Consider the following 57,671-nt stretch of genomic DNA (forward strand, 5'->3'; position numbering starts at 1 on the left):
GAAAACTGGCAAATAACAAGGCCAGTCGGCATGGTGACTCTGAATAGTCTATATAAACGTACTTATTATCTCTTTGGTAGTGCAGCGATGAATAAAAGCCTGATAAAAGATCGAAATCGGCAAAGCCTGACTATCAAAAAAAAATCTTCTGTACTATTACTGTCACTTGTCGCCTGTTTCCCATACGGAAGCAATTGGGCCAGCACTATTGAGCTGGACAATAATAATTTCAGGCAATATCTGAATGCTGACCACCCGATCAAAGGTCACTATCAGTTAATCAGTAATGTTGACCTGAGCCAATATGACTGGACACCCGTCGGCAATCTCTCCACTCCATTTTCTCTCACCCTGCATGGCAACGGCTACATTATTTCCGGTCTCAATGTTTCAACGTCAGCCCATGGCACGGCTACAGGCTTGTTCGGGTCATTGCAGAAAAGTACCATCAGGCAGGTCCTGCTTAACCGGCCAACGGTGGCCAGTGCCGGAAACACAAGCCCGACCGGTGCGCTTGCGGGAGAGTTGAAAGACAGCAGAATTGAAGAGGTGGTCAATTATGCCGGAACCGTCAAAACCAAGGGTTTTCACAGTCACGGTGGAGGTTTAGCGGGCAGTGTTGCCGACAGCGTTATACACAATAGTGTCAACACCGGCAGAGTTATCACAACCCTTGGCAGCAACACAGGCGGTATCGCCGGATTGGCCGATCAGGCATCTTCTGTTTCAAATGATCTGAATACCGGAAGAATAATCTCCAAGCTTTCATACTCTTTGTCTACAGGCGGTATTGTCGGAACACTGAAAAGCCGAAGTGTGGCTAATAATAATATGAATACCGGCAAAGTCATTACCAGCCACGGTGAACATGCCGGGGGGATTGCAGGAGAAGCGAATGCTGCCAAAATACTAAATAATCTGAATACCGGCAGAATCTCAGGTAAACGGGGAGGAGACAGAGGGGGAATAGTAGGGCGAGCCTCCAGTCAAACCCTGGTCAGTAAAAACCTCAATGCGGGCAATATTTTAACAGAGAATGAGCGTACCCATGCAGGAGGAATAGCAGGGCAAGCAGTCAACTCTCCTGTTGTTCAAAATGTCAATGCCGGAACAGTCCATATAGATGGCTCGGGGTCCTTTGCCGGCGGTATTGCCGGAAGTATCAAGGGTGGAAGTACCCATAATAACCTTAATGCCGGAGCGATCACTTCGAAAGTGGGTGATGATAACCGTGGTGGTATTTCCGGAAGTGCCGACCGTGCCCCGGTATACGACAATGTGAATACCGGGTCGGTTGAAACCATTGGATACCGTGGCTACACCAGTGGGGCAGTAGCAAAAATTTCGGAGGCAGGTCGTATTGAGAACAATCTGGATACTTTCACAAAGGATCTACAGGTCAGTGGCCCTGGTAACGGACGTAATATCGGTATCACAAGACTAACGAAAACTGTTCTCAAATCAAACCTGAGCGGTCTGGACAGCGCGCTCTGGAATGCTGGTGATGCTTCACAGCTGCCGATGCTCAGAGGCATCAACATCCCCTACCGCGAACTTGCCCGAATAAGCGGTACCAATCAGGCCAACAATCGCTTTCCCAGAGCCCTGAATGAGTTTGCTGACCCTGGTGGCGCCTCAAATGCGACCTCTTTCAATCGTGGTATCTGGAGCGGTCGGGATGGCTATTTACCCTTTCCAAAAGCCTTCTCCAAACCACAAACATTAGTGGCCGGGATTTATTGCACACAAGGGGGGTTTGACTGCAGCGACGAAAAGGACATCAGGACCAATCCATCGGCTAAACCATCGTCGTCGTCTGAAAGGTCGTCAACCAGCGAATTAGCCACCGGTTCCAAACCTACTACATCACCGGGTTCGAAGTTAACTTCAGAAGTTTCATCCACCGTCCCCTCGTCATCGGCACAGCCGTCAACCAGCGAATTGAATACGGCTTCCAAACCCACTACGTCAGCGGGTTCGAAGACAACTTCAGAAGCTTCATCGGCTGTCCCCTCGTCATCGGCACAGCCCTCAACCAGCAAATCGACTACGGCTTCCAAACCCACTACGTCAGCGGGTTCGAAGACAACTTCAGAAGCTTCATCGGCTGTCCCGTCGTCATCGGCACAGCACTCAACCAGCAAATCGACTACGGCTTCCAAACCCACTACGTCAGCGGGTTCGAAGCCAACTTCAGAAGCTTCATCGGCTGTCCCGTCGTCATCGGCACAGCCGTCAACCAGCGAATTGAATACGGCTTCCAAACCCACTACGTCAGCGGGTTCGAAGCCAACTTCAGAAGCTTCATCGGCTGTCCCGTCGTCATCGGCACAGCCGTCAACCAGCAAATCGACTACGACTTCCAAACCCACTGCATCACCGGGTTTGAAGACAACTTCAGAAGCTTCATCGGCTGTCCCGTCGTCATCGGCACAGCCGTCAACCAGCAAATCGACCACGGCTTCCATACCCACTGCATCAGCGGGTTCGAAGACAACTTCAGAGGCTTCATCGGCTGTCCCGTCGTCATCGATACAGCCGTCAACCAGCGAATCGACTATGGCTTACAAAACCCGTGCTTTACCCGTTTCGGAGTCGCTATCAGCAACTGTAACGCAGAATAGACTATTGTCGTCGTTTAATGATTCGACTGACAATATATCCTCCACAACCCATTCAACCAGTCCATCGGATAATTGCCCGCCACTGAAAGGCACACCTGTCTTCCAGGCGTATGACCCGGAAAACCAGCGAATATACGTTGTTATTCAGCCTGAGTCACATAACAAAGACGTTATTCTGGCACGTTATAATGGCTCTGAACTGGATGAACAATTTGGTTTGTGCGGCATTGTGAAATACAAAACCTCTGCAAGCCACTCCAGAATAATGGATTCCTACCAGTCCCTGGTTGGGCAGGTTATTCACGAAACCGCAGGCTCTCAACTCAATATTGTTGCAACAACCTATTCAGGAAAAACGACTCTACTCGAGTTCCCGTTAAGTGCTGCCCGGGAATACCGGGGACGATTCACCGTACTTAACAACCTATTCCCTGACAATGTTCAAATTAATGATACCGCTCATTATAAGGGTGTCATGTATTTAACAGGAACAGTCGATGATCAGGTATTTATTGGCCATTACCAGCAACAACAACTCTTTTTTCCTGAAAAGCTTCCTGAAAACATTGAGCAGCATTATAAGGAACAAGGAATTGATTTAAGACTCTCCGCAGATGGTAAACGCCTTTATGTAACGGGAAAAAGTGATGAAGATGCATCCTATCCTCTGTTTATCAGACAGTATGACAGTATACGACTAAACCCCGCTGCTTATTTTGGAAACAATGGCAAAGAGATAATGACCACCATGGACATTGACACGATTAACAGTCAGCCGGACATCCTGATGCAAAAAGACCATGCCTACGTTGCCGTATTCAGCCATGAGGACGAGAAACTTTCTATTCGCCGGTTCGCCACTGAAAATGGACAGATGGACAGTGCTTTTATGATTGACGATAGAGTTGGCTTTCCTTCCCGCTCATCGGATTCGCTTACAACCGTCAGTTTGATGACAACGGAAGATTATTTGCACGCCATTATCTACAACAGTGAAGGACAAGTGTCTGTAGTGACTTATGAAGGTCAAGTCAACATTAATCGGTTCGACACCACATTCAAACCTGCAGCAGTAAAATCTATGCGCCCGGTTTTTGTGGGCAATAAAGTCTATCTTTCCGTTGAAGATTATGAGAGTGAAAAGGGGAGTCGGTATGTTCGGATGCAGGAAATTTCTCTGCATCCTGGAAACTACAACCATCAAAAAAAACCTACCGTTTTATCGTTTGAGGAACCGCCATCGTCCTCGGAATTGTCCAGGAAATCATCCGAGGAACTTTCTGCAGAAGTGTTTGCCTGGGGAATCGGGCTTATTTCAGCGAGCAGTGTGACGGCTGTTACGGTTGCAATTGTGATAGCCATTAAGGTCTTCAAAAAACAACCGCCTGTGTCGGAAATATAAGCCTTCGAAATGCTGTCCGCCGCGAACCTGCAACTAAGTCCGGTAGGTGTGCAATGCTCTCAGCCAAAACCAAACCAGAGAATTTTTAGAATCGCTTGAATGCCGATGTTCGCCGATTTATCCCCGGATCATACTAATGCATAAATGCAGCTTCCATGCGCTTTTATGATGGATCATAGGTATAACAAAAGCTGCCTGATATGTTCCTGCATGATGACTCCACTTAGTCTATATAAACGAATACGAGTCGTTATTATCATCGTTTTTTATATTTGTGCTTCTATGAATAAGAACCTGATAAAAGATCAGAACCAGCAAAGCCTGACTATCAACAAAAAGTCGTCTGTACAAATACTGTCGCTTATCATCTGTTTTGCAAACTGGGACATTTGGGGCAGTACTATTCAACTGGACGCTGGTAATTTTTATCAATATTTAAATGCCGACCACCCGGTCAAAGGTCATTATGAATTAATCAGTGATATTGACCTGAGCCGATTCATTCCCTGGAAACCCGTCGGCAATACTTCCACTCCATTTTCTCTCACTCTGTATGGCAATGGCCACGTTATTTCCGGCCTCGACGTTTCAGCGTCTGCAGATGACACCGCTTCAGGTTTATTCGGGTCACTTCAGGACAGCACCATCAGGCAGATTCTGCTAAACCGGCCAAAAGTCACCAGCGCCGGAGGATCAAGCCCCACGGGGGCGCTTGTTGGAGAGTTGAAGAGCGGCAGGATTGAAGAGGTGGTCAATTCTGCCGGAAGCATAAGAACCACCGGTTTTCGCAGTCATGCCGGAGGCATAGCGGGCAGCGTTTCTGATAGTGCCATTCGCAACAGTGTCAATACCGGCACCGTTATTACAATCAGGGGTGCCAGCGCAGGCGGTATCGCTGGATTGGCTGCCCAGAAATCTTCTATTTCAAATGACCTGAATACCGGAAAAATAACCTCCAAACATCCACATTTCTCACCTGCCGGCGGCATTGTCGGAACACTGAAAAGCAATAGTATTGCTAACAATAATATAAATACCGGCGAAGTCCGGGTTAGCTATACCCAGGATTCCGGGGGCGTTGCAGGAGAAGCACAAGCAGCCAAAGTATTAAATAATCTGAACACCGGGTACATTTCCGTAGATTCGAGTAGCTCTTCCCGCAGGCGGGGAGGAAACAGGGGTGGATTGGTCGGGCGGGCTTTCGAACAAACCCGGGTCAGTAAAAACCTCAATACAGGTAGCATTTATTCAAAACAGTATCATGCAAATGCGGGCGGAATAGCAGGGCAAGGGCTCAATGCTCGGGTTGTTCAAAATGTAAATGCCGGAACTGTCCATCATGCTGTCGGTCAAGAGGCGTATACCGGAGGTATTATCGGAGAGGCTGAGGGCGGAAGCCTCCAGAATAACCTCAATATTGGATCAGTCGAAGCAAACAGTACCAGGGCTCACGTCGGTGGTATTTCCGGAGCAGCCACCCGATGGGCATCGGTTTTCAACAATGTCAATACAGGACCGGTTGAAGCCCGGGGAGACTATAGCCATCTAAGCGGTGCAGTGGCAAAAGTCATGATGGCAGGCCGCATTGAGAAAAACCTGGATACTTTCACAAAGCATCCATCAAGCAATGAAACTGCGGATGGGCGTGATAGCGGCATTATAAGACTATCAAAAGGCGCTCTCAAATCAGACCTGAACGGTCTCAGTGGCAAGCTCTGGAATACCGGTAATTCATCACAGCTGCCGATGCTGAAAGGCATTAACATCCCCTACCGGGAACTTGCCCGGATAAGTGGTAGCAAACAAAAAAACAACCCGCCTGTCTCGCTCCTGAAAGAGTTTTCAGACCCGGGAGGCGCCCTAAATGCTACCTCTTTCGATCGTACTATCTGGAACGGTCGGGATGGTTATTTACCGTTTCCAAAAATTTTCTCCAAACCACAAATATTACTGGCCGGAATTGATTGCACACGAGGGGGGTTTGACTGCAACGATGGAAAGGACATCAAGCCAACTCTGTTGACATCACCCTCGTCATCGGCACAGCCATCCACCCGCGAATTGACGACCACTTCCACCCCCTCTACTCTAAGCAGTTCGGAGTCACCGTCAGAAGCTTCAACCACTATCCCATCGTCATCGCAGCCTTCAACCAATGCGCGGACCACTGTTTCTATCCCCCCCACAACAAGGAGTTCGGAGTCACCCTCAGAAGCTTCAGCAACTATCCGATCGTCATCGGCACAGCCGTCAACCAGCGAATTGACCACAACTTCCATACCCGATACCTCAATGGGTTCGGAGTTACCATCAGAAGCTATACCAGAGGATAATTATTCATCGTCGTATACACACCAGCCCCAAAGTACAGCATCTACAGCCCGTTCAACCAACCTGCCGGATAACTGCCCGCCACCAGAAGGCAATCCTCTCTTTCAGGCGTATGACCCGACAAAGCAGCGGTTATACGTTGTCATCCAGCCTGAGTCGCTTTCTGAAGAAATTATTCTGGCACGCTATAAAGGCTCTGAACTGGACAGGCAATTTGGTTTGTGCGGCATTATGACTTACACAGCCTCTGGCAACATCCCCAACATACTGGATGCCTACCAGTCTCTGGCTGGGCAGGTTATTCATGAAAACACAGGCTCTCACCTCGACATTGTTGCAACGAACCCGTCAGAAAAAACGGTTTTGCTCAAGTTCCCGTTAAGTGCTACCCAGGGATACCAGGCTCGCTTCAGCGTACACAACGACATATTCCCTGAAAATATCCAGATTGATGATACTGCTTATCATAAGGGTGTCATGTATTTAACAGGAACCATCAATAACAGGGCATTCATCTGCCGTTATCACCAAAGAGGACTCCTGCTTTCCAAAAGCATTGACCGACAGGATAAAGAACGAGTAGTTCGTTTGAAGATATCCCCGGATGGCGAACGCCTGTATCTGACAGGAACAAGCCATGAAGATGCGCCCTATCCTTTATTTATCAAACAGTACGACAGTAAACGATTAACTCTGGCAGCCTCCTTTGGCAACATTGGCAAAGAGCAACTGTTCAACACAGACATTGATACGGTCAACAGCCAGCAAGACATCCTGATGCAAAAAGAGCACATCTACATTGCCGTATTCAGCCCTGAGGAAGAGAAGCTTTCTATTCGCCGGTTCGCCACTGACAATGGACAGATGGATAGTGCTTTTATTATTGACGACAGAATTGTTTTTTCTTCCCGCTCATCGGGTTCGTCTGCAACCGTCAGGTTAATGAAAACGGGTGATTATTTGCACGCCATTATTTACAACAGTAATGGGCAGCTGTTGGTAGTTACTTATGAAAACCAAGTCCACATCCACCGTTTTGAAACGGCATTCAAACCTCCGGCAGCAAAATCTACGCGCCCGGTTTTTACGGGTAATAACGCCTATCTGGCATCTGGACATACTGATATTGAAAAGGGTAGTCGGTATGTAAAGATGCAGGAAATTTCTCTGAATCTTGAAAAATACCAGCAAAAAAAATCACCAACCACTTTATCATTTGGAGACCCGTCTGCAGGATCGTCTATGAATAGGCTTAGTTTGGGAATTGGACTTATTGCAGCAAGCACTGTGGTGATTGCCGCGACTGCTGTTATGGTAGCCATTTTCAAGTTCAAAAAACAACCGACGGTATCAGGAAGGGATGCGCTCTGAGCTTTTTGAGGCAACCGGCTCAATAACCATTCGGATTTTTCTTCTGCCAGTTCCAGGCATCCCTGACCATATCATCAAGACGATGCTCTGCCACCCAGCCCAGCTCTTTCCTTGCTTTGCTAACATCGGCATAACAACTGTCCACATCACCGGCACGACGGCCATGGATTTCCCTTGGAATGGTCAGCTTATTGCCTCGCTCGAAGGCATCCAGCACCTCGAAAGTACTATAGCCTTGCCCTACACCGAGATTCCACGCATAAACGCCGGTGACACCCTGCAACTTTTCAATCGCTTTGACATGCCCTCTGGCAAGATCGACCACATGAATGTAATCCCTGACACCACTGCCATCCCGGGTGTCGTAGCCAGTATAAAGGTTTATGTGGGGCCGGATGCCAGCAGCCACCTGGGTGATGTAGGGTAGCAGATTGTTGGGAATGCCCCAGGGGTCTTCGCCAATCAGTCCACTACTGTGCGCACCAATAGGATTAAAATAACGCAACAGGGCAACCCCCCAGGGGCGTCCGGACTGCTCCTCTGCCTTGTGGATATAATCCAGCATCTCTTCAATCATCAACTTGGTATGACCATAAGGACTGGCATGGGACAGAGTGGCGGTTTCCGGAACAGGCAAAATAGTCTGCTGGCCATAAACCGTGGCTGATGAGCTGAACACGATTTTATTCACCCTGGCTTTTTGCATTGCCCGAAACAGTACCGAACTGCCAAAAACATTATTGTTGTAGTAATTCAGGGGATCAGCAACGGATTCAGCAACCCCTTTCAGGCCTGCAAAGTGGACCACTGTATCAATAGGGTATCTGGCAAACAGCTTGTCCAGAAGTATCGGGTCCCTGATATCTCCCTGCTCAAACCGGAGTTTTTTCCCGGTTATCTGCTCCACCCTTGCAAGCGATTTTTTTGATGAATTGCAGAGATTATCCAATACCACCAGATCACAACCTGACTCCAGTAATGCTACGCAGGTATGGCTGCCAATATAACCGGCACCGCCAGTGATCAGCATCATGGTGCTACTTTTTTTCGGTGAAGAACGGCTTGCGGACTTATTGAGTTGAGCCAGTGGTGATGTTGACAAAAGCCCGGTTCCCAGAAGCGCCGAACCCGCTTTTATCAGGGACCGTCTGGATAACAAAATTCGCTTGCCATGCTTGCTCATGACGACTCCTTATAGTCTATAAATACAAATGAGAATACGAGTAGTTATCATCATTGTTTCTTATGGTAGTATTCCAATGAATAAAAACCTGATAAAGCATCAGATTTGGCATATTCTGCCCATCAACAAAAAGCCATCTTTACTGTTACTGTCACTTGTCGTCTATTTTCCAAACTGGAACACTTGGGCCAGCACAATTGAGCTGGACAATAATAATTTCAATCAATATCTGAATGCCGACCACCCGGTCGAAGGTCGCTATCGGTTAATCAGTGATATTGACTTGGGCCGATTCGGGCCCTGGGAACCCGTCGGCAATAAATCCATCCCTTTTTCTCTCATTCTGGATGGCAAGGGCCACGTGATTTCCGGCCTCGAAGTTTCAACGTCGGCAGATAACAAAGCCTCAGGCTTGTTCGGGTCACTGCAGAATAGCACCATCAGGCAGATCCTCCTTAAACAGCCAAAAGTGACCAGTTCCGGAAACGGGAGCCCGACGGGTGCACTTGTGGGTGAGTTGAAAGGCAGCAGGATTGAAGAAGTTATTAATTCTGTCGGAACCGTCAGAACGACAGGTTTCCGCAGTCATGGCGGAGGACTGGCGGGCAGTGTTTTTGGTAGCACCATAGGCAATAGTGTGAACAATGGTACCGTTATCACAACCGGAGGTGCCAGCGCAGGCGGCATTGCTGGATTGGTCGATCAGTCATCTTCTGTTTCAAATGACCTGAATACCGGAACAATAATTTCCAGATATCCACTTATCTCGCCTACCGGTGGCATTGTCGGAACACTAAGAAGTAATAGCATCGCTAACAATAATATGAATACTGGTGAGGTGAGTGTCAGCCATACCCAACATTCCGGGGGAATTGCAGGAGAAGCAGAAACAGCCAGGGTATTGCATAACCTGAATACGGGTAAAATTGCCTCGGATTATTTGATAGGGTCCCGACATAGCGAAGGCGGCAGCAGTGGTGGAATTGTGGGTAAGAGCTCCAGACAGACCCTGATCAGCCAGAATCTCAATACAGGTAGCATTTTTTCAAAGTATTCGAGCGCACACGCGGGTGGAATAGCAGGGCAAGTATCCAGCGCTCCTATCGTTCAAAATGTAAATGTCGGAACTGTCATTACTGATGGTAATGCGGCATTTTCAGGGGGTATTGCCGGGGAGACTTCAGGTGGAAGCATTCATGACAACCTGAATGCTGGAGCAATCAAAGAGTATGGCAGGAGGGGTTCCGTCGGTGGTATTTCCGGGACTGCTTTTCGTTCTGCCTCGGTTTATAACAACGTCAATACGGGGTCAATTCAGGCCTATAGAGCAGGCAGCTATGAAAGCGCTGCAGTCGCAAGACCTTTTCGTGAAGGACGTATTGAGAACAACCTGGATACTTTCACGAAGTATAAATGGACTAGCTATGGATGGCGTGGATACAATAAAGGTGTCGTAAGACTATCGAAAACTACGCTCAAATCGGGCTTAAACGGTTTGAGCAGCGATCTCTGGAATGCCGGTGATGCAACACAGCTGCCAATGCTCAAAGGCATCAACACCCCCTACCGGGACCTTGCCCGGATAAATGGTACCCGACAGACAAACAACCAGTTTCCTACAGTCCTGAATGAGTTTGCAGACCCTGGCGGTGCAACAGATGCTACCTCTTTCAATCGTACTGTCTGGAACGGTCAGGACGGCAATTTACCGTTTCCAAAAGCTTTCTCCGAACCGCAAACATTACTGGCCGGAGTTGATTGCGCGCAAGGGGGATTTGACTGCAGCAGGGTAAAGGACATCATGACAACCTTGTCGGCTAAACCGTCATCGGCACAGCCAACAAGCGGTGAATTGACCACGACTTCTGTAGCTCATGCTTCATCCACTTCTGAGTCGCCGTCGGAAGCTTCATCTACTATCCCATCGTCATCAGCACAGCCAACAAGCGGCGAATTGACCACGACTTCTGCAGCTCGTGCTTCATCCACTTCTGAGTCACCGTCAGAAGCTTCATCCACTGTCACGTCATCATCGGCACAGCCAACAACCAGCGAACTGACCACTGCTTTTGTAGCTCGTACTTCACCCACTTCTGAGTCATCTTTGGAAGCTTCATCCGCTGTCCCATCGTCAACGGCACAGCCAACAACCAGCGAACTGAGCACGGCTTTTGTAGCTCGTACTTCACCCACTTCTGAGTCATCGTTGGAAGCTTCATCCGCTGTCCCATCGTCAACGGCACAGCCAGCAACCAGCGAACTGACCACAGATTTTGTAGCTCGTACTTCACCCACTTCTGAGTCATCGTTGGAAGCTTCATCCGCTGTCCCATCGTCAACGGCACAGCCAGCAACCAGCGAACTGACCACAGATTTTGTAGCTCGTACTTCACCCACTTCTGAGTCATCGTTGGAAGCTTCATCCACTGTCCCTGCGTCATCGTCACAGCCACCAACCAGCTTGGCCAGGACTATTCAGCTAGATAATAATAATTTCTATCACTATCTGAATGCCGACCACCCGGTCAAAGGTCACTATCAAGTAATCAGTAATATTGACCTGCGTCGATTCGCTCCCTGGGAACCCGTTGGCAATAAATCCGTTCCGTTTTCCCTCACTCTGGATGGCAACGGACACGTTATTTCCGGCCTCGAAGTGTCAACGTCAGCAGATAACACTGCAGCAGGCTTGTTCGGGTCACTGGAGAACAGCGCTATAAGACAGATCCTGCTTAACCAGCCAAAAGTCAGCAGCTCCGGAAATACAAGCCCGGCCGGTGCACTTGTGGGAGAGATGAAACGGTGCCGGATTGAAGAAGTGGCCAGTTCTGCCGGAGTCATCAAAACGAGCGGTTCCAGCAGTCATGCCGGAGGGATAGCGGGCAGTGTTTCTGATAACAGCACCCTACGCAATAGCCTGAACACCGGAACCGTAATCACAACCGGAATTGCCCCCGCGGGCGGCATTACTGGAGTCGCCGAACAGGCATCCGTCCTTTCAAACAACCTGAATACCGGAAAAATAACGCCCAGAAACTTACATAACTCACCCGCCGGCGGCATTGTCGGCAGACTTAAAATCAGTAGCCTTGCTTATAACAATCTCAATACCGGCGAGGTTAATGCCGGCCATACCGAAAATTCCGGAGGGATTGCAGGAGAAGCTGAAGCAGCCAGACTCATACATAACCTGAACACTGGAAAAATTGCTTCCGATTATTTGGACGGCACTTCCCACCGGGGGGGTGGTAATGTTGGCGGAATAGTAGGGGAAGCCTCGAGCCATAGCCTCGTCAGCAACAACCTCAATACAGGTAGTATTTCTGGAAAGTATGGCTCCCACGTGGGTGGCATAACAGGGCGAGTAGTCAATACTCCTGCTGTTCAAAACGTCAATGCCGGGCCTGTCACTACTGACGGCAATTATGCCTATGGCGGAGGTATTGCCGGAAAAGCCAGAGGTGGAAGCATTTATGACAACCTTAATGCTGGAGCGGTCGTAGGAAGAGGCGATAGCAGCCCAGTTGCCGGTATTTCAGGAACAGCACGCGGGGCGACGGTTTACAATAATGTAAACACCGGGTTGATTAAAACATATTATGACAACCGACAAAGTGCGGCAGTCGCAAACATTCACGAAGCCGGACGTATTGAGAATAACCTGGATACTTTCACAAAATATCGCAGTGTTTTTACTTTCGAATGGGATGGATATAATACAGGTGTCGTTAGAGTACCGAAAGATGTTCTAAAATCAAACCTGAGCGGTTTGAGCAGCGAACTCTGGAATTCCGGTGATCCATCACAGCTGCCGATGCTCAGAGGAATTAACCCCCCCTACAGCGAACTTGTCCGAATAAATGGTACCAAACAGGCAAACAACCAGTTTCCCGGAACCCTGAATGAGTTTGCAGACCCTGGTGGTAACGTAAATGCTACCTTCTTCCATCTTACTATCTGGAACGGTCAGGACGGCTACTTACCGTTTCTAAAAGCTTTTTTAGAACCACAAACATTACTGGCCGGAATTGACTGCACACCTGGGGGATTTGACTGCAGCGAGAAAAAGGAGACAACTCCGTCGGCTACATCATCGTCATCGGAAAAGCCATCAACCAACCTGCCGGATAACTGTCCGCCACCGGAAGGCAAACCTCTCTTTCAGGCGTATGACCCGGAGAACCGGCGCATATACGTCGTCATTCGGCCTGAACCGACTTCTAAGGATATTATTCTGGCACGTTATAAAGGCTCTGAACTGGATAAACAGTTTGGTTTGTGCGGCACTGTGAGATACACAACCTCTGTCAACCACGCCAAAATACTGGATTCCTTCCAGTCTCTGACAGGGCAGGTTATTCATGAAACCACAGGCTCTCACCTCGACATTGTCGTAACGACAACGTCAGGAAAAGCAACTCTGCTCGAGTTGCCGTTAACTGCGGTCCAGAGAGAACAGGCACGACTCAGAGTCCGCAAGAACCTCTTCCCCGACAATGTTCAAATTAATGATACCGCTTATCATCAGGGTGTCATGTACTTAACAGGAAGCATCGATAATAGCCTGTTTGTTGGCCACTATCTCCAGCGACGGCTCTATTTTCGTGAAAAGTATCCTGAAGGTAAGGAAGAAGGACTTTTTTTAAGACTATCCCCAGATGGCGAACGCCTTTATGTTGCAGGAAAAAGTGATCAGGATGCGTCCTATCCTCTGTTTATCAGAGAGTACGACAGTAAACAACTAAACCCCGCTGCCTCTTTTGGAAACAATGGCAAAGAGATAATGACCACTAATGACATTGACACGTTCAACAGTCAGTACATCCTGATACAAAAAGACCAGTCCTACATTGCCGTATTCAGCCCTGAGGGAGAAAAACTTTCTATTCGCCGGTTTGCCACCGATAACGGACAGATGGACAGTGCGTTTATTATTGACGACAGGATTGATCTTTCTTCCCGCACACCAAGTTCGCTTGCAACCATCAGGCTGATGACAACGAACGATTATTTACACGCCATTGTTTACAACAGTGATGGACAACTGTCGGTTGTTACTTATAAAGGTCAGGTCAACGTTGATCGTTTCGACATTACCTTTAAACCCGCAGCAGCAAAATCTATGCGCCCTGTCTTTGTGGGTAATAACGCCTATCTGGCAATTGAAAATTCTGATATTGAGGAGGGTCGTCGGCTGGTACGGATGCAAGAAATTTCTCTGGAGCTTAAAAACTATATCTATCATAAACCCCCTGCCGCTTTATCGTCAGCGGAACCATCTGAGGTAATCAGTGGTTTGGGAATTGGGTTTATCGCAGGGGGAGCTGCGATGGTCGCAACGATTGCAATTATCCTGGCCATTAAGAAGTTCAAAAAACGACCATTTGACTCAGGAATGGAAACCCACGAATTACTATCCTCAGACAAATTTACGATATCTGACAGATAGGACTGTCTCTTTATCAGAATCTTTCAATTGACTGCGTACCAGCTTGCAGGCGGAACGCTCTGCGTTCCCGTCTTCTATCCCCGCCCGATTGAGGGTGTCGCAAAACTCTCTACAGCGTTGGAACGAGTTGCCTCCCGTCATTCCCGGCTTCATTCTCGTAATTCCCGCGAAGGCGGGAATCCACACTGACTCACCACCAGAACCCTACTGCCCGATGCCCCCCTGGCCTTTTCATCCCCGAGAAGGCAGAGATCCACCGTTGGCGCTGGATTCCCGCCTTCGCGGGAATGACGACCTCAGAGCATGGGAACGAGCTATTGGAGTTTTGGGTGGAGTTTTGCGACACCCCCGATTGGGCGAGGGTTTGCGACGATTTTGCTAAACAACGGGGAAGCTTGGCCTGACCAGAAACAGCACCCTTGCGGACGCCCTCGCAGCAGGACGGCAGAAAATCGATAACGAAAATTCGGTTTTGTGAGCAGAATAGCGAGCTATTCGACGAACGAAAGCGTATTTTCACCAATTTGCTGCCACCACACGACTGCATGAGTGCTGAGCTATAGCAACGCTGGAACAGTTGTAAGACAGTCTATTCCCGGGCAAGCTCCAAATTGCACTCATTGTGGACATACTTTCCGGCCAGCTTGATGCCCGCTTTCGCCAGAAGCTGACGGTATACCAAAGGCTCCAACCAGACAATCCGCTTCAAATCCTCCTCGCCCAGAATCTCATAAAGTGCCTCTTTCATCCGCACAGTCTGACCCAACGGAAACTCTCCCACCATCAACAGAGGCAAATTGGCGCCTTCCTTATCCTTGCCAATCCCCAGTTCACCCAGCCCATCTACCACTCTTTTGATGGCTGGAATAAAGGTATCCTTGGCACATCGGCTTAATACGGTTTGACCGACATACCAGTCTTTTTCATTGACACCCTCTGGCACTTTATTCTGTTGCAGCACCCAGAAGCCAATATAGCCAGCTTCATTCTTCTTATCTTTCAAGCGAACAAACAGGTGATTAAACTTTCTGGTAGGCAGGGTGGTATTCAATCGCGCCTGCTCCCTTTTGCTGTAGCCCAGATCAGGATAGGCCAGGTAATCACCTTTAGGTGCCCGTTCATAAACATCAACGGTTGGCATAGCATTCATGGCTTTCAGAACCGGTACATGTTTCAAATCCAGTGTGTCAAAATCACTGGCTGTACAGGCTGCTGGCAGCTGATCGAGGAAGAATACCTGGATAGCTACGCCATACTCATAATCCCCACCCTCACTGTCGTAGCTCACCCGATCGTGGCGCATAACACCATCCCGAATTTTGTAACCAATGGCGTAGGTGGTCAGTTGAATAAAATCCAGATCCCTTAACTCTGTCTTTTCACCCACTTTCTGTCTGGCCAGTTTGGCCATCAGACGGGTATCTGAGTCCATTTGTAACTGCTTCTCGGGGGGCATCAGGAAATGACGAAGCTTCAGAACTTCTTCCATGTTCTCGCGAATGTACTGCTCTTTCAGGACCAACCTGCCACTGACCACAATGGCTCTCTTGTGATGGTCATTATATCCGGCAATACCAACGTAAACGGCATCAAGCCTGATTTCGTCATCATCTTTCAGATCAGGCCAGTGGAAGCGTGCCGATTTCCTGAGATTATCAAGAGCGTTAGCAAACAGAATTGTTTCCGAGTCACGGAACGCCAGATTGCCCGGGTGGCCCATACCGGTGAGTGAAGCCTCATAAAAGTCTTCTTTACCAGGTGACTGGCTGTAACTGACATGAACCGGAGAGGCCACAGAGCTGGCCAATACCTTCTCTGGATTATCTGCCGAAGCCAGCACCATGTTGACCTCGGCATTGCTTTCATAGACCACCAGCACCAGATTGTCTGAATAGGTCTTGGCAAAGGATAGTGAAGAGAACAAACTGAGAGAGATCAAGACAACACTGCCTATAAGCCTGAGCTTCATCGGATCAACCCCTTTTTTAGCAAATCTTACAGCAAGGACACTGCCGTATCAGCGAACCGCAGAACTTCCGCAACGGACTCTACAGACGTCATTAAAAAAAGCACCTGATCATCAAAATAGCCAATGAAATGAAACCCGGACGCACAATTGTTTAGACAGAAACGTTATAAAATACTGGTCAAATCCATTTGCACCAGACTGAGAGCTATGCTGAACATGATCAGACAAATCACCAGATCAATGATTTTCCATGCTTTTGGACGGGCTAACAGAGGTGCCAGCTTCACCGCACCAAAACCAAGACCATAGAACCAGATAAGCGATGCGGTGATAGCTCCTAGTACAAAATAACCACGCTGATCACCGTATTGAGCACCAATACTGCCCAATAAAATGACCGTATCAAGATAAACGTGCGGATTCAGCAGAGTGACCGCCAGAGTCAAAAACACAATACTCCGAGTAGACTTTTGCACCTGCCCTTCAGCTTTGAGTTGCCCAGTTTTAAAACTACGCTTCAGTGACATCAGGCCAAATCCGATCAAATAAGCAACACCCGCCCAGCGAGCTACTTCAAGCAGTGTGTTATTACTTTGGATAAGTGTACCAAGACCCATGACGCCGGCCAGTATCAATAAGGCATCACAGACCGCACAAATTGTGGCAACCAGGATAGGTGACTCCCGACGTAAGCCCTGAGCCAGCAAAAATGCATTCTGACTGCCAATAGCTATGATCAAACCACCGCTTAATAGCAAACCATTCAGATAAACTTCCAGCATTGCCTACTTTCTTTTAAAGCACTATGGACAGTGAAAAGGAAGATCAATTAAACAATAATTTTTTGCACAGGTGGAGAATTGAATTACAAACGAGGCAATTGTAAAAAATTTCAGCAAAGTCACCGTAATCCCTCGCCCAAACGAGGGCGTCACCTCTCACACCATACTGCTTCTGTTATAGTCGCGTTATCGCATACTGAATGAAATGATTGACTATTTTCTGGCGGGGTTTAAAGAGTGAGCGAAAATTAAGTCCACTAGATGGTCAGAATGAGTCTCCTCTGGTTTAAAGAAGAGCATTTTTCAACAGAGCAGCCCACTATGGCTGGTTCAAACCCCAATCATAATGATGATCTAAATCCCCTTTGTACTGCCGAAGTCTGGTGCGCAGTTCAGGTTTGGCGTATTTCGCCAAGTGGGCAATCAAAGATTGGTCATTTCCACCGAAGTCGGCTTTGTACCAATGATAGATACTTGAGACGAGCAGTTCGCCATCGTCAAAGGTCACGCCGCGTTCGTGGTTGACGTAATCGGTTGCGGCGGCTTCAAGCAGTGTTTCTGTGTTTTCTGAGGTGAAAGCTTCTGCGGCAACATTCGGGCAACTGTAGCTGGCGCAGTTGACAGCGTAATGGATGCGCGGGTCTTTCCAGATGGGCCTCAGGATATTGTGCTCAATGTTGTTGAGCGTGAGTTTTTTGCCTTGAATTTGGGTGATATCGTCGTTCCAGGGACCAAAGCCGAAGAAACTTTCGCCGAGGTCAGTGATAGTATCCACTGGGTAGTTTTCAAGAATCAATTCCACCGTGAGCGCATTGTAGAGGTTCACCCAGTATGCGAACTGCTCTTGCTTTGAATAGCTGCGAGGGTCAAGCGCGGTCATTTTTTTGAGGTAGTTTTGCAGCCGCGATCTGTCGGCTTTGGAGACTTTGCCGTAATTGAACAGGTTCACGCCGGAGGCATGTTGGTTGTCCAGGTATGTGTCGAGGGTATATTGCCAGTCTCTGTGATCGATGGCGGCTTTGTTGTTTTCGTCGCTTTTATTCCAGAAGGGAATCAACTCAGATTCAGGGGCCGCATGCACGACGCTGACACTCATGAGCAAGCCAGGAAAGCCAAACAAACTCAGCAAAACGAGCTTGGTGGATTGGGTGAAAAATTTCATTGAGACGCTCTTTTTGCCTGAGCATAACATGTGATTTATCGGGCAGGCAAAGGCATCATCCGCGCCATTGTAAAGTGGTGAATAAAAACTTAGTGTCGCGCAGTGCTCCGAAGGCCTACCCATGGCAAGCGTTGAGAAACAGGGTAAGTTTTGAGACATACGACTCAATACCAACAATGAGATGAAGCCCGTGTCTATCATTCGCTTGCAGTTACCCCCCCTTTATGCGAAATTCTCCAACGCTTAAAAAAGCAATAGATGCCCAGAGCGATTAAAATAAAAGCCGTTTTAGATGGCACATCAATGACGGACGGGCCGGCTTCCCCGTGTTCAAGACAGCCATGAATAATAATTAAAATAAAGTGGAGTTCTGAAAAAAATGGTTAACCCAAAACCCGATTCAATCAGCCTTTTATTAGCTGTGTTCCTAGTCGCCGTGTTAACAACAGCAGCGACTTCGACTCTGATCTGACAAGCTGATAGTGTAGGCCAGGGAGTGGCTTACTGAACTTGCTCACCATATAGCTGCTTTTCTGTTGCAATACTCTTCATTGGAACATCCCAGTCCGCCGCCGGAATTGAACTGACTTTCTGACACTCATGGGCTAACCCCATCAGTATCGGTTTACTGCGGTTTTCCAGGAATGCAAAAGTCCGGTCGTAATAACCCGCTCCCATGCCAAGACGGTTGCCCTGCTCATCAAACCCGGTGAGCGGCATAAGTACCAGATCCAGTGCTTCCGCCTTAACGGTTTTTTCAAGATCCAGTTCCGGTTCGGCAATCCCGTAACGGTTCTCTACCATCCGGGTATTGGGTCTGTAGAGCTGGAAATACATCTTTTCAGGCTGTTTCTGATCCAGAACCGGAAGATAGCAGAATTTATCCTGCTCCCAGATCACTTCGGCGATAAATCCGGGATCAATTTCACCATCATTAGCCAGATACAGAGCGATATGCTGACTGTGCCGAAAAGCCTCACTGCTACACACGACAGAGGATAGTTTCTTTGCAGCAGCAAGCTGCTGTTCAGCCGACAGGGATTGACGATTGCTTCGTAACTGCTTGCGCAGGCTGGCTCGATCCATCTGAGATGACACCCGACATTGTTCTACTGGAGCAATATTGTCTACTGCTCAAAGGAAATACTCAATGAGTGAAATGGATGATGGCTTTCAGAAATCGACGTCTGCCTCTCCAGAAAAGGCAAAAGGCCGCTGATTTCAGCGACCTTTTGCTATGTTCAGTGCCTGACTAGCAGCCTGTCGGACTTAAGCGTCCGTAGCGAGGATTGCAAGAAATTGAGGATAAAAATCTCTGTTTCTGAGGAGAATAGCGAGCTATTTGACGAAGAAACAGAGATTTTTAGACCAATTTATTGCAACCGCACGACTGCATGGATGCAGGAGCTAGAGCAACGCAGGAGCAGTTGCCGTGTAGGACAGTCTTAAGTCCGACAGGCTGCTAGAACGGAATATCATCATCAAAGTCGTCAAAGCCACCTGCTGGCGCAGCCTGAGGCTGTTGCTGAGGTTGCTGCTGCGGAGCAGGACGCTGCTGAGGCTGATGCTGCTGAGGCTGCTGAGGCTGCTGTGGAGCGGCTGCTGGCGCCTGCTGTTGCATCGGCTGCTGGGGTGCATTGTATTGTTGTTGAGGAGCAGGCTGTTGTGCAGCTCTTGGCTGGAACTCGCCACCACCTGCAGGCATACCCATTCCGTCTTGACGGCTATCCAGCATTTGCAACTGGCCACTGAAACCGTCAACAACAACTTCTGTCGTGTACTTATCCTGACCGGACTGATCCTGCCACTTACGGGTCTGCAGTTTGCCTTCAATGTAAACCTTGGAACCCTTGCGCAGGAATTGCTGAGCAATTTCAGCCAGCTTGCCGAAAATGACCACCCGGTGCCATTCGGTTTTTTCCTGTGGCTGACCGGTGTTACGATCTTTCCAGGACTCACTGGTCGCCACACTCAGGTTGGCTACAGCACTGCCATTCGGGGTAAAGCGGACATCCGGATCATTGCCCAGGTTGCCGATCAGAATGACCTTGTTAACACCTCGTGCCATCAGTTTCTCCAGTAATTTTTAACATGAGCCCTTTTCACTCCCCACAGGAATGAAAACAGGCTACTGGTTGTCGCTTTCTCATTCATTTATGTCAGCACTCACCGTATTGGCGCAGCGCAGTCATATCCACTATTTTTCTGTCCACCTTCAGATAGGCAGTTCTCTCACTGTCCAGGACAGTCACTTCCTCAACCCCGGGAATAATGGCCAGTTCCCTGCCAATGGCTCGGGCATCCAGGCTCATGGACGAGTCGAGGGCCATCACCATACTGCTGACATAAGGAGGTTGCTTCATGGTAACAGACAACCACCACCAGAGTGCAGTAGGGATTGCACAAACCATCATGACACCGGCCGCTCCCCAGTACTGAAAGGCCAGCCCACCAAGGCTTCCACCCAGGGCAGCCCCCAGAAACTGACTGGTTGAGTATACGCCCATGGAGGTTCCCCGGGTGCCTGCCGACGATAATTTACTGACCAGAGAAGGCAGTGTAGCTTCCAGAAAATTGAATGCAGCAAAAAACAGGAATATTCCCAGCAGGACACTTTCGGCACGCCACATGCCGGCAATGGCTGCCAGCAGGACAGTGACAGCGCCCACAAAACACTGCTTCAGACGACGTTTGGCCTCACTGAAAATAATCACCGGCACAATCATCACAAAGGAGACCGAGAGTGCCACCACGTAAATCCAGCCGTGGTTTTCCCGGGCCATCCCAAGGGTATCTTCCAGCATCTGAGGCAGGAATACGAACAGGGCCATCAGGATGAAATGCAGGGTAAAGATACCGGCCATCAACCTGAGCATTTCCCGGTTACCTATAACATTGCCCACATCTTTGATACTGACTTTGGTGTTCAGATCAGTCCGGGTCACCACCGGAGTTGGCACCATGAACAGTAGAATCAGAATGCTCAACCCGGCCATCACAGCATTACTGCCAAACAGCCCCTCCAGCCCCCACCAGCCGGCAAAAAGAGGGCCCAGTAACATGGCGATGCAGAATGAGAATCCGATACTGATACCAAATACTGCCATGGCCCGGGTACGGTATTGCTCACGGGTCAAATCAGCCAGAAGTGCCGTAACGGCTCCAGATACCGCACCGGCACCCTGAAGAATCCGACCGAAAATGACGCCATAAATAGAGTCTGCCTGAGCGGCAACCAGACTGCCCAGCATAAAGATCATCATACCGGCTATGATAACCGGCTTGCGCCCGAACCGGTCTGACATCCAGCCAAAAGGAATTTGCAGTGCTGCCTGGGTTAATCCATAAGCACCAATAGCAAAGCCGGCCAGGGCCGGAGTGGCTCCCTGCAGGTCTTCGGAATAAAGGACCAGAACAGGCAGTACCATAAACAGGCCAAACATCCTGAATACAAACACCAGTGACAGTGAGACCGTTGATTTCAGTTCCTGCGGAGACATTCCTGACTTCTTATATAACATTGCAAGCGGCCTATTTTATCAGGAAAAACTTTTGAAGAAAGGAGTCGCCGAAAGACAATAGGCCCACTGGATTTAAAAATAGAAAAAAAAACTTACATTTACCTGCAACTTCCCGAAAATCAGCTATTTTTAATCGTTCCGGTGGAAACATGAAGGTCATGAACAAGAAGTCCGCCTGACCTGAGGCCGCTTACAGGTAGCCCAAGCAATAAAAAAAAGAGGATTAATCAACATGATATACCCTGCCCGACGCTTCGGCCATTTACCACTTTTAATGGTGGCGGTACTTGCTTTCTCATTGGCAACTCCCAGGCCAGCAGAAGCCGCTAACGACAGAACGTTTCGCTATGTACTTCTTTCCTCAGGAGTGGTTTTTGCGGGCGGTTTGCTGCTGTTAATTGAAACTTGGTATTCAGGTGGTTCAAATTATTCCGGGGATGTTGAAAATAAGGAATATACATTGCAATTACCCGTCATCACCTACAAAAAGGAGGCGGCGTTAAAAAACCATCACTCCGTTGATGTCAGGCTTGCCCCTTCGGTAGACCCGAAAGGCGAAATAATCGAATTTAAGGGGACCCTGTTGCAACTGAAAGGCACAAAAAAGGCGGCTGTCTGTAACCCCATCCTGAAAGTCAAAGAGGTGAATAAAAACCTTTTAAAAGACATTCACGACCAATGCAACGCCTGGTTCAGCAGAAACAATATGATATTTCCCCATGAAGTCAGTGATATTGATCTGGCAGAAGCCTTTAATGTTGTGCTTCCGGAAATGGTTTACAGGGCCAACATTCTGACCCTCACTCCCTATCAGGTAGCGCTGAACCGCAATCACAAAGAAGTTACCAAGGAAGATATGAGTTATTTCAGCATAGCGATGAGCGACTTCAAGCCTAACCAGTTCTTTAAAACCTGTTATCACTATCCAAGAAACGCCGGCATGAACCCGCCGATGATGGACTCTTCAGGCGAACTGGTTTTCAAACTGCCAAAACAGGGCGTTACCCATTTGCATCATGACGGACACGCCGAGTATTTCATAGCGACTCGCCTGTCCAGCAGCCAGGCTAAACTTGCCTATGCTTGGAAGCTCGGCTCTCCCTGGCCACCTATGCCCAAACCAATCAGATTAACTCCGGCAACCAAAGACATTCTGCCCATTCATGTCCCTGATCACGAGTAATCCGAAAACAAAGTCAGCTCTCAGGTTAACTGCGTGCATGATATTTGTCATAGACAGTCTTAACCCCCCCCCCCCTCCGATCATCAAGAAGTTGTCGCAAAACCCTGGTTCCCATGCTTTTAGGCCTTGTGGGTCCCGGGCGTGGGAGCCCATACATTATATCACGCTGTAGAGTGCGGTTTTCAGGGGAGGTATGCATTTCCACGCAGAGCATGGGTGTCGCAAAACTCCAACAGCTTGTTCCTATGCTCTGAGGTCGTCATTCCCGCGAAGGCGGGAATCCAGCGCCAACGGTGGATCTCTGCCTTCTCGGGGGTGACAAGGCCAGGGGGCACCGGGCAGTATGGCTCTGGTGGTGAGTCACTGTGGATTCCCGCCTTCGCGGGAATGACGAGAATGAAGCCGGGAATGACGAGAATGAAGCCGGGAATGACGAGAATGAAGCCGGGAATGACGAGAATGAAGCCGGGAATGACGAGAATGAAGCCGGGAATGACGAGAATGAAGCCGGGAATGACGGGGTTCAACTCGTTCCCACGCCGGAGAGAGTTTTGCGACACCCTCAGAGCATTGGAACGAGTTGTTGGGCTTTTTTATCCCACCCTACTCATCGCGGTCGATAGCAAATGGAGACCAGGCCTGACGTGTTGGCATCACCTCAACACGGTTGATATTGATGTGTTCCGGCAAGGTTGCGATGTAGAACATTTGCTCGGCAATATCTTCTGCGCTCAAAGGCGTGGTGCCACGGTATAAATTATCGGATGCCTCCTGGTTTCCTTTGGTACGAACCAGGGTGAATTCGGTCTCTGCAATGCCTGGCGAAAGGTCCGTAACACGTACACCGGTCCCCTGCAGATCACACCTCAGGTTGTAGCTGAACTGCTTGACAAATGCCTTACTTGCACCATAAACATGGCTTCCAGGATAGGGCCATTGACCTGCGATCGAACCTACATTGATGATAGTAGCGCCCGCACCTGCCTTGATTAAGGCAGGCAGCAGTGCATGTGTGACATTGACCAGGCCAGTAACATTGGTGTCTATCATGGTATGCCAGTCATTAAGATCAACCTCAGGGGCTCCCTGGGGTGCCAGTGCCAGCCCTGCGTTGTTGACCAAAGCCGTTACTGCTGAAAATTCCTCTGGCAACGACTCTACTGCTTTCTTCACGGCTTGCGAATCACGCACATCCAGTTGCAACACATGCACAGGTACACCCAGTGTCTCTCTGAGGTCCAAAAGTCTCTCTATACGACGCCCCGAAAGAACCAGCGACCACCCCTCCCTGGCAAATCTTTGCGCAGCAGCTTTACCAAAACCAGAGGTCGCGCCGGTAATAAATGCGATTTTCTTCATCATGCTTTCCTTATTAAATCATGATTGTGAGCAGTGCCAACATCATCAAAATGGGCGCTACCGTGTTTTTTGGTGATGAATCAGGGTATAAATCAAACAACTTCTTTCCCAATAAACTGCCCAGCATGGCCACGGGAAAAAGAACCAGACTGAACTGAATAGACCGGGCCGAGATAGCATCGACATAAAGCAACCCCAACAGTGATGTTGCTGAACTCAGGATAAAAAACAGTATCGCCGTTGCTCTGATTTCAATGGCCTTTAACGACAGGTTTAACAGATACAAAACCAGTGGTGGACCACCCGCTGAAGCCGTTGTCATCCCAAAGCCTGACAATGCACCGGCAAGCATGGCATAGCGATGGTTAAGCCATGTAAACCGCAGATCAAACATGATCAAAGCACCGGCAATCAATGAGAAGCCTGCAATCATCATCTTCAGTTCACCTGCAGAGATGACCGAGATAAACAAAAGCGAGACCGGTATTGCACCTAACATGCCTAGCGAGAGCATGGTCAGCAGACGTCGATTAACCTGCCTCCTGACGCCCGGCAACAGACACAGACTACTGAGCAGATCGAGTGTCAGGGCAATAGCAACGGCATCAAAGGGGGAATAGACAAGACTCAGGCACAAGGCAGCAATAATGGCAAATCCAAAGCCACTGTAGCCCCTTACCAACCCGGCAAACAAAACAAATACCGTTGCTAAGCCCATCATCAATTCCGTTAAACATTGCACATTGCTTCTGAAGGCCATCAATGTAATCAGCCCGCGACCTTTCCTATAGAGCCAGTTTTTCAGATTGTCTGAGTCAGCAGCGCCATCGGCCGCTCTGACACAAGGCTTTTTTTAAACTGTCCCTACATCCTCTTTTATGTTTCTCGCCAAGATAACTGCAAATCACAAACAAAGACTCATACCAATCGTGCTTTCTAACTCCCGTGATGAGCATGGAGATTTGAGCCTTAAGACAAGGCGGCAATCGCCAACGCAGGGTTAAGGCTCAAATCTTCAGCGCGATAGGGAGTTAGAAAGCTCGATTGGTATACTTACCCCACTGGAGAATGAAAATGGATGTATTGGGATCAGATGTATCAAATCATCATGTTCTGGAATTGGATAAACACGTATTCCACTCTTGGTCGGTACAAGAGTCGGCAACACCGGTAGCCATTGCCGGTGCACAGGGATCTAACCTTTGGGATTTCGAAGGAAAGCAGTATCTGGATTTTAGTAGCCAGTTGGTGAACACCAATATTGGGCATCAGCACCCAAAGGTGATCGATGCCATCAAGGCCCAGGCTGAATCCCTGGTGACCGTAGCTCCGGCAACAGCAAACCTTGCCCGGGGTGAAGCAGCCAGGCGCATCCTGGATAGAGCACCGGCTAACTTCAATAAGGTGTTTTTTACCAACGCTGGTGCTGATGCCAATGAAAATGCGATTCGCATGGCAAGACAATTTACCGGTCGTGACAAGGTACTTTCTGCCTACCGCTCATACCATGGCAATACCGGCTCAGCGATCGCTGCCACAGGTGATTTTCGTCGTGTACCCAATGAGTACAGCCGTGGGCATGTGCACTTCTTTAACCCTTATCTTTATCGCACCGAGTTCAACGCAAAGACTCAGGAACAAGAGTGTGAGCGAGCTCTGCAGCACCTGAAACGTGTGATTGAATGTGAAGGACCACACTCCATTGCCGCTATTCTTCTGGAGACAATCCCGGGCACAGCAGGCTTTCTTCTACCACCGGAAGGCTATCTGCAAGGGGTCAGAGATCTGGCCACCGAACATGGTATACAACTGATCTTCGACGAGGTTATGGTGGGATTTGGTCGCACCGGCCGCTGGTTTGCCTTTGAGCACTTTAACGTTATTCCCGATCTGATCACCTTCGCCAAAGGAGTTAACTCTGGCTATGTTCCAGCTGGCGGCGTAGTTGTAAGCGAGCCAATATCCGAGTATTTCAAGAGCAACTTCTTTATGGGCGGCCTCACCTATTCTGGCCATCCACTGGCCATGTCCGCCATTGTCGCAACCTTGGATGCGATGGAGGAGGAAGGCATTGTTCGCTATGCTGATGAGGTTGGAAACACGGTTCTGGGACCCGCACTTATCGACCTGATGGAAAAACACAACAGCATTGGCGACATCCGTGGCAAAGGCATGTTCTGGGCCCTGGAGCTGGTCGAAGACAGGACAACACGAGAGCCTTTAAGCAATGAGAAAATGGCCTCCATTAAAACCAAACTAACCGACAAGGGCCTACTTTCTTTTATAGTGAACAATCGTATTCACGTAGCGCCGCCTCTTATCATCAAACCCAATGAGATTGCCCAGGGTGTGGCCATTATTAGTCAGGTCCTCGCGGATTTTGATTAAACCCTGAACAAAAAACGCCAGGACAATCGTCTTGGCGTTGACGCCTCAAAAAGGAAAAAATCTAGATAAAGCCTAACCCTCCAGGGCTCTTGCCAGTTGTTCAACTCCGGGGGTAATGAGCGCCTTGTCGATGGCATGAAAGCCAAGCCTGAAAAAACTATTGGTTTCAGGGTTAGCTTGTTGCTGCTCCATGAAATGTGAATATCCCGTTTCTATCAGAACCCCCCGTTGAGATGCTCTGGACGCCAGTCGTTGACTGCTTATCCGGTCGGGTGTTTCTAACCACAACGCATTGCAATAATTACCCTTGGCCAATCGTTTGCAATCGGGAAGATAGCGCTCAACCGCTTCATTAATCTGGTGCCAGCGCTGGCGTGTATTGTCCTTGAAACGCCGCAGGAAGCTGTCGTAATAACCCTGTGAGATAAAGTGCGCCATTTCCATTTGCACCCGGCTTGGCGGGTGGCGATACATTAAGCGACGCAGTGTTCGTAACTCATAGATCAACTCTTCCGGGGCAACGATATAACCGAGGCGTAGACCGGGTGCCAATGTCTTGGAAAAACTGCTGACATAGACAACACGGTTGTCTTTATCCAATGCCTTGAGTGCAGGCAAGGGGTCCCACTCGGAGTTGCTGTCTGAGTCGTAATCATCTTCTATGATGATCGCGTCACTCTTTTGCGCTAATTGCAAAAGGTTATGTCGGCGTTGCTTACTCATAGTCACGCCCGTTGGAGCCTGGTGACTCGGTGTAACATAGAAATAATCACACTTGGATGACAGCTCGTTAAGCACCAGCCCGCTCTGGTCAACAGCATGCGGATGAAGCTGTGCCCGAGCCAGCCTGAAAATATTGTTAGCTTCTTTATAACCAGGGTTTTCTACCCCCACTCGAGTGTGTTTATCCATTAACATCTTGGAGAGCAAATAGAGCGCGTTCTGTGAGCCAACGGTAATGAGAATCTCATCGCTCCTGGCGTGAATGCCCCGCTGTGGAAGTACCCGGGTCCGGATCTGTTCTACCAATAACTCCACATCCTTATCAACTTTGTCACACAGCCAGCTATGATCTTTCGGGTCTGCAATCACCTTACGAGTAGATTCTCGCCACTGTGCCAGAGGAAAATCATTAATACTCGGCTGCCCATAGATAAAGGGATATTGATAACAGCTCCAGTGGGAGGGTTTCACTATTCGGGGGAAAGCATCTGTAGAAACCTTGAATCGACGGCTCCAGTTTGCGGCATTGGCAGGGTTGTCTGCCTCAAAACGGTTCAACTCCTGCTCCACCTCTTCAACTCTGGTGGAGTATTTTTCCGACAGGTAATAACCACTTCTTGGCTTACTTGTCAGGTAACCGTCATCTGACAATCCTTCATAAACCAGTGACACAGTATTGCGTGACACCTTCAATTGACTTGAAAGCATTCGGCAGGAAGGCAGCGCTTCATCGGCAGAGAACACACCTTCGAGTATTGCCTTAACAAGATATTCTCTTACCTGTTCCTGCAAACTTCTCTTCGAATCAAACTCAATGAAACAGCTGTAATTTATCCCCATGGATTCAACCTTTTGGATATTTTTATTCATTGCATTCGATTAACAACAGCAAAAAGCAAGCCAATATACTAAATTAGTCGTATTTAACTTATATTCTAACTACTGTCCCAATCAGCAGGGAAAATTGGCTCTAACCCAACTATCTATCTCATCTCTAAAGTGAAGGCGTTTACAAATCACAGCAAGTAACGAATTATGAGACATGGAATAAAACTTAGAAAATGGGTAGCCGTTGCTGCAGCAACAATGACTTTAGGCATGTCCAGTATGGTTGTTGCCGATGAGTCGCCATCTTTTGCCAGCAAGGGAATAAAGGTTGCGACAGAGGATAACTACTCTCCGTTCAACTTTATCGATAAAGGCAAGCCAACCGGGATAAACAAAGATCTTCTGGATGAGCTTCGCGACTACTCCGACTTTAAAGTGAAGCAAGAGATTCTGCCCTGGACAGGCCTTCTGGCATCCGTTTCCGCAGGTCAGTATGACCTTGCCCTTACCGGTGCGATCATTACTGACGCTCGCCTCAAAGTATTCGATTTCACCCCCCCCATCGCCTCCGCACAGCACTATTTCGTCGCCCGGGCAAAAGACGACAGCGTAAACACGATTGCAGATCTGGATGGAAAAACAGTTGGCTTGCAGGCAGGCAGCGCACTACTGGAAAGGCTCCCCGAATTGAAAACCATGCTTGAAGCCCAGGATAAGAAACTAGGAAAAGTGGTTGAGTATCAATCATACCCAGAAGCCTACGCCGACCTGGCAAATGGTCGCATCGATTACGTGATCAACAGTATCGTCAATATAAATGAGTTGGTAAAAACCAAGCCCAAGGTTTTCAAGAAAGGTGAAGCTGTATCTGGCCCCGGCTTTGTAAGCTGGCCTGTACCTAAAGACAGCCCTGAACTGCTGGCCTACCTGACTGACTTCTTTGCACACTTGAAAGAGACAGGTCGCATGGCTGAGCTGCAGGAAAAATGGTTCGGTGAATCCTTTGATGAACTACCAACCAACGCCATCGTTTCAGTTAAACAGTACCATAAATTGACTGCAGTACAGTAAAGCACTCTTCATAACCCAGTAATGACCAGGGCTCAAAAATGACTACTCCTATCACCCTGGTCTTACTTGAAAAATCAACGTCAATACTGCTGCAGACAGGTAGGTAACTATGGATTACTACGGATGGATGCAATTGCTTCAGGGAGCGTGGACCACTGCATGGATATCAATGGTATCCATCGCCCTGGGGGTGGTTATCGGGCTCGTGATAGCGCTTATTCGCATGGCCAAATTACCGATCATCGATCAGGTATTAGGAGTTTATGTCAGCTGGGCCAGAGCCACACCACTGGTTACATTAGCCTTGTTCATCTTCCTCTCTTTTCCATCTTTTGGTATTAATCTCGATAAACACTTCTCGGCCATCTTGTGTTTAACCCTGAATACCTCAGCATTTAATGCCGAGATCTGGAGAAATGCATTCCTTAACTTCTCTGGCGGACAGAAAGAAGCCGCTGAAGCCCTGGGTATGCGACGAATGACCTACTTTAGACGCATCATGTTCCCTCAAATGGTGGTCATGAGCCTGCCCGCACTGGTCAACGAGATGTCTTTCTTAATCAAAGGCAGCCCGGCGATTGCCGTGATTGGCGTTGTTGATCTGACTCGTGTTACCAACCGAATCGCAGCCGTCACCTATGAACCCCTGCTTCCTATCCTGTGTGCCGGCGTTCTTTACATGTGCATCATAGGCGTGCTGATCAAATTACAACAAATGGCCGAGAAAAAGGCTAACTATCTGGCTGGCTGATAATAAGGAGTAATCATGGCTGAATGGGAAATAATCTGGCAGCAAAGAGACATCTTTATTTCAGGTTTTGGTAATACCTTTGTACTGTTTTTTGCCGGATCAATCGCAAGTTTCATCCTGGGTGTGAGCCTGCTCTACACCCTCGAAAATGGCTCAAAAGGTGTTAAAAGCAGCGTAATACTGATCATCAATATGATGCGCACCCTGCCCTTCCTGATTCTGGCTTACCTGTTGTACTACGGGTTGCCACAGATCGGAATCCGCATGGATGCCTTTACTGCCGGCCTGATCTCTTTATGCCTTTATCATGGCACCTATTTCTGCGAGATCTTCAGAGGTATTCGCAAGGGGCTGGATTCAGGCTTGACGGAAGCAGCCCAGGCTTGTGGCTTCTCCAGATTCAAGACCTTTACCCGCATTATCATGCCCAATGTGTTGTTTCGATCCGTCCCGCTCATTGCCAATCAGCTGATCATCTGCCTGAAAGACACCGCCTTTCTGTGCATTATTACCGTTGGTGAGATCACAGCGGCCGCTAACAGTATTCAATCGACCTACTTTATTCCGCTTAACGCATTTATTGTGGCTATCGTTCTGTACTGGATTATCAGTATCGCCATCGAACAGGTCAGCAAAATCACACTTAATAAAGTTCAGGATAGAGGGCTAAGCCATGCTTAATGAAAAGATTCTCACCAAGCCAGTTGAAACCCCGAAAACCGCTCAGGGGAGCGCACCTGTGGTAGAACTGCCTGTCCAATATCCACAAACAGAATCCAATGCCCGGGATATTGTAAAGGTAGTGAACCTGTCCAAACAGTTTGATGGCATCGAGGTGCTAAGAGACATTAACCTCACCATCAAAAAGGGCGACGTTGTCAGTATTCTGGGTTCTTCCGGTTCAGGTAAGTCCACCCTGCTTCGCTGTATGAACTGGCTTGAACAACCGGAACGAGGCAGCATTCATTTGGGTGATGAGCGCATAGGTATCAATCCCGTTACCAAGAAACCACTCAAATACAAAGAGCTCGCCAGGATTCGCGAGCGTATCGGCATGGTGTTTCAAAGCTTCAATCTCTGGCCTCATCTCACTGTGCTCAAGAATGTCATGGAAGCCCTGTTACATGTTAAAAAAATGCCAAAAGCAGAGGCGGAAAAAATCGCCAGAGTGCAGTTAGAAAAGGTTGGTATGTCCCATAAACTCGACAGCTATCCAAGTATGCTGTCGGGCGGTCAAAAACAGAGGGTCGCTATCGCACGTGCCCTGGCTATGGAACCAGAGGTATTGTTGTTTGATGAACCCACCTCAGCCCTTGATCCTGAATTGGTTGATGAGGTTCTGACCGTGATGCAGACCTTATCAAAAGAGGGTTACACCATGGTGGTGGTCACACACGAAATGGAGTTTGCCAGAAACGTTTCAAGCCAGGTGGTGTTCCTGGAGAAAGGTATTCTGATTGAAAAATGTCCACCAGAGAAGTTCTTTACTAATCCGGATTCACCTCGGGTAAGACAGTTTTTGAAGCTCGATGGCGCCTGACTAAGCTTGAGCAGTGACAACATAAAGCCCTACATTGCAGGGCTCTATGGCTGCTGCAAATCTCTGACTCCCATGCTTTCAGGCCCTGTGGGTCGCAACATGGGAATGCATTCCCTGATGATAAACCCAAAAAGCCTTTAGAACCGAGCCCCGACATAGTCTATAACCTCAAGTCATTATTGCAGCCACCTGTGAAGGCCCTTCTGGGTAAAGGTGAGCCGGATCAGCGCCGGACGTGATCTGTTTGCGCGAGGGTCGTGGTCAGTGACTCTGTTAAATTAATATTTTTTTCTTCCATCAATGCTTCCAGTAAAGGGTAAAGAGCGCCCAGTTGCTTTTCGAGCGTGTCTTTAATGGTGTCGACGATCACCTGCGTGCCACGTTCAATTTCAATGTTGACCCAGTCACCCGCTTTTTTAGCATTGAACGTTGTAACTCTTCGGGTCTCGGGAATCAGCCAGACCTCAAAACAATCTTTCTTCTTGTCGACATCCGATAAGGTTAAGCTGCAACCGTTAATCGCTATATACCCTTTAGGGAAAATGTATTGCCCCCATTCATTGCTGTATGCAAACCGCATACGGCAGTTTCCCTCGATCTCTTCAACTTCAAGAATCTGTGCCCGAAAGTCGATGTGTCCAGACAGAGGGTGTCCGCCAATTTCTGCCCCATCCATTGCTGCTCGCTCGACATTTACGGCCTGGCCACTGACATGATGTCCTAATGTCGTTACACGTAAGCTTTGCAAAATGACATCAAATCTGGCGAGAGTCGGACTGATAATTTCTGTTACCGTGAGACAAACGCCGTCCACCGAAACACTGGCCCCTATATTCAACCCTTGGCAAAAGCCTTCTGGAAACTCAATGTCAAAGGTTCGGATACCATCGCGGTCATCCACACGGCCAATTTTGGCCATGCCTTGAACAATGCCTGTAAACATTCTATTTGCTCCATTACTTTCGAATTAGTGACAAGGTATACGTGTAGGGATTGTCAGCAGGATCTTCGACGATGTTTCCTCAGGCGGACAATATATACTGTATTTTAATATCTGCACCCAAAATATCTCACGATTTCGGATTAAAGTGCTTTGCTTAAAACGCGCAAGGATGGAAAAAGCCACCTTCCAGACAGGCGAAACCCTCTGGTCAGTTACTTAACATGGGTTTGCGGAAGTAAAGCCTATATAATTGCTCCTTTGCCTGACAGATGGTACTGAGGGACTGGCTTTGGACACAATCACCGTAAGGGGTGCAAGAACCCATAACCTGAAGAACATCGATCTCGATATGCCCCGGGACAGCCTGATTGTCATTACCGGTCTGTCCGGATCGGGAAAGTCGTCCCTGGCCTTCGATACCCTTTATGCCGAGGGTCAGCGTCGCTATGTGGAATCTCTGTCGGCCTATGCACGACAGTTTCTCTCGATGATGGAAAAGCCGGATGTCGACCACATTGAGGGTTTGTCTCCTGCCATTTCCATTGAGCAGAAGTCCACCAGCCATAACCCTCGCTCGACAGTCGGCACCATTACTGAAATATACGACTATCTTCGATTGCTGTTTGCCAGAACCGGTACACCCCGGTGTCCTGAACATCAATTACCCCTGGAAGCTCAGACCGTCAGCCAGATGGTGGATCAGGTACTGGCATTGCCAGAAGGTACCAAACTGATGCTGCTGGCACCTGTGGTCCGGGATCGGAAAGGTGAACACCTCCATGTCTTCAGTGAACTGAGAGCCCAGGGTTTTATTCGCGCCCGCATTGATGGCATTGTCACCGACCTCGACAACCCGCCCGAGCTGGACAAAAAGAAGAAGCACACTATCGAAGTGGTGGTTGATCGCTTCAAGGTAAGAGAAGACTTGCAGTTGCGTCTGGCAGAATCTTTCGAAACAGCTCTGGAGCTGACCGACGGGCTGGCAGCAGTCAGCTTTATGGACGCTGAGGAGCAGGACATTGTTTATTCTGCCCGATTTGCCTGCCCATCCTGTGGCTACAGTATCAATGAACTGGAGCCCCGCATGTTCTCGTTCAATAACCCGGCGGGAGCCTGTCCCACCTGTGATGGTCTTGGGGTCAAGCAATTTTTTGATGAAGACCGTATTGTCCAGCACCCGGAATTAACTCTGGCGGAAGGCGCCATTCGTGGCTGGGATCGCCGCAGCGTCTATTACTTTCACCTGTTGAAGTCACTGGCTGCTCACTTCAGCTTTGATATTGATACCGCTTTTGATGATCTTACTGCGGAGCAACAGACGATTATTCTTCATGGCTCCGGCGAAGAGCAGATTGATTTCAGTTACGTGAACGATCGGGGCGATGTTTATAAAAAGCGCCATCGTTTTGAAGGCATTATCCCCAACTTTGAACGCCGCTTCCGTGAGACAGAATCCCAGTCTGTGCGTGAAGAGCTTTCCAAGTATTTGAGTACCCAGCACTGTCCAAGCTGTAAAGGCACACGTCTCCGTCAGGAATCAAGACATGTCTTTATCGAAGATGAAACACTGCCCGACCTGGTGAAACTGCCGGTAGAACGTGCACTTGCTTATTTCGAACAACTCAGCCTGCCCGGCCAAAAGGGTGAGATTGCTGAAAAAATCCTGAAAGAGATCTGTGATCGTCTGAGCTTTCTGGTGAACGTGGGTCTTAATTACCTGACACTTGATCGCAGTGCGGATACCCTCTCAGGAGGTGAAGCCCAGCGCATTCGACTGGCCAGTCAGATTGGTGCTGGCCTGGTGGGCGTTATGTATATTCTGGACGAGCCCAGTATTGGTTTGCACCAGCGAGATAACGAACGACTCCTGAATACACTGACCCGTCTCCGCGACCTGGGTAATACAGTGATTGTCGTGGAACATGACGAGGACGCCATTCGCACTGCCGACCACGTGATTGATATCGGTCCGGGTGCCGGGGTTCATGGCGGTGAAATTATTGCCCAGGGCACACCTGCCCAGATTATGGACAACGAAAAGTCGGTCACCGGCCAATATTTGACTGGCACTAAAGAAATCGCAATACCTGAACAGCGTACGCCAGTGGATAAAAAGAAGCGACTTAAACTCACAGGCTGCACTGGCAACAACCTGAAAAATGTCACCCTTGAAATCCCGGTGGGGCTAATGACCTGTGTAACAGGCGTTTCCGGCTCAGGAAAGTCTACCCTCATCAACAGTACACTTTACCCTATTGCTGCCCAGGTCTTGAATGCTGCCACTACTCTAACGGCATCAAAGCACAAAAAAATCAGCGGTCTGGACCACTTCGATAAATGCATCGACATTGACCAGAGCCCTATTGGTCGGACTCCAAGGTCTAACCCTGCTACTTACACAGGCATTTTTACCGCGATTCGTGAACTGTTTGCCGGAACCCAGGAAGCCCGCTCCCGTGGTTACAAACCCGGACGTTTCAGCTTTAACGTTAAAGGGGGTCGCTGTGAAGCCTGTCAGGGCGACGGTGTCATAAAGGTAGAGATGCATTTCCTGCCTGACATTTATGTGCCCTGTGACGTCTGTAAGGGCAAGCGATATAACCGTGAAACACTGGACGTTAAATACAAAGGCAAGAATATTCATGAAGTTCTGGAAATGACCGTCGAAGAAGCTCTGGAATACTTTGAACCGATTCCTGCCGTTAAACGTAAACTGCAAACTCTGATGGATGTTGGTTTGTCGTATATTCATCTGGGACAGAACGCGACCACACTCTCCGGCGGTGAGGCGCAGCGCGTGAAACTGGCCAAGGAACTTTCCAAAAGGGATACCGGCAAGACCCTGTACATTCTTGATGAGCCAACTACAGGTCTGCACTTCCACGATATTGAACAGCTGCTGGCAGTGTTGCACAGGCTCAGAGATCGCGGGAATACCGTGGTGGTGATTGAGCACAATCTGGATGTCATCAAAACAGCAGACTGGATCGTCGACCTGGGACCCGAGGGAGGTGATGGTGGTGGTCAGATCATTGCCGAGGGCACACCTGAAGTTGTGGCGGACAATGAATTTTCCCATACCGGTCGCTTCCTTAAGCCGATGCTAAACTCGCCTGATCACTAACAGAGAACCAATATCAGCCCTAGGAGCCTGACCGAGAATAGACTGCCCTACGCGGCAACTGCTCCTGCGTTGCTCTAGCTCCTGCATCCATGCAGTCGTGCGGCGGCAGCAAATTGGTCAGGCTCCTGGCGGGCTAATGGAATACACTCCCGCCGGATTCGGTGGGAGCACTCTTTCAGATATCAATAGCGTTTACAGATTGAAGCTGACGGCGCAATGAAGGATGATTCTCTCCTTGAAGTTTTGCCTTGAAAAAGGGGTCTGCCGTTTTCAGTCAACTGGACGCATACCACTTTTTCTTTCGTTTCGGGCATCTCGGGTTAAGCACTCTAAGGAGTTCACTATGTGGGGCAAGAACAGCTCAGAAAACAGCTTGGTCAGCAGTACCAGAAATGATGACACCATCACTCTGATAGCTGCGGGCACAGAAGTTGAAGGAGACATCCGTTTCCGTGGCATCGTTCATGTTGAAGGTAAGATCAAGGGCAATGTCAGCTCTAACGATGGCAAACTTCAACTGATTGCCGGCAGTCGTGTAGAGGGTAATATTACTGCTGCCCATATAGTCATCAATGGTCGTGTAACTGGCGACGTTTATGCTACTGATAAGCTGGAACTATCGGCTGAGGCCCACGTGGAAGGCAACGTATATTACGATGTGATGGAAATCGCGGCCGGAGCTGCCATCAATGGCAAGATGGAACGTATGCACAAAAGTGGCGAACTGTTGCCCAATCCCTCTGAAGAAGAAAAAGAAGCCAAGGTCAAGCAACTTGGATCTACCTGACCTTCCGAGAGGAAAGAGGTCACTCTTTCCTCTTTATGAATAACCGGTGGGTCAGGCTCATACGTTATTGCAATGAATACCACCTGTTTATTTTGCAGCCTTTTAGAGACGCCTGATGCTTGCGGTGTCGAGCCATATCAACAGCTTAAATTCGAGGTTCGAACCAACTTTTATGGAAATATACTTACTCGAAAAGAAAATTATTGATCCAGATCAATTCTCTTGTAGGCGTTATTACGTATAGTATGAACCACAGGAGCAAGGCAAATACACAATAAGAACAATTTCACAATAAGAAAAAATGATACAAGGAACCAAGAATAAAAATCATAACACTTGATGTAGCCTACCAATATCTAAAGCCAAGTTTGAGAGAACCTGGTTTTTTATTTTATTGACTGTGAAACCAGAAATCCTGCCACTACAATCACACCAAAAATCACCACGAAAAAAATCGTTCAAAGGCTTGCGCTATCGTTTCAGAATAGTAGACCCGTAGAGCCCTATGACCGGAATAAAGAACAGGATAGTCACCATCATGGGAGCCACCATGGCATCCGTGATCACCAGAATACTCCACACCGATACCGGCATCGAGCGCCCCATAGCCACCAGAAAAAGACTCATGCGCGTGAATCTGGAAGAGGGGGTTCTTAGCTCACCCTTCCTGATTGCACTGGAAACCTCAAAAAAAACCGGACACAAGGTCCGGTTTTTTTTGAAGGAGTAAGAAACTTACTCTTCAGTAGCTTCAGCTTCAGCAGCTGGACGATCCAGCAACTCAACGATAGCCATAGGCGCATTGTCACCCTTACGGAATCCGCACTTCAGGATGCGAATATAGCCGCCTGGACGCTCTTTGAAGCGAGGGCCCAGTTCGGAGAACAGCTTGCCAACAGTCTCTTTGTTACGGAGACGATCAAACGCCAGACGACGGTTGGCTACGCTGTCTTCCTTAGCCAAGGTGATCAGCGGTTCTGCAACACGGCGCAGCTCTTTAGCCTTAGGCAGTGTTGTTTTGATTACTTCGTGCTCTACCAGGGAAGCAGTCATATTCTTGAACATCGCCTTGCGATGTGAACTGTTCCGGTTGAGCTTGCGGCCACTCTTACGATGACGCATGGCACAAACTTCCTCATTCTACCATTTGCCTTGCACCCACTCTTTTGGAGTGAGTGAAAAAGCCAATGGCTGCTTAAGCAGAAATCTTGTCGTCGCCCTTCAGGCTGGCCGGCGGCCAGTTGTCGAGACGCATACCCAGGCTCAGACCGCGGGAGGCCAGAACGTCCTTGATCTCGGTCAGGGACTTCTTACCCAGGTTCGGGGTCTTGAGCAGTTCAACCTCAGTGCGCTGAATCAGGTCACCGATGTAGTAGATGTTTTCTGCCTTCAGACAGTTAGCACTACGAACAGTCAGTTCGAGATCATCCACAGGGCGCAGCAGGATAGGATCAACTTCATCCTCTTCCTTCACTGGCTCTGGCTCAGGCTCACCTTCAAGATCAACGAATACAGCCAGCTGCTGCTGCAGAATGGTTGCAGCACGTCGGATGGCTTCATCCGGGTCCAGAGTACCGTCGGTTTCCAGATCAAGAACCAGCTTGTCCAGGTCGGTACGCTGCTCGACACGAGCGCTTTCAACGACATAGGAGACGCGGTAAACAGGGCTATAGGTGGCATCCAGTTGCAGACGGCCAATAGCACGGGTCTCTTCTTCATCCTGATGACGGCTGTCAGCAGACTCATAACCACGGCCACGAGCTATTCTCAGCTGCATGTTCAGGTCGCCTTTCTCATTCAGGTTGGCGATCACATGATCCGGGTTAACGATTTCAACATCGTGGTCCAACTGGATATCCGCAGCAGTCACCGGGCCAGCACCTTTCTTGGTCAGGCTCAGTGTTGCTTCGTCACGGCCGGTCATGCGAATGGCAAGACCTTTGAGGTTCAGCAGGATGTCTATAACATCTTCCTGAACACCTTCAATCGCACTGTATTCATGCTGTACGCCGTCAATCTCAACTTCTGTCACGGCACAGCCGGGCATTGAAGAGAGAAGGATACGACGCAGAGCATTGCCCAAGGTATGTCCAAAACCACGCTCAAGCGGTTCCAGAGTTACCTTAGCGCGCGTCAGGCTAATTTCCTCGACATCAATGTGTCTAGGAGTAAGAAATTCAGTAACCGAATTCTGCATGGATGTTACACCCCACCTAACTGTCTATCCCTTACTTGGAGTACAGCTCGACGATCAAGTTTTCGTTGATGTCGGCTGACAGGTCACTCCGCTCGGGCAGCACCTTGAAGGTACCTTCCTTCTTGCTGGCATCAACCTCAACCCAGGTTGAGAACCCACGCTGAGCGGCCAGTTCAAGGGCTGCGTTGATACGCAGCTGGTTTTTAGCCTTTTCGCGGATGGCGACAACATCGCCAGGCTGAACCTGGTAGGAAGGAATGTTTACAGTCTTCCCATTCACCAGGATGGCTTTGTGGCTTACCAGCTGACGTGCTTCGGCACGGGTGGAACCGAATCCCATGCGGTAAACTACATTATCAAGGCGAGACTCAAGCAGTTGCAAGAGGTTTGCACCCGTTGCACCTTTCTTGCGATCAGCGGCCTTGTAGTAGTTACGGAACTGCTTCTCCAGTACGCCGTAGATACGGCGAACTTTCTGCTTTTCACGAAGCTGTACACCGTAGTCAGAAAGACGGCCACGACGCTGACCGTGCTGACCTGGAGCAATTTCTGCTTTGCACTTTGACTCGAGTGCACGAACACCACTCTTCAGAAAGAGATCGGTGCCTTCACGACGAGACAGTTTGCACTTTGGACCAATATATCTAGCCATTTATACCGACTCCTGCTTATACACGACGCTTTTTAGGCGGACGACAACCGTTGTGGGGGATCGGGGTAACATCAGTGATGTTAGTGATCTTGTAACCACAAGCGTTCAGTGCGCGTACAGCGGATTCGCGGCCAGGACCAGGTCCTTTCACGCAGACATCCAGATTCTTCAGACCGTATTCAGCGGCAGCCTGACCTGCACGCTCAGCAGCAACCTGGGCTGCGAACGGCGTGCTCTTACGAGAACCACGAAAACCGGAACCGCCGGCTGTGGCCCAGGCCAGAGCGTTGCCCTGACGATCGGTAATGGTCACGATAGTGTTGTTAAAAGAAGCGTGGATGTGAGCAACACCGTCAACAACCTGCTTTTTAACCTTCTTACGTGAACGAGTACCTGGCTTTGCCATATCAGAATAAATCCTGTTTCATAAGAACGGTATAACCATTCTTAATTGATACTTACTTACGAATAGGCTTGCGAGGACCCTTACGGGTGCGAGCATTCGTCTTGGAACGCTGACCACGAACCGGCAGACTGCGACGGTGGCGGATACCACGGTAGCAACCCAGGTCCATGAGGCGCTTGATGTTCATGCTGATTTCACGACGCAGGTCACCTTCAACGTCCAGCTTGGCGATTTCACCACGCAGGGACTCCAGTTGCTCTTCGCTCAGTTCAGCGATTTTGGCTTCTGGCTTAACGCCAGTGGTCTCACACAGCTTTTTGGCTGTGGTCTTGCCGATGCCGAATATGTAGGTCAACGAGATAACAGCATGTTTGTTATCCGGAATGTTGACGCCAGCAATACGGGCCATTCAATCGTCTCCGTTTGTTTTCTCCGTGAGTTCATCCTTGCCTGGACAGACAGGGACATTTTGAGTTCACGGTTATTTCGCCTGTAGACTTATCAACCAACTTTGCAGCCAGTCATGCGATGTTTATCTACTTCGCTATCTATAGGCAGATAACACGGACCGGATCAGCACCTGAAGATACTGTCGAGAATGCGATGAGGCATGCCCGTCCAATCCATTGTTAGATGCTTACACAACTAACAGGTCGAAAAGCGGAAATTTTAATCCCACCAACGACAAAATACAACCGCTCATGATGCTCATGAACGGTTGTATTTATCTGTAGCCCTATGAGGTCAAGCCATAACAGCCCGGGAAAACCCGAAAGACCTCATGCACACAATCAACCTTGACGCTGCTTGTGACGTGGCTCAACGCAGATCACACGAACAGTGCCCTTGCGCTTGATAATCTTGCAGTTACGGCAGATTTTCTTAACCGATGCACGTACTTTCATTATTCACTCCACCATTTCAGAGCTAGTGGCATTCGTTGCAGAACCGGTGTTAGCGGATCAGGCCACCACCACCATAGCCCTTAAGATTGGATTTCTTCAGCAGTGACTCGTACTGATGTGACATCAGGTGTGACTGCACCTGAGCCATGGTATCCATGACGACCACTACTACGATCAGCAGACTGGTGCCACCCAGATAGAAAGGCACGTTAGCCGAAACTACCAGAAACTGTGGCAGCAGACATACTGCTGTCATATAGATAGCGCCAAACATGGTCAAACGAGTCAGGACACCATCAATGTAACGGGCAGACTGTTCACCAGGACGAATACCCGGGATGAATGCGCCCGACTTCTTCAGGTTGTCTGCTACGTCCTTCGGGTTGAAGACCAGCGCAGTGTAGAAGAAGCAGAAAAAGATGATACCTGCCGAGAACAGAACTATGTTCAGCGGCTGACCCGGACCCAGTGCCAGTGCGATATCCTGGAGCCATTCCCAGCCTTCTCCCTGACCAAACCATTGTGCAATGGACGCAGGGAAAAGCAGTAGACTGGAAGCAAAGATGGCAGGGATAACACCGGCCATATTTACTTTCAGGGGCAAATGGCTGCTCTGTGCCGCAAACACTTTACGACCTTGCTGACGCTTGGCGTAATTAACAGTTATACGGCGCTGACCGCGTTCGATGAATACCACGAACGCGATAATGGCAATGGCCAGCAGAGCAATTGCGAGCAATGCCAGAATATTGATGTCACCCTGACGGGCGGACTCAAATGACCGCCCGATCGCACTAGGCAGACCAGCGACAATACCTGCAAAAATCAGGATAGAGATGCCGTTACCAATCCCGCGTTCAGTCACCTGTTCACCCAGCCACATCATAAAGACAGCACCGGTTACGAAAGTGACTACAGCGACTACATAGAAGCTGATATCAGGATTGAACGCCACGCCCTGGTTAGCAAGACCCACGGTCATGCCGGTACCCTGGACGAACGCCAGCAACACTGTCAGGTAGCGGGTATACTGACTGATCTTGCGTCGACCCGATTCACCTTCCTTCTTGAGCTGTTCCAACTGTGGGCTGACCACGGTCATCAACTGAATGATGATGGACGCCGAAATGTAGGGCATGATTCCCAGTGCCAGCACCGACATACGCTCCAGTGCACCACCGGAGAACATGTTGAACAGGCCAAGAATGGTCCCTTCATTTTGTTGAAACATCCGAGCCAGAGCATCAGGATTGATGCCAGGCACAGGAATATGAGCACCGATCCGATATACCAGGATCGCCAGAAATACGAATTTGAGACGAGAGATTAACTCGCCCAAACCGCTTTGATTCCCAACAGGTAGTGTCTTAGCCATTTAGTCCTCGATCTTACCACCAGCAGCTTCGATCGCGGCGCGAGCGCCTTTGGTAGCTGCCAGACCTTTTAGTGTTACGGCCTTGTTCAGTTCGCCGGACAGTATCACTTTCGCTCGCAGGATGCTACCGTTGATAAGGTCTGCAGCCTTCAGAGCCGCCAGGTCGATCACTTCGGATTCAACCTTGGCCAGCTCATGCAGACGAATTTCAGCAGTGAAACGCGCCTTGCGGGAAGTAAAACCGTACTTGGGCAGACGGCGTTGCAGTGGCTGCTGACCGCCTTCAAAACCTGGTCTTACAGAACCACCGGAACGTGACTTCTGACCCTTGTGACCACGGCCACCCGTCTTACCCAGACCGGAACCGATACCACGACCAACGCGCTTACGCTCTTTACGACTGCCTTCAGCAGGACTCAGAGTATTCAGACGCATGTTATTCTCCTTCGACCTTAACGAGGTAAGATACCTTGTTGATCATGCCGCGAACGGAAGGAGTATCTTCCACCTCAACCGTGTGGTTGATGCGACGCAGACCCAGGCCACGGACGCAAGCCTTGTGGCTTTCGAGGCGACCGTTAGTGCTCTTTAAGAGCGTCACTTTGATCTTCTCAGCCATGACTTACCCCAGAATGTCTTCAACAGACTTGCCACGCTTGGCAGCAATGTCATCAGGAGAACGCATGTCGCGCAGACCCTTGAAAGTTGCGTTAACAACGTTCACAGGGTTGGTGGAACCGTAGCACTTGGCCAGTACGTTGTGTACGCCAGCTACTTCCAGAACAGCACGCATTGCACCACCGGCAATAACACCAGTACCCGCAGAAGCAGGCTGCATGTAAACCTTGGAAGCACCGTGACGGGCTTTAACAGGGTACTGCAGGGTGTCACCGTTCAGATCTACCTGAATCATGTTGCGACGGGCAGCTTCCATAGCCTTCTGGATAGCGACTGGCACTTCACGCGCTTTGCCACGACCGAAGCCTACTTTACCTTTACCATCACCAACAACAGTGAGGGCTGTGAAACCGAAGATACGGCCACCTTTCACCACTTTGGCTACACGGTTAACCTGCACCAGCTTTTCGATCAGGCCTTCGTCATTGTTTTGCGGTTTACGCTCATCTTTCGCCATGATGCCTACCCTCAGAATTCCAGACCGGCTTCACGGGCTGCATCGGCGAGAGCCTTAACACGACCGTGATACTTAAAACCGGAGCGGTCGAAAGCGACCTTGGCAACACCAGCAGCTTTAGCACGCTCAGCAATCAGAGCGCCCACTTTTTTAGCAGCTTCAACGTTACCGGTAGCTTCGCCACGCAGCTCCTTCTCAACGGTGGAGGCAGAGGCCAGCACCTTGTCACCCTCAGGGGCAACCACCTGCGCATAAATATGACGCGGTGTGCGATGAACGCTCAGACGGTTAGCGCCCAGTTCACGCATCTTCATCCGTGCACGGCGGGCACGACGCAGGCGAGCAGAATTTTTATCAATCATGATCACCCTACCTTACTTTTTCTTGGCTTCTTTACGACGAACGTGTTCGTCTGCGTAGCGGACACCCTTGCCTTTGTATGGCTCTGGGCGACGGAATTCGCGGATTTCCGCTGCAACCTGTCCAACCAGCTGCTTGTCGATACCCTTGATCAGGATTTCGGTCTGGCTTGGAGTTTCCGCAGTAACGCCTTCCGGCAAACTGTAGTCAACCGGATGAGAGAAGCCAAGGTTCAGATTCAGGCTCTTGCCCTTGGCCTGCGCACGATAACCTACACCCACCAGCTGCAGTTTCTTTTCGAAACCAGCGGTCACACCGGTAACCATGTTGTTAACCAGCGCGCGGGTAGTACCAGCCAGTGCACGAGAGTGCTTGGCACCGTCACGGGCTTCGAAAGTCAGGACATTTTCTTCCTGCTTTACTTCAACGTTGGAGTGAATGCTCAACTCCAGTTGACCTTTACCACCCTTGATGGCGATGTGCTGACCATTCAACTTGATCTCAACACCGGCAGGGATTTCTACAGGGCTTTTTGCTACTCGAGACATCTCACCCCTCCCTTAGAATACGGTGCAAAGAATTTCGCCACCAACACCGGCTGCACGGGCAGCACGATCGGTCATTACACCTTTGTTGGTAGAAACGATGGCAATACCAAGACCGCCTTTGACTTTAGGCAGACCTTCTTTACCTGCGTAGGAACGAAGACCCGGACGGCTGGCGCGCTTCAGGTTTTCGATGACAGGTTTGCCTTCATAGTATTTCAGGTCAATGATCAGAGTTTTCTGAACTTTGCCTTCTACACGTGCATCAGTAATATAACCTTGTTCCTTCAGGACTTTGGCCACAGCGGCCTTAACCTTGGAAGACGGCATTTCGACAGATGCATGTTCTGCCATTTGGGCATTACGGATACGAGTTAGCATATCTGCTAACGGGTCCTGCATACTCATTATCTAACTCTCCAGAAGATCAATCGCGCTTACCAGCTGGCCTTAACCAGACCTGGAACATCACCACGCATGGCTGCTTCGCGCAGCTTGATGCGGCTCAGACCGAATTTACGCAGGTAGCCATGAGGGCGACCTGTTACACGGCAGCGGTTACGCAGACGTGATGAACTGGCATCACGTGGCTGCTTCTGCAGTGCTATCTGAGCGTCCCACTTCTCGTCTTCTGAGCTGTCAGGACTGATGATGATTGCTTTCAGCGCAGCGCGCTTCTCTGCATACTTGGCAACGGTGCGCTGACGCTTCAACTCCCGCTGCTTCATGGATACTTTTGCCATGGGCTCGTACCTTAATCAGTTACGGAACGGGAAGTTGAAGGCTTTCAGCAGTGCACGGCCTTCGTCGTCAGTCTTGGCTGTGGTAGTCAGGGTAATATCCAGACCACGCAGAGCGTCGACTTTATCGTAATCGATTTCCGGGAAAATGATCTGCTCTTTGACACCCATGCTGTAGTTGCCACGGCCGTCGAAAGACTTCGGGCTGATACCACGGAAGTCACGAACACGAGGCAGAGCAATGTCAACCAGACGCTCCAGGAATTCGTACATACGTTCGTCACGCAGGGTCACTTTAACACCGATTGGCCAGCCTTCACGAACCTTGAAGCCTGCAACGGATTTACGCGCCTTGGTAACGACTGCTTTCTGACCGGCGATTTTCTCCATGTCAGCAACAGCGTTTTCGATGACTTTCTTGTCACCGATCGCCTCACCCACACCCATGTTCAGGGTGATTTTGGTGATACGAGGAACTTCGTGAACGTTGCTCACGCCCAGCTCTTCTCTGAGCTTGGGCAGGATCTCTTCACGATATTTAGTCTTGAAGTTTGCCATTATGCCACCCCTTACGCGTCAACCGGTTGACCGGTAGACTTGAACACGCGCTGTTTCTTGCCATCTTCAGAGATAGCAATGCCAACACGGTCAGCCTTGTCGGTTTCTGTGTTCAGGATTGCAACGTTGGAAGCCTGAATAGGGGCTTCTTTTTCAACGATGCCACCAGGGGTGCCCAGTGTCGGGTTAGGCTTCTGATGCTTCTTGATCATGTTGATACCAGAAACAATCAGTTTGCCATCGGCACGAACGGTCTGCACTTTTCCGCGCTTACCTTTGTCCTTGCCAGCAATGACGATTACTTCGTCGTCACGACGGATCTTTTTCATTTCCTGCTCCCTTACAGTACTTCTGGTGCCAGGGAAATGATCTTCATAAACTGCTCACCACGCAGTTCACGAGTCACTGGCCCAAAGATACGGGTACCGATTGGCTGATTGCTTGCGTTCAGCAGAACGGCAGCATTGCCATCGAAGCGGATTACGGAACCGTCTGGACGACGAACGCCTTTTTTAGTACGCACGACAACGGCGTTCATCACCTGGCCTTTCTTGACCTTACCGCGGGGAATCGCTTCCTTAACGGTGACTTTGATGATGTCGCCAATGTGGGCGTAGCGGCGGTGGGATCCACCCAACACCTTGATACACTGTACTCGACGAGCGCCGGAGTTATCGGCTACTTCGAGTTGAGATTCTGTCTGGATCATGCTTATTCTCCAAGCCCAAACTGCAGACGGGTACCCGCCGGTCGTTGTACAACAGGCTGACCACAAGGTCAGCCACTTCTACTCAGACCCAGGGCACCGTGGCCTTATATTTGAGTAGCACGCTCATCAATGGAAACCAGTTCAAATGTCTTGGACTTAGACAAAGGACGTGTTTCCTTGATGGTGACAATGTCGCCCATACGGCAATCATTGTTTTCGTCGTGAGCGTGCAACTTGGTTGACCGCTTAACGATCTTACCGTAGAGCGGATGTTTAACACGGCGCTCAATAAGAACGGTGACGGTCTTGTCCATCTTGTCACTCACAACCTTACCGGTCAGAGTACGGACTTTCTTGTCTTCAGCCATTGTTAAATACCTGCCTTCTCATTCAACGCCGTCTTAATACGGGCGATGTCGCGTCGGGTCTGCTTCAGCAGATGAGTCTGACTCAGCTGACCCGTCGCTTTCTGCATGCGGTAGTTAAACTGGTCCCGCAGCAGTGTGACCAGCTCTTCATTGAGCTGTTCAACCGTTTTTTCACGCAATTCAGCAGCTTTCATCACATCACGCTCCGCTTAACGAAGGCAGTTTCCACTGGCAGCTTGGCTGCAGCCAGGGCAAATGCCTCGCGAGCCAGCTCTTCGGACACACCTTCCATTTCGTACAGGACACGACCCGGCTGGATCTGTGCTACCCAGTACTCGACACTACCCTTACCTTTACCCATACGAACCTCAAGAGGTTTCTTGGAGATCGGCTTGTCAGGGAAGACGCGAATCCAGATTTTACCACCACGCTTGATGTGACGGGTCATGGCACGACGTGCTGCTTCGATCTGACGAGCAGTTATGCGTCCACGGCCTGTTGCTTTCAATGCGTATTCACCGAAGCTAACAGTGGAGCCGCGGTGTGCCAGGCCGCGATTGCGACCCTTTTGCTGCTTACGAAATTTCGTACGCTTTGGCTGTAACATTACCGCGCTCCTTACTTCTTAGCCTGTCTCTTCTTAGGACGTTTGGCTGGCTCTTTAGGCTGCTTTTCAGCTTCAGCTGCCATTCCGCCAATCACTTCGCCTTTGAAGATCCATACTTTAACGCCCAAGATACCGTAGGTAGTCAGGGCTTCATAAGTTGCGTAATCGATGTCTGCACGCAGAGTGTGCAGAGGTACGCGACCCTCACGGTACCATTCGGTACGGGCAATTTCAGCACCGCCAAGACGACCACTGATTTGCACCTTGATGCCCTTCGCGCCCAAACGCATAGCATTCTGTACAGAACGCTTCATGGCACGACGGAACATGACACGACGTTCCAGCTGACCAGCAATGGACTGTGCAACCAGCATTGCGTCCAGTTCGGGCTTGCGAACTTCTTCAATGTTGATGTGAACAGGTACGCCCATCATTTTGGTAACAGCCTGGCGCAGCTTCTCAACGTCTTCGCCTTTTTTACCAATTACGATGCCTGGACGGGCAGTAAAGATGGTAACGCGAGCGCTTTGAGCAGGACGCTGGATGTCGATGCGGCTTACGGAAGCATTTTTCAGCTTCTTCTGCAGGAAATCACGGACTTCCAGATCGGTAATCAGCTTGTCAGCGTATTGCTGACCTTCAGCAAACCATACAGACCTGTGGGGCTTTACGATGCCCAGTCGGATCCCATTTGGATGTACTTTCTGACCCATGTGATCGCTCCTTAGACCTCTGCAACCTTAACCGTGATATGGCAAGACCGCTTCAGAATGCGATCAGCACGGCCCTTGGCACGTGGACGAATGCGCTTCATGGTCATACCTTCGTCAACGAAGATAGTAGACACTGTCAGCTCATCGATATCCATGCCTTCGTTGTGCTCTGCGTTAGCAATCGCAGATTCCAACACTTTCTTGACCAGCTCTGCAGCCTTTTTAGGGCTGAATGCCAGCAGGTCCAGGGCTTCACCAACAGCTTTGCCTCGGATCTGGTCAGCAACCAGGCGCGCTTTCTGGGCAGAAATGCGAGCGCCTTTATGTATAGCAGCTACTTCTTTCATTTCTTAACCTCTTAGCGCTTCTTGGCCTTTTTGTCTGCAGCATGACCGCGGTAGGTGCGGGTAGCAGCAAACTCACCCAGCTTGAGGCCTACCATGTCTTCGCTAACGAAAACAGGCACATGCTGGCGACCGTTATGAACGGCGATAGTCAGACCTACCATGTTTGGCAGGATCATTGAGCGGCGTGACCAGGTCTTGATCGGACGCTTGTTGCCGCTTTCAACCGCATCTTCGACTTTCTTCAGCAGGTGAAGGTCGATAAATGGGCCTTTCTTCAAAGAACGTGGCACTGTCGTATCCTCTCTCTAGGCTTACTTCGCGCTGCGACGACGTACGATCATTTTATCCGTACGCTTGTTGGAACGAGTCTTACGACCCTTGGTCGGAACACCCCATGGTGTCACTGGGTGACGACCACCGGAGGTACGACCTTCACCACCACCGTGTGGGTGATCAACCGGGTTCATGGCAACACCACGAACGGTCGGACGCACGCCTCTCCAACGCTTGGCACCCGCCTTACCCAGAGAGCGCAGATTGTGCTCGCTGTTAGAGGCTTCACCCAGAGTTGCACGACAGTCAGCCAGTACTTTACGCATTTCACCGGATCGCAGACGCAGGGTTACGTAAGCACCATCACGCGCTACAACCTGAGCGGAAGTACCGGCACTGCGCATCATCTGCGCACCTTTACCTGGCTTGAGCTCAACACAGTGAACTACAGAACCCTGCGGAATATTACGCAGAGGCAGTGTGTTGCCTGGTTTGATAGGAGCATCAACACCAGAGTACAGCTCGTCACCGGCTTTCACACCTTTAGGTGCGATAATGTAACGACGCTCACCGTCCATGTACTTCAGCAGGGCGATATGAGCGGTACGATTCGGATCGTATTCCAGACGCTCAACGATAGCCGGAATGCCATCCTTGTTGCGACGAAAGTCTACGATACGGTAGTGCTGCTTGTGACCACCACCACGATGACGGGTAGTGATGCGACCAGCGTTGTTACGACCACCAGACTTGCTCTTCTTTTCCACCAGAGGCGCGTGAGGGCGACCCTTGTGGAGGTCAGGGTTTACAACCTTGACAACAAAGCGACGACCCGGAGAAGTCGGCTTGCACTTAATTACGGCCATCCTGTAACTCCTTATTCCGCGTCGGCAAAGTCAATCTCTTGACCCTGCGCCAGACTGACGTACGCTTTTTTCCAGTCTGAGCGCTTGCCCATACCGAAACGAGTACGTTTGGTCTTACCTTTAACAACCGCTGTACGAACAGCGTCAACGCTGACTTCGAACAGTTGCTCTACCGCTTTTTTGATTTCAAGCTTGGTTGCGTCCTTGGCTACCTTGAAGACGTACTGGCCATGCTCTTCAGCCACCACTGTCGCCTTCTCGGAAATGTGCGGACCAAGCAGAACTTTATAAATACGTTCCTGGTTCATCCCAGCATCTCCTCGAATTTCTTGATGGCTGCAACAGTCATCACGACTTTCTCATGAGCGATCAGGCTGACAGGGTCAACGCCTTGTACGTCACGTGCGTCCACATGGGGAATGTTGCGAGTCGCCAGATACAGATTCTGATCTACTTCATCAGAAACAATCAGACCGCTCTCGACATTCAGCTCCTTCAGCCTGGCTACCATCAGCTTGGTCTTTGGTGTTTCGGCACCGAGGCTTTCAACAACAACCAGACGTTCCTGACGAACCAGCTCAGACAAGATAGAACGCAGAGCACCACGATACATTTTCTTGTTCAGCTTTTGAGCGTGATCCTGTGGTTTAGCAGCAAAAGATTTGCCGCCCCCGCGCCACAGTGGGCTACGGATTGTACCGGCGCGTGCACGGCCAGTACCTTTTTGACGCCAGGGTTTGCGTCCACCGCCGCTTACTTCGCTGCGGGTTTTCTGAGCACGGGTACCTTGACGAGCACCGGCCATGAAAGCAACGACAGTCTGGTGAACCAGGCTTTCGTTGAATTCAGTACCGAAGGTCACGTCAGAGACTTGAACCGTACCAGCACCTGTTACATTCAATTCCATCGTCTAATCCCCTCAGGCGCGCGCTTTGACTGCAGCTTTAACGATAACGTCAGCACCAGTTGCACCAGGCACTGCACCTTTTACCAGCAGCAGGTTACGTTCAGCGTCAACGCGAACGATTTCCAGGGACTGAACAGTCACTTTCTCAGCACCCATATGTCCAGCCATCTTCTTACCCTTGAAGACACGACCCGGGGTCTGACACTGACCGATGGAACCAGGAGCACGGTGGGACAGAGAGTTACCGTGTGTAGCGTCCTGCATATGGAAGTTCCAACGCTTTACGCCACCCTGGAAGCCCTTACCTTTGGACTGACCAGTTACGTCTACTTTCTGACCCTGCTCGAACAGGTCAACTCCGATCAACTGACCCAGCTCGTAAGAAGCAGAATCGTCAACACGGAATTCCCAAAGACCATGACCAGCCTCTACCTTTGCTTTCGCAAAGTGGCCAGCCTCTGGCTTGCGAACACGGCTGCTTTTTTTAGCACCAGTGGTCACCTGAACTGCGTTGTAACCATCAACATCCAGGCTTTTAACCTGAGTGATGCGGTTAGGATCAACCTCAATTACAGTGACTGGTACAGAAGCACCGTCTTCTGTGAAGATACGGGTCATACCGCACTTCTTACCGACTAATCCAATAGTCATTTCAACCTCTCTCGTGTACGGGGCTTTCACCCACTATGGCCGCTCATTCCAGAGCGTTACACAAAAGTTTTGTGCACACTGAATGGCTGCCCGTGCCGCTATTAACCGAGACTGATTTGCACTTCAACGCCAGCTGCCAGGTCTAGCTTCATCAGTGCGTCAACGGTCTTTTCGGTGGGCTCAATAATGTCGAGAAGACGTTTATGAGTACGAATCTCATACTGGTCACGCGCATCTTTGTTTACGTGTGGAGAGATCAGAACTGTGAAACGTTCTTTTCGGGTTGGCAGAGGGATTGGACCACGCACCTGAGCACCAGTTCGCTTCGCAGTATCAACAATTTCCTGCGTGGACTGGTCAATCAGACGATGATCAAAAGCCTTCAAACGAATGCGAATCTGCTGAGCTTGACTCATCTTGTTGTAACCATCTATCAATAAAGAACTAAGTCCGGTGAACAATGCCACCCAGACAAAAGAGGACGCGGAATTCTACTAAGCACAAAACTTAAAGTCAACACAAGTGCCAGACGAAAAATATTTCGACACTTGTTTCAGCCACCGCACGCGTAGTTAAGACGCCATGATAACCCAATAGAACGAGTAATGAGATAAGGAAAACTGCTAAGGAGTGTTGAACAAGTTGCTCACCTAGCCTTTACGATCACGCTAAAAATATGTACGACAGCACTAAAGTGCTAAGGCTATATCGGACGTTAGAACTTAACTTGGCTAGCTGTCCAGTTCACCGGCACCTACTATTCTGCTCTCTGGAAGTGTCAGGCTCATATTTTTATTGATTGCTTTGGATCCTGGGTTCAACCGCTACTAAAAATCTAACATAATCTGTAATTATGTAGACTTATCTACGCCGTCGACATGGATGCACGACGAATCGTGTCTGACTCCACTCTTGCGTAGGGTTTAGGGTCGAGCTGTAACGTGTCTCGACCATAATTATCAAGGTTAAAACTCGCACTGTAATCCCTATCATGCAGAGTTTTACATTTTGGACACCGCCACTCACGATCAGACAGAGTAAGATTGTCATTTACGTAGTCGCAAGTATGAACCGCACACTTCTTCGAGCTGGGAAAGAACCGATCTGCAATCACAACCTGGCATCCTCTCAGCTCTGCCTTGTATTCAACAAGTTCTCTCAGCTTACCGAAACCTGCGTCACTGATTGCTCTTGCCAGTTTGCGGTTTTTTACCATGCCTTTGACATTCAGATTTTCGAGGGTGATTATTTTGAATCTTGAAGTCAGATAATCACTTACCTCATGTATTGCGGCTGATCGCTGGTTACTTATCCGGTAATGCAGTTTGGCAACCGCTCGCTTGGCTTTCGCGTAGCGGTTGCTTCCCTTTGTTTTGCGGCTTAACGCTCTCTGTTTACTGTTAAGGCGTTTCAGAGAGCCCTTCAGTTTCTGATTAGCAGCAAAGGTTTTGCCATTCGAACAAATCGCTAAATCTTTGACGCCAAAATCAACGCCTACAGACTCATTGCTTTGTGCTTTTGGTTCGTAATCCTCAGTGTCTACCAAAATAGAAGCGAAATACTTTCCGGCTCGCTTACTGATCGTCACCTGACAGGGTGTTCCTGTAAATCTCAGCTCCTGGCGCATCTTGATGCGGGTTTTCAGTTTCTCAATGCGAAGTGTTCTGCCATCAACATCGAACTTGGGTTTTTCTCTGAGAGAAAAACTGTCGTGTAGTCCTCGCTTCTTGAATCTTGGATAACCTGCTTTTTCTCCTTTCTTCACCCGACGAAAGAAGTGAGTAAAGGCGTCATGAAGATCGTCGATTGTGTTCCTGGTGACACGTTGGCTGACTTCGGCATACCAGGGAAACTCAAGCCTGAGTTCTTGGTATTTTTCATTCGCAGCCTTCTTTGACCATTTAACGCCTTCTTGATTGAAATGGGCTAACAGTTGATTGAACGCATGACGACGGGAACCACAAGCCCTATCAAGATAATCGGCTTGTTGTTTTGTCGGTCTGAGTTCAATCTTGTGAGCTAACAACATCTCGCAAAGTCTCAAGCATTTTTTCGTATAACCTGAGTTCGCCAACCTTCTATAGAACAGTAGGCTTCCAGTAACTCTTGCTGCCTGTCTAAGTCTGGCTTTTGGTCGTGACTGGATACTCTGCAATAGCAAAGCGTAGGCGCAGCTTCGTTACTGTAGCCCATCAATTCAGACACGTCGTAGTAACAAGTTCCAACTTTGGTCTTTCTGGCGGGAAGCAGCTCACCTGTACTTTCCGATTTTCGTAGTGTTACTGGGTCTGTACCATGCAAACGAGCTGCCTCACCTATCTTCAGTAATCACTTATCCATGCTTGAGATTTTATAAGATAGTTTTAGATTATAATAGATTTCTGCGAACTGTTTTTAACCCATCAGCGTTTCGGAATCAGGCTAAAACAAAGCTGCTTTAGCTTAAGTGCATCCGGCAAAAGAAAACTCGAAAAACGGCGGATAAAAAAAATCACTGCGGTGGTCACAGTGATTTTTGGTTTATGGTTCAGATCGCATCAGGTTTATGCCTTTGACGTTGAAGCTTCCCCCTCATAATAAGCCACAACCCTGTCAGCAAGCTTTGACCGTTCAAAGCCATTGTCATTCGTTGCCTCCAGAACCACATTGTAAACCTTTGCGATCACATAGGGGGTAAAGTAGGCTGTCACGCTTAATCCTATGAAAGATCCAACAGCTGAGCCAGCAACGCCCCCAACAAATAGACCTTCTGGCCCTGCTATCGCCCCAAGCCCGGCACCAATGCTACCCAAAGTGAAAGCCCCAACGGCAGCGGCAGTCGGCATTTTGTATAACACTGATGCAACGCCCATCGCGATCGCTGATAAGGCGGCCAGAGCTCGGTTGGTTTTTCTGGCTTGCAATGGCTGACCCTCATATCCCTTACCCCCTACAGGCATATGAGAGCCCTCATTAGACGGTGCAGCGATAGCTACTTTTTTACCAGAAAGACTTGCTTCATTTTTTTCTGTTAAAGTGGCTTGAAATGGCGCTTGATACTGCCCCGCTACATCAGAATAATCGATTGTACCTAAATGCATATTACACCTCCATTTGTACAGATTTATGAGTATTTATTCCGTAATAGTTCTTTCCTCAATGAACTTGTACTGAATGATATTGACCTATAACAATCTACTCAATTACACAAATGTTAGAATTAATAACATCTTAAGGGTGCAATATGGAATCCAGCAAGATTCCTTTGCAGTCTGGGTTCAACCCATCAGTGTTTCGAAATCAGACTAAAACTAATCTGCTTTAGTTAATTGAGTGTGCCCGACAAAAGAAAACTGGAAAAACGGCAGACAAAAAAAATCACTGCGGTGATCACAGTGATTTTTGGTTTATGGTTTAGGTCACATCAGGCTTTTGCCTTTGATGCTGAAGCTTCCCTCTCATAATAAGCCACAACCCTGTCAGCAAGCTTTGATCGTTCAAAGCCATTGCCATTCGTTACATCCAGGACCGCATTGTAAACCTTTGCCATCAAATAGGGGGTAAAATAGGCTGTCACGCTTAATCCTATAAAAGATCCAACAGTGACACCAGCAACAGCACCAGCAAACAGACCTTGTGGCCCCGCTAACGCTCCAACCGCCGCACCAATGGAACCCGCTGTGAAAGCCCCAACGGACGTGGCAGTTGGCATAACGTATAACACTGATGCAACGCCCAGCGCGAGCGCTGACAATGCGGCCAGAGCACGATTGGTTTTTCTGGCTTGCAATGGCTGACCCTCATATCCCTTATCCCCTACAGGCACATGAGAACCCTCATTAAAGGGTGCTACGATAGCTACTTTTTTACCAGAAAGACTTGCTTCATTTTTTTCTGTTAAAGTGGCTTGAAATGGCGCTTGATACTGCCCCGCTACATCAGAATAATCGATTGTACCTAAATGCATATTACACCTCCATTTGTACAGATTTATGAGTATTTATTCCGTAATAGTTCTTTCCTCAATGAACTTGTACTGAATGATATTGACCTATAACAATCTACTCAATTACACAAATGTTAGAATTAATAACATCTTAAGGGTGCAATATGGAATCCAGCAAGATTCCTTTGCAGTCTGGGTTCAACCCATCAGTGTTTCGAAATCAGACTAAAACTAATCTGCTTTAGTTAATTGAGTGTGCCCGACAAAAGAAAACTGGAAAAACGGCAGACAAAAAAATCACTGCGGTGATCACAGTGATTTTTGGTTTATGGTTTAGGTCACATCAGGCTTTTGCCTTTGATGCTGAAGCTTCCCTCTCATAATAAGCCACAACCCTGTCAGCAAGCTTTGATCGTTCAAAGCCATTGCCATTCGTTACATCCAGGACCGCATTGTAAACCTTTGCCATCAAATAGGGGGTAAAATAGGCTGTCACGCTTAATCCTATAAAAGATCCAACAGTGACACCAGCAACAGCACCAGCAAACAGACCTTGTGGCCCCGCTAACGCTCCAACCGCCGCACCAATGGAACCCACTGTGAAAGCCCCAACGGACGTGGCAGTTGGCATAACGTATAACACTGATGCAACGCCCAGCGCGAGCGCTGACAATGCGGCCAGAGCACGATTGGTTTTTCTGGCTTGCAATGGCTGACCCTCATATCCCTTATCCCCTACAGGCACATGAGAACCCTCATTAAAGGGTGCTACGATAGCTACTTTTTTACCAGAAAGACTTGCTTCATTTTTGTCTGTTAAAGTGCCTTGATATGGCGCTTGATACTGACCCGCTACATCAGAATAATCGATTGTACCTAAATGCATATTACACCTCCATTTGTACAGATTTATGAGTATTTATTCCGTAATAGTTCTTTCCTCAATGAACTTGTACTGAATGATATTGATCTATGGCAATCTACTCAATCACATAAATGTTAGGATTACTAACATCTTAAGGGTGCAATATGGAATTAGGCTGAAACAAAACCGCTTTAGTTAATAAAGAGTACCAAGCAAAAGAGAATCAGAAGAGTGGGGCACAAAAAGCAACCGTTAAAGCCAAGGGCATTCACCCCAACTTGTCGAGACCGGATTTTAACGGACTCGACTCGAATTTCTCTTTCCAAGATCACGGGATCAGCTCTCGAATATCTCGAGCTGATTGAAAACTGATGCGCTGAAGCACATCGATGAAGTACTGAGATGAATCTATACCTGCAAGAAGAAAACTGACAATTACGTCTAGAACACAGTGACATTACCCCCTTCCCTCTTCTATCCAGCAAAAAAACCAGTTCTTTCTCCCCGCTGGGACACAGCGAAGGCTACACGCCAGATGTTTGGCCCTCCGTTGGCGGTATTCCTTTTTTCTTCACCTTGCAGCTCGGCTTTACGAATTTCGTCTTCGACTTTATTATACGGTCAATGTGTTATCGGGAGCAGGCATCTCAGTCATCATCAAACACTCTTCAGTCAGCTTCAGGTAGTAATCCAGATCAGGATGCTCCAGCTCGGCTTGCTTGCCCATATCATCATAAACCCGAACTCGCATAGCTTCCTTGTAATAAGGCTCCGCTTCAAAAGCCGCAACTTCCTGATCGCTCATCAAACCACCCTGTATAGCGAGAGACTCCCGCGAAGCCTCGGTAAGTTTGTCGTAATAAGCAGGCTTAAGTGTGCACATGTATCGCTTCGCCTGAACATGAAGACGAATACAATCTGTGACCAGTGTTGGCAGATAACCTTTCAAACAACGCTCACCAATATCTTCATGAAAACCATCAATGCCATGATCGGAAATATCTTCCGGGAGACCATGCAACAAATGACCAATATCATGAAGGAAAGCAGCAACGACTACTTCCTTTGAGCTGCCACTCTGTTCAGCGTAAAAGGCTGACTGCAACATATGATTGGTCATTGAGATATGCTCACCATAAGCAACATGACCATTCTCGATATATTGTGCGCGGATAAAGTCAATAACTCTCATTTCAATAATCTTTTCTTCTGGATCAATTCATTCGCTTAAGTTCACTGCGCAGGGAATCAATATCCGCATAGGCCCCCTGAAGATGTCGTTTACCCCGGGCTGGCACTTCACGACCATGCAGAACCCGCTGATTGTTGAACATCATCAATTCGCCCGGAGCCAGCTTACAGGTATATTTACAAGCTTCACTGTGAAGAAGATTCATAAAACACTGATAGGCTTCGTAGAAGTCTCTGGTTTCTTCAAATGGCAGGCGCACCGGCTGGACCGAACGGTTGTTAATACGAATACCGATGATTTCACCCTCGCAATCCAACTCAATCACCGGGCCACTGCTCGACAAACTGGCGCTATCACTACTGAAGTTGTAATGCAGGGTGATTGTCGAAAGCAGAGCGAAGTATTCAGGATGCTGCTGTCTCAGCAACTGTGCCGCATAAAAACCATCCGCCAGAGCGGTGACGCCACCCTCCGGGGCAGCCTCAAGGCAATGCAGCAATTGCAGTGTTGGCACCGGATGACGGTAGGGATTATCCGTGTGAAGGCTCAGCGGCCTGGGCGTAAAGGCGAGATTTTCCGGCTCTTCTTTGCTTATTACTTCAAAATAACGGCCATAGTTGGTTTCACGGACGTAGCCAAAATGATCGACAACCTTGAGCACCTGCCCTACCTGAGCTGGCACATTGTAGAGAAATGACAAACCGTGGGTTTCAATGGCTTGTAGCCACTGTCGTTTAACCTCAGGATCGTCTATGGCGTTGTAGTCAAAACGAATACTGTCAGTCTGCAAGCCCCCTCCCCACAAACTTGGTGTTTCAGGGACAAACGCCTCAGCGATAAGCAAACTTGCCGGATAGATTGACCGGTGACCATCCTGCCAGAGA

Annotated in this window: 60 protein-coding genes (1 of these 60 cut by a window edge); 13 read left to right on the plus strand and 47 right to left on the minus strand. The window is 49.1% G+C overall.

All coding sequences use genetic code 11. The features are described from left to right. Positions 1-87: 87 nt before the first annotated feature. Positions 88-4,026: a hypothetical protein gene (locus tag P6910_RS23260; RefSeq protein WP_317143637.1), complete on the plus strand. Its 3,939-nt coding sequence runs from the start codon at positions 88-90 to the stop codon at positions 4,024-4,026. Between the two features lie 282 nt (positions 4,027-4,308). Next, positions 4,309-7,728 carry a hypothetical protein gene (locus P6910_RS23265; RefSeq protein WP_317143638.1) on the plus strand — a complete coding sequence of 1,140 codons (3,420 nt, stop codon included), beginning with the start codon at positions 4,309-4,311 and terminating at the stop codon, positions 7,726-7,728. A gap of 19 nt (positions 7,729-7,747) precedes the next feature. Here P6910_RS23265 and galE read toward each other — a convergent pair whose 3' ends face one another. Beyond that, entirely contained in the window at positions 7,748-8,911 is a 1,164-nt protein-coding gene (gene galE / locus P6910_RS23270; RefSeq protein WP_317143639.1) for a UDP-glucose 4-epimerase GalE, read from the minus strand. A gap of 76 nt (positions 8,912-8,987) precedes the next feature. Between galE and P6910_RS23275 the strand changes: the two genes are divergently transcribed. Together P6910_RS23275 and P6910_RS23280 are read left to right on the plus strand one after the other, a co-directional pair. After that, positions 8,988-14,360: a hypothetical protein gene (locus P6910_RS23275; protein ID WP_317143640.1), complete on the plus strand. Its 5,373-nt coding sequence runs from the start codon at positions 8,988-8,990 to the stop codon at positions 14,358-14,360. A gap of 94 nt (positions 14,361-14,454) precedes the next feature. Then, positions 14,455-14,742: a hypothetical protein gene (locus P6910_RS23280; RefSeq protein ID WP_317143641.1), complete on the plus strand. Its 288-nt coding sequence runs from the start codon at positions 14,455-14,457 to the stop codon at positions 14,740-14,742. A 207-nt stretch (positions 14,743-14,949) separates the two neighbouring features. Here P6910_RS23280 and P6910_RS23285 read toward each other — a convergent pair whose 3' ends face one another. The 6 genes from P6910_RS23285 to P6910_RS23310 all read right to left on the minus strand — a co-directional run bounded on the left by P6910_RS23285 (position 14,950) and on the right by P6910_RS23310 (position 21,773). Further along, positions 14,950-16,329 (minus strand): hypothetical protein, encoded by a 1,380-nt coding sequence (locus tag P6910_RS23285; RefSeq protein WP_317143642.1) that lies wholly within the window; start codon positions 16,327-16,329, stop codon positions 14,950-14,952. 164 nt (positions 16,330-16,493) lie between these two features. Further along, positions 16,494-17,111, minus strand: a complete 618-nt coding sequence (locus P6910_RS23290) for a LysE/ArgO family amino acid transporter (protein ID WP_317143643.1) — start codon at positions 17,109-17,111, stop codon at positions 16,494-16,496. 319 nt (positions 17,112-17,430) lie between these two features. Then, positions 17,431-18,432, minus strand: coding sequence for a DUF547 domain-containing protein (locus P6910_RS23295; protein WP_317143644.1), 1,002 nt, complete (start codon positions 18,430-18,432; stop codon positions 17,431-17,433). 342 nt (positions 18,433-18,774) lie between these two features. Next, a complete protein-coding gene (locus P6910_RS23300; RefSeq protein WP_317143645.1) occupies positions 18,775-19,359 on the minus strand; it encodes a 5-formyltetrahydrofolate cyclo-ligase in 585 nt (194 codons plus the stop codon). 376 nt (positions 19,360-19,735) lie between these two features. Next, positions 19,736-20,341: a single-stranded DNA-binding protein gene (ssb, locus tag P6910_RS23305; protein ID WP_317143646.1), complete on the minus strand. Its 606-nt coding sequence runs from the start codon at positions 20,339-20,341 to the stop codon at positions 19,736-19,738. 91 nt (positions 20,342-20,432) lie between these two features. After that, the gene (locus P6910_RS23310; protein ID WP_317143647.1) at positions 20,433-21,773 is read right to left on the minus strand and encodes an MFS transporter; all 1,341 of its coding nucleotides are present in this window, start codon (positions 21,771-21,773) and stop codon (positions 20,433-20,435) included. Positions 21,774-22,026: 253 nt separating this feature from the next. Between P6910_RS23310 and P6910_RS23315 the strand changes: the two genes are divergently transcribed. After that, positions 22,027-22,977, plus strand: coding sequence for a hypothetical protein (locus P6910_RS23315; protein ID WP_317143648.1), 951 nt, complete (start codon positions 22,027-22,029; stop codon positions 22,975-22,977). Positions 22,978-23,159: 182 nt separating this feature from the next. On the opposite strand, the gene P6910_RS23320 is transcribed toward P6910_RS23315, so the two are convergent. The 3 genes from P6910_RS23320 to P6910_RS23330 are packed head-to-tail and all read right to left on the minus strand — an operon-like array spanning position 23,160 to position 25,057. Next, positions 23,160-23,537, minus strand: a complete 378-nt coding sequence (locus P6910_RS23320) for a hypothetical protein (RefSeq protein WP_317143649.1) — start codon at positions 23,535-23,537, stop codon at positions 23,160-23,162. Positions 23,538-23,580: 43 nt separating this feature from the next. Continuing rightward, positions 23,581-24,336, minus strand: coding sequence for an SDR family NAD(P)-dependent oxidoreductase (locus P6910_RS23325; RefSeq protein ID WP_317146585.1), 756 nt, complete (start codon positions 24,334-24,336; stop codon positions 23,581-23,583). 13 nt (positions 24,337-24,349) lie between these two features. After that, entirely contained in the window at positions 24,350-25,057 is a 708-nt protein-coding gene (locus tag P6910_RS23330; RefSeq protein ID WP_317143650.1) for a sulfite exporter TauE/SafE family protein, read from the minus strand. 353 nt (positions 25,058-25,410) lie between these two features. Here P6910_RS23330 and P6910_RS23335 point away from each other — a divergent pair, with 353 nt between their 5' ends. Then, the gene (locus tag P6910_RS23335) at positions 25,411-26,724 is read left to right on the plus strand and encodes an aspartate aminotransferase family protein (RefSeq protein WP_317143651.1); all 1,314 of its coding nucleotides are present in this window, start codon (positions 25,411-25,413) and stop codon (positions 26,722-26,724) included. 72 nt (positions 26,725-26,796) lie between these two features. Here the strand turns inward: P6910_RS23335 and P6910_RS23340 are convergent, their stop codons facing one another. After that, positions 26,797-28,317 (minus strand): PLP-dependent aminotransferase family protein, encoded by a 1,521-nt coding sequence (locus tag P6910_RS23340; protein WP_317143652.1) that lies wholly within the window; start codon positions 28,315-28,317, stop codon positions 26,797-26,799. Between the two features lie 216 nt (positions 28,318-28,533). Here P6910_RS23340 and P6910_RS23345 point away from each other — a divergent pair, with 216 nt between their 5' ends. The 4 genes from P6910_RS23345 (at position 28,534) to P6910_RS23360 (ending at position 31,637) form a co-directional block, all read left to right on the plus strand. Continuing rightward, positions 28,534-29,346, plus strand: a complete 813-nt coding sequence (locus tag P6910_RS23345; protein ID WP_317143653.1) for a transporter substrate-binding domain-containing protein — start codon at positions 28,534-28,536, stop codon at positions 29,344-29,346. A 109-nt stretch (positions 29,347-29,455) separates the two neighbouring features. Further along, a complete protein-coding gene (locus P6910_RS23350) occupies positions 29,456-30,097 on the plus strand; it encodes an amino acid ABC transporter permease (RefSeq protein WP_317143654.1) in 642 nt (213 codons plus the stop codon). A 15-nt stretch (positions 30,098-30,112) separates the two neighbouring features. Continuing rightward, entirely contained in the window at positions 30,113-30,778 is a 666-nt protein-coding gene (locus P6910_RS23355; protein ID WP_317143655.1) for an ABC transporter permease subunit, read from the plus strand. Beyond that, on the plus strand, positions 30,771-31,637 hold the full coding sequence (locus tag P6910_RS23360; protein ID WP_317143656.1) for an amino acid ABC transporter ATP-binding protein: 867 nt from the start codon (positions 30,771-30,773) through the stop codon (positions 31,635-31,637). Before P6910_RS23355 ends, P6910_RS23360 begins: the two co-directional genes overlap by 8 nt. A 223-nt stretch (positions 31,638-31,860) precedes the next feature. On the opposite strand, the gene P6910_RS23365 is transcribed toward P6910_RS23360, so the two are convergent. Next, positions 31,861-32,580, minus strand: coding sequence for a riboflavin synthase subunit alpha (locus tag P6910_RS23365; RefSeq protein WP_317143657.1), 720 nt, complete (start codon positions 32,578-32,580; stop codon positions 31,861-31,863). 289 nt (positions 32,581-32,869) lie between these two features. On the opposite strand from P6910_RS23365, the gene uvrA reads away from it, so the two are divergent. The 3 genes from uvrA to P6910_RS23380 all read left to right on the plus strand — a co-directional run bounded on the left by uvrA (position 32,870) and on the right by P6910_RS23380 (position 37,221). Then, positions 32,870-35,704 (plus strand): excinuclease ABC subunit UvrA, encoded by a 2,835-nt coding sequence (gene uvrA / locus P6910_RS23370; RefSeq protein ID WP_317143658.1) that lies wholly within the window; start codon positions 32,870-32,872, stop codon positions 35,702-35,704. A gap of 343 nt (positions 35,705-36,047) precedes the next feature. Continuing rightward, entirely contained in the window at positions 36,048-36,491 is a 444-nt protein-coding gene (locus P6910_RS23375) for a polymer-forming cytoskeletal protein (protein ID WP_317143659.1), read from the plus strand. A 505-nt stretch (positions 36,492-36,996) separates the two neighbouring features. Beyond that, positions 36,997-37,221 carry a hypothetical protein gene (locus P6910_RS23380; protein WP_317143660.1) on the plus strand — a complete coding sequence of 75 codons (225 nt, stop codon included), beginning with the start codon at positions 36,997-36,999 and terminating at the stop codon, positions 37,219-37,221. Between the two features lie 5 nt (positions 37,222-37,226). Here the strand turns inward: P6910_RS23380 and rplQ are convergent, their stop codons facing one another. The 35 genes from rplQ to P6910_RS23555 form a co-directional block, all read right to left on the minus strand. Next, positions 37,227-37,613 (minus strand): 50S ribosomal protein L17, encoded by a 387-nt coding sequence (gene rplQ / locus P6910_RS23385; RefSeq protein WP_317143661.1) that lies wholly within the window; start codon positions 37,611-37,613, stop codon positions 37,227-37,229. Positions 37,614-37,686: 73 nt separating this feature from the next. Beyond that, positions 37,687-38,688: a DNA-directed RNA polymerase subunit alpha gene (locus P6910_RS23390; protein WP_317143662.1), complete on the minus strand. Its 1,002-nt coding sequence runs from the start codon at positions 38,686-38,688 to the stop codon at positions 37,687-37,689. A 31-nt stretch (positions 38,689-38,719) separates the two neighbouring features. Then, on the minus strand, positions 38,720-39,340 hold the full coding sequence (rpsD, locus tag P6910_RS23395; RefSeq protein WP_257254923.1) for a 30S ribosomal protein S4: 621 nt from the start codon (positions 39,338-39,340) through the stop codon (positions 38,720-38,722). Positions 39,341-39,356: 16 nt separating this feature from the next. After that, positions 39,357-39,746, minus strand: coding sequence for a 30S ribosomal protein S11 (rpsK, locus tag P6910_RS23400; RefSeq protein WP_034841784.1), 390 nt, complete (start codon positions 39,744-39,746; stop codon positions 39,357-39,359). Positions 39,747-39,798: 52 nt separating this feature from the next. After that, positions 39,799-40,155, minus strand: coding sequence for a 30S ribosomal protein S13 (rpsM, locus tag P6910_RS23405; protein ID WP_317143663.1), 357 nt, complete (start codon positions 40,153-40,155; stop codon positions 39,799-39,801). A gap of 382 nt (positions 40,156-40,537) precedes the next feature. Beyond that, positions 40,538-40,651 carry a 50S ribosomal protein L36 gene (gene rpmJ, locus P6910_RS23410; protein WP_079253874.1) on the minus strand — a complete coding sequence of 38 codons (114 nt, stop codon included), beginning with the start codon at positions 40,649-40,651 and terminating at the stop codon, positions 40,538-40,540. A gap of 49 nt (positions 40,652-40,700) precedes the next feature. Then, positions 40,701-42,026, minus strand: coding sequence for a preprotein translocase subunit SecY (secY, locus tag P6910_RS23415; RefSeq protein WP_317143664.1), 1,326 nt, complete (start codon positions 42,024-42,026; stop codon positions 40,701-40,703). Next, positions 42,027-42,461 carry a 50S ribosomal protein L15 gene (rplO, locus tag P6910_RS23420; protein WP_317143665.1) on the minus strand — a complete coding sequence of 145 codons (435 nt, stop codon included), beginning with the start codon at positions 42,459-42,461 and terminating at the stop codon, positions 42,027-42,029. It abuts the gene before it with no gap. A 1-nt stretch (position 42,462) separates the two neighbouring features. Continuing rightward, positions 42,463-42,645 carry a 50S ribosomal protein L30 gene (rpmD, locus tag P6910_RS23425; protein ID WP_317143666.1) on the minus strand — a complete coding sequence of 61 codons (183 nt, stop codon included), beginning with the start codon at positions 42,643-42,645 and terminating at the stop codon, positions 42,463-42,465. A 3-nt stretch (positions 42,646-42,648) separates the two neighbouring features. Further along, positions 42,649-43,161 (minus strand): 30S ribosomal protein S5, encoded by a 513-nt coding sequence (rpsE, locus tag P6910_RS23430; RefSeq protein WP_252177316.1) that lies wholly within the window; start codon positions 43,159-43,161, stop codon positions 42,649-42,651. A gap of 11 nt (positions 43,162-43,172) precedes the next feature. Next, positions 43,173-43,523 (minus strand): 50S ribosomal protein L18, encoded by a 351-nt coding sequence (gene rplR / locus P6910_RS23435; RefSeq protein WP_257253596.1) that lies wholly within the window; start codon positions 43,521-43,523, stop codon positions 43,173-43,175. A 12-nt stretch (positions 43,524-43,535) separates the two neighbouring features. Beyond that, positions 43,536-44,069: a 50S ribosomal protein L6 gene (gene rplF / locus P6910_RS23440; RefSeq protein WP_317143667.1), complete on the minus strand. Its 534-nt coding sequence runs from the start codon at positions 44,067-44,069 to the stop codon at positions 43,536-43,538. A gap of 12 nt (positions 44,070-44,081) precedes the next feature. After that, a complete protein-coding gene (gene rpsH, locus P6910_RS23445) occupies positions 44,082-44,474 on the minus strand; it encodes a 30S ribosomal protein S8 (RefSeq protein WP_317143668.1) in 393 nt (130 codons plus the stop codon). A 29-nt stretch (positions 44,475-44,503) separates the two neighbouring features. Then, positions 44,504-44,809, minus strand: a complete 306-nt coding sequence (gene rpsN / locus P6910_RS23450; RefSeq protein WP_317143669.1) for a 30S ribosomal protein S14 — start codon at positions 44,807-44,809, stop codon at positions 44,504-44,506. Positions 44,810-44,824: 15 nt separating this feature from the next. Then, the gene (rplE, locus tag P6910_RS23455; RefSeq protein WP_257253585.1) at positions 44,825-45,364 is read right to left on the minus strand and encodes a 50S ribosomal protein L5; all 540 of its coding nucleotides are present in this window, start codon (positions 45,362-45,364) and stop codon (positions 44,825-44,827) included. 11 nt (positions 45,365-45,375) lie between these two features. Continuing rightward, positions 45,376-45,693 carry a 50S ribosomal protein L24 gene (rplX, locus tag P6910_RS23460; protein ID WP_257253580.1) on the minus strand — a complete coding sequence of 106 codons (318 nt, stop codon included), beginning with the start codon at positions 45,691-45,693 and terminating at the stop codon, positions 45,376-45,378. A gap of 11 nt (positions 45,694-45,704) precedes the next feature. Then, a complete protein-coding gene (gene rplN, locus P6910_RS23465) occupies positions 45,705-46,073 on the minus strand; it encodes a 50S ribosomal protein L14 (RefSeq protein WP_062268071.1) in 369 nt (122 codons plus the stop codon). Between the two features lie 104 nt (positions 46,074-46,177). Beyond that, positions 46,178-46,441, minus strand: coding sequence for a 30S ribosomal protein S17 (gene rpsQ / locus P6910_RS23470; RefSeq protein WP_034841753.1), 264 nt, complete (start codon positions 46,439-46,441; stop codon positions 46,178-46,180). Between the two features lie 2 nt (positions 46,442-46,443). After that, a complete protein-coding gene (gene rpmC / locus P6910_RS23475) occupies positions 46,444-46,635 on the minus strand; it encodes a 50S ribosomal protein L29 (RefSeq protein WP_252177324.1) in 192 nt (63 codons plus the stop codon). After that, complete coding sequence (gene rplP, locus P6910_RS23480; RefSeq protein ID WP_034841748.1) at positions 46,635-47,048, minus strand: 50S ribosomal protein L16; 414 nt, start codon at positions 47,046-47,048, stop codon at positions 46,635-46,637. The genes rpmC and rplP overlap by 1 nt, the downstream gene beginning before the upstream one ends. A gap of 11 nt (positions 47,049-47,059) precedes the next feature. Then, positions 47,060-47,761: a 30S ribosomal protein S3 gene (rpsC, locus tag P6910_RS23485; RefSeq protein ID WP_252177325.1), complete on the minus strand. Its 702-nt coding sequence runs from the start codon at positions 47,759-47,761 to the stop codon at positions 47,060-47,062. Between the two features lie 11 nt (positions 47,762-47,772). Continuing rightward, positions 47,773-48,108: a 50S ribosomal protein L22 gene (gene rplV, locus P6910_RS23490; protein WP_317143670.1), complete on the minus strand. Its 336-nt coding sequence runs from the start codon at positions 48,106-48,108 to the stop codon at positions 47,773-47,775. Positions 48,109-48,119: 11 nt separating this feature from the next. Continuing rightward, complete coding sequence (gene rpsS / locus P6910_RS23495) at positions 48,120-48,398, minus strand: 30S ribosomal protein S19 (protein WP_252177327.1); 279 nt, start codon at positions 48,396-48,398, stop codon at positions 48,120-48,122. Between the two features lie 21 nt (positions 48,399-48,419). After that, the gene (gene rplB / locus P6910_RS23500; protein WP_252177328.1) at positions 48,420-49,247 is read right to left on the minus strand and encodes a 50S ribosomal protein L2; all 828 of its coding nucleotides are present in this window, start codon (positions 49,245-49,247) and stop codon (positions 48,420-48,422) included. A gap of 11 nt (positions 49,248-49,258) precedes the next feature. Continuing rightward, complete coding sequence (rplW, locus tag P6910_RS23505) at positions 49,259-49,555, minus strand: 50S ribosomal protein L23 (RefSeq protein ID WP_034841736.1); 297 nt, start codon at positions 49,553-49,555, stop codon at positions 49,259-49,261. Continuing rightward, the gene (rplD, locus tag P6910_RS23510) at positions 49,552-50,154 is read right to left on the minus strand and encodes a 50S ribosomal protein L4 (RefSeq protein WP_317143671.1); all 603 of its coding nucleotides are present in this window, start codon (positions 50,152-50,154) and stop codon (positions 49,552-49,554) included. Before rplD ends, rplW begins: the two co-directional genes overlap by 4 nt. Before the next feature lie 12 nt (positions 50,155-50,166). Beyond that, positions 50,167-50,805: a 50S ribosomal protein L3 gene (gene rplC / locus P6910_RS23515; RefSeq protein ID WP_317143672.1), complete on the minus strand. Its 639-nt coding sequence runs from the start codon at positions 50,803-50,805 to the stop codon at positions 50,167-50,169. Between the two features lie 101 nt (positions 50,806-50,906). Beyond that, a complete protein-coding gene (rpsJ, locus tag P6910_RS23520) occupies positions 50,907-51,221 on the minus strand; it encodes a 30S ribosomal protein S10 (protein ID WP_034841731.1) in 315 nt (104 codons plus the stop codon). A 449-nt stretch (positions 51,222-51,670) separates the two neighbouring features. Continuing rightward, complete coding sequence (locus P6910_RS23525) at positions 51,671-52,834, minus strand: RNA-guided endonuclease TnpB family protein (RefSeq protein ID WP_317143673.1); 1,164 nt, start codon at positions 52,832-52,834, stop codon at positions 51,671-51,673. An 11-nt stretch (positions 52,835-52,845) separates the two neighbouring features. Further along, positions 52,846-53,106, minus strand: a complete 261-nt coding sequence (locus P6910_RS23530) for a recombinase family protein (RefSeq protein ID WP_317143674.1) — start codon at positions 53,104-53,106, stop codon at positions 52,846-52,848. Between the two features lie 242 nt (positions 53,107-53,348). Continuing rightward, positions 53,349-53,885 (minus strand): hypothetical protein, encoded by a 537-nt coding sequence (locus P6910_RS23535; RefSeq protein ID WP_317143675.1) that lies wholly within the window; start codon positions 53,883-53,885, stop codon positions 53,349-53,351. Positions 53,886-54,208: 323 nt separating this feature from the next. Then, entirely contained in the window at positions 54,209-54,751 is a 543-nt protein-coding gene (locus tag P6910_RS23540; protein ID WP_317143676.1) for a hypothetical protein, read from the minus strand. Between the two features lie 322 nt (positions 54,752-55,073). Beyond that, positions 55,074-55,616 (minus strand): hypothetical protein, encoded by a 543-nt coding sequence (locus P6910_RS23545; protein ID WP_317143677.1) that lies wholly within the window; start codon positions 55,614-55,616, stop codon positions 55,074-55,076. Between the two features lie 592 nt (positions 55,617-56,208). Further along, positions 56,209-56,787 carry an HD domain-containing protein gene (locus P6910_RS23550; RefSeq protein ID WP_317143678.1) on the minus strand — a complete coding sequence of 193 codons (579 nt, stop codon included), beginning with the start codon at positions 56,785-56,787 and terminating at the stop codon, positions 56,209-56,211. A gap of 22 nt (positions 56,788-56,809) precedes the next feature. After that, positions 56,810-57,671, minus strand: the 3' portion of a protein-coding gene (locus P6910_RS23555; RefSeq protein WP_317143679.1) for a TauD/TfdA family dioxygenase. The gene runs 197 nt beyond the window's last position; the window shows 862 of its 1,059 coding nt (coding positions 198-1,059); its start codon lies beyond the right edge, outside the window; it ends in the stop codon at positions 56,810-56,812.

Origin of the sequence: Endozoicomonas sp. 8E (genome assembly GCF_032883915.1) — a bacterium.
Taxonomy (GTDB): Bacteria; Pseudomonadota; Gammaproteobacteria; order Pseudomonadales; family Endozoicomonadaceae; genus Endozoicomonas_A.

Bases quoted from the DNA above. Each gene is read 5' to 3' on its own strand.
- P6910_RS23260 (WP_317143637.1), top strand. From the start codon at position 88: ATGAATAAAAGCCTGATAAAAGATCGAAATCGGCAAAGCCTGACTATC.
- P6910_RS23265 (WP_317143638.1), top strand. From the start codon at position 4,309: ATGAATAAGAACCTGATAAAAGATCAGAACCAGCAAAGCCTGACTATC.
- galE (WP_317143639.1), bottom strand. From the start codon at position 8,911: ATGAGCAAGCATGGCAAGCGAATTTTGTTATCCAGACGGTCCCTGATA.
- P6910_RS23275 (WP_317143640.1), top strand. From the start codon at position 8,988: ATGAATAAAAACCTGATAAAGCATCAGATTTGGCATATTCTGCCCATC.
- P6910_RS23285 (WP_317143642.1), bottom strand. From the start codon at position 16,329: ATGAAGCTCAGGCTTATAGGCAGTGTTGTCTTGATCTCTCTCAGTTTG.
- P6910_RS23290 (WP_317143643.1), bottom strand. From the start codon at position 17,111: ATGCTGGAAGTTTATCTGAATGGTTTGCTATTAAGCGGTGGTTTGATC.
- P6910_RS23295 (WP_317143644.1), bottom strand. From the start codon at position 18,432: ATGTCTCAAAACTTACCCTGTTTCTCAACGCTTGCCATGGGTAGGCCT.
- P6910_RS23300 (WP_317143645.1), bottom strand. From the start codon at position 19,359: ATGGATCGAGCCAGCCTGCGCAAGCAGTTACGAAGCAATCGTCAATCC.
- ssb (WP_317143646.1), bottom strand. From the start codon at position 20,341: ATGGCACGAGGTGTTAACAAGGTCATTCTGATCGGCAACCTGGGCAAT.
- P6910_RS23310 (WP_317143647.1), bottom strand. From the start codon at position 21,773: ATGTCTCCGCAGGAACTGAAATCAACGGTCTCACTGTCACTGGTGTTT.
- P6910_RS23315 (WP_317143648.1), top strand. From the start codon at position 22,027: ATGATATACCCTGCCCGACGCTTCGGCCATTTACCACTTTTAATGGTG.
- P6910_RS23325 (WP_317146585.1), bottom strand. From the start codon at position 24,336: ATGAAGAAAATCGCATTTATTACCGGCGCGACCTCTGGTTTTGGTAAA.
- P6910_RS23330 (WP_317143650.1), bottom strand. From the start codon at position 25,057: ATGATGGGCTTAGCAACGGTATTTGTTTTGTTTGCCGGGTTGGTAAGG.
- P6910_RS23335 (WP_317143651.1), top strand. From the start codon at position 25,411: ATGGATGTATTGGGATCAGATGTATCAAATCATCATGTTCTGGAATTG.
- P6910_RS23340 (WP_317143652.1), bottom strand. From the start codon at position 28,317: ATGAATAAAAATATCCAAAAGGTTGAATCCATGGGGATAAATTACAGC.
- P6910_RS23345 (WP_317143653.1), top strand. From the start codon at position 28,534: ATGACTTTAGGCATGTCCAGTATGGTTGTTGCCGATGAGTCGCCATCT.
- P6910_RS23350 (WP_317143654.1), top strand. From the start codon at position 29,456: ATGGATTACTACGGATGGATGCAATTGCTTCAGGGAGCGTGGACCACT.
- P6910_RS23355 (WP_317143655.1), top strand. From the start codon at position 30,113: ATGGCTGAATGGGAAATAATCTGGCAGCAAAGAGACATCTTTATTTCA.
- P6910_RS23360 (WP_317143656.1), top strand. From the start codon at position 30,771: ATGCTTAATGAAAAGATTCTCACCAAGCCAGTTGAAACCCCGAAAACC.
- P6910_RS23365 (WP_317143657.1), bottom strand. From the start codon at position 32,580: ATGTTTACAGGCATTGTTCAAGGCATGGCCAAAATTGGCCGTGTGGAT.
- P6910_RS23375 (WP_317143659.1), top strand. From the start codon at position 36,048: ATGTGGGGCAAGAACAGCTCAGAAAACAGCTTGGTCAGCAGTACCAGA.
- P6910_RS23380 (WP_317143660.1), top strand. From the start codon at position 36,997: ATGACCGGAATAAAGAACAGGATAGTCACCATCATGGGAGCCACCATG.
- rplQ (WP_317143661.1), bottom strand. From the start codon at position 37,613: ATGCGTCATCGTAAGAGTGGCCGCAAGCTCAACCGGAACAGTTCACAT.
- P6910_RS23390 (WP_317143662.1), bottom strand. From the start codon at position 38,688: ATGCAGAATTCGGTTACTGAATTTCTTACTCCTAGACACATTGATGTC.
- rpsD (WP_257254923.1), bottom strand. From the start codon at position 39,340: ATGGCTAGATATATTGGTCCAAAGTGCAAACTGTCTCGTCGTGAAGGC.
- rpsK (WP_034841784.1), bottom strand. From the start codon at position 39,746: ATGGCAAAGCCAGGTACTCGTTCACGTAAGAAGGTTAAAAAGCAGGTT.
- rpsM (WP_317143663.1), bottom strand. From the start codon at position 40,155: ATGGCCCGTATTGCTGGCGTCAACATTCCGGATAACAAACATGCTGTT.
- rpmJ (WP_079253874.1), bottom strand. From the start codon at position 40,651: ATGAAAGTACGTGCATCGGTTAAGAAAATCTGCCGTAACTGCAAGATT.
- secY (WP_317143664.1), bottom strand. From the start codon at position 42,026: ATGGCTAAGACACTACCTGTTGGGAATCAAAGCGGTTTGGGCGAGTTA.
- rplO (WP_317143665.1), bottom strand. From the start codon at position 42,461: ATGCGTCTGAATACTCTGAGTCCTGCTGAAGGCAGTCGTAAAGAGCGT.
- rpmD (WP_317143666.1), bottom strand. From the start codon at position 42,645: ATGGCTGAGAAGATCAAAGTGACGCTCTTAAAGAGCACTAACGGTCGC.
- rpsE (WP_252177316.1), bottom strand. From the start codon at position 43,161: ATGGCGAAAGATGAGCGTAAACCGCAAAACAATGACGAAGGCCTGATC.
- rplR (WP_257253596.1), bottom strand. From the start codon at position 43,523: ATGATTGATAAAAATTCTGCTCGCCTGCGTCGTGCCCGCCGTGCACGG.
- rplF (WP_317143667.1), bottom strand. From the start codon at position 44,069: ATGTCTCGAGTAGCAAAAAGCCCTGTAGAAATCCCTGCCGGTGTTGAG.
- rpsH (WP_317143668.1), bottom strand. From the start codon at position 44,474: ATGAGTATGCAGGACCCGTTAGCAGATATGCTAACTCGTATCCGTAAT.
- rpsN (WP_317143669.1), bottom strand. From the start codon at position 44,809: ATGGCAAAAGTATCCATGAAGCAGCGGGAGTTGAAGCGTCAGCGCACC.
- rplE (WP_257253585.1), bottom strand. From the start codon at position 45,364: ATGGCAAACTTCAAGACTAAATATCGTGAAGAGATCCTGCCCAAGCTC.
- rplX (WP_257253580.1), bottom strand. From the start codon at position 45,693: ATGAAAAAGATCCGTCGTGACGACGAAGTAATCGTCATTGCTGGCAAG.
- rplN (WP_062268071.1), bottom strand. From the start codon at position 46,073: ATGATCCAGACAGAATCTCAACTCGAAGTAGCCGATAACTCCGGCGCT.
- rpsQ (WP_034841753.1), bottom strand. From the start codon at position 46,441: ATGGCTGAAGACAAGAAAGTCCGTACTCTGACCGGTAAGGTTGTGAGT.
- rpmC (WP_252177324.1), bottom strand. From the start codon at position 46,635: ATGAAAGCTGCTGAATTGCGTGAAAAAACGGTTGAACAGCTCAATGAA.
- rplP (WP_034841748.1), bottom strand. From the start codon at position 47,048: ATGTTACAGCCAAAGCGTACGAAATTTCGTAAGCAGCAAAAGGGTCGC.
- rpsC (WP_252177325.1), bottom strand. From the start codon at position 47,761: ATGGGTCAGAAAGTACATCCAAATGGGATCCGACTGGGCATCGTAAAG.
- rplV (WP_317143670.1), bottom strand. From the start codon at position 48,108: ATGAAAGAAGTAGCTGCTATACATAAAGGCGCTCGCATTTCTGCCCAG.
- rplB (WP_252177328.1), bottom strand. From the start codon at position 49,247: ATGGCCGTAATTAAGTGCAAGCCGACTTCTCCGGGTCGTCGCTTTGTT.
- rplW (WP_034841736.1), bottom strand. From the start codon at position 49,555: ATGAACCAGGAACGTATTTATAAAGTTCTGCTTGGTCCGCACATTTCC.
- rplD (WP_317143671.1), bottom strand. From the start codon at position 50,154: ATGGAATTGAATGTAACAGGTGCTGGTACGGTTCAAGTCTCTGACGTG.
- rplC (WP_317143672.1), bottom strand. From the start codon at position 50,805: ATGACTATTGGATTAGTCGGTAAGAAGTGCGGTATGACCCGTATCTTC.
- rpsJ (WP_034841731.1), bottom strand. From the start codon at position 51,221: ATGAGTCAAGCTCAGCAGATTCGCATTCGTTTGAAGGCTTTTGATCAT.
- P6910_RS23525 (WP_317143673.1), bottom strand. From the start codon at position 52,834: ATGTTGTTAGCTCACAAGATTGAACTCAGACCGACAAAACAACAAGCC.
- P6910_RS23535 (WP_317143675.1), bottom strand. From the start codon at position 53,885: ATGCATTTAGGTACAATCGATTATTCTGATGTAGCGGGGCAGTATCAA.
- P6910_RS23540 (WP_317143676.1), bottom strand. From the start codon at position 54,751: ATGCATTTAGGTACAATCGATTATTCTGATGTAGCGGGGCAGTATCAA.
- P6910_RS23545 (WP_317143677.1), bottom strand. From the start codon at position 55,616: ATGCATTTAGGTACAATCGATTATTCTGATGTAGCGGGTCAGTATCAA.
- P6910_RS23550 (WP_317143678.1), bottom strand. From the start codon at position 56,787: ATGAGAGTTATTGACTTTATCCGCGCACAATATATCGAGAATGGTCAT.